Here is a 42,723-nt window from a genome sequence, read left to right on the forward strand (position 1 = left end):
CATCGCCTCCGCCTCCCCGTGGTAGCAGTCGAGCACGCCTACGAGGCGTTGCTGGCGTTAGCCCGTCCGGACCGACCGAACGGTGGCCTGGCCGTTGGGTGAACTGGGCACGTCGCGAAGAAGCTGGTGATCAAGTCCAGCAAGGACGCCGCCGAGCACGAACAACATGCGCCCATGCCACGCGGGTTGTCGACGCCGGTCAGCGGGCCGGTGAGCAGTTCGAGTTGGATGCCGCGCTCGGCGTGGTCACTCCCCTCAGCCCTGCCCCCGGGTGCCGACCTGGGAGGTGAACCAGGGCGCGGCGGGCACCGTCCACAGTGGAGGGAGCCGGGCGTGGTGGCCGGTCTGACCGGAAAGCCGGACAACTGAGCAGGTGACGGACACCCGACACCGGTGACCAGTCGTACGCATGGGCGATAGCGGGTCACCTGTTCTTGTTGTTTTCGCAGTCAGACGGGGAAACTCCACAGGGCCTGATCGTCACATCTCCGGGAGGCCGCCATGCCCCTGTCCTCCGCCGTCCGTGACCGCGTGCGGGCGTTCCTGTCGTCCGAGGAGGAGATCCGCTTCCTGTTCCCGGGCACCGCCGTGTCCGTCGGCACCTCGCTGGGCAGTCTCTTCGGGATGGCGGGCTATCTGGTGGCCGTCACGGACCGGCGGGTCGTGGTGCTCGCCGGGAGCTGGTTCCGCCGGCACCGGCCGGTCTCGCTGTGGGCGGAGTACCCGAGGACGACGGTCCTCGGGCCGGTGGACACCTCCCTGACCCCGACGATCACCCTGGGCGGGCTGGTCCTGGAGGTGGACGAGGAGTACGTCCCGGTGATCCGCGCGGCGGACGCCGAACTCGCCGGCGCGGACTGCCTGCCGCCGGACCCGCTCCCCCACCTCTGAGGGGCGCGGGACAGACCAGAGCGCCGACGTGGTCCTGGCGGCCAGGACCCGTCAGGGGCTGAGGTCGGCCGGGTCGAACGTGACGGGAAGAGGAGAGGCGGTGACGGTGACCCGCTCACCCGGCTTCGCCTCGACCTCGGGCACGTAGCGACCGTGCACGAGCGCGTGCGCCGCGAACCGGCATTCGCCCCACGGCCCGAACTCCACCGACCGCAGGAAGGGAATGCCGGCGGCCGCGAACGCCGCGACCTTGTCCCGGCGGTTCTTACTGGTGTTGCCCGGAGACCAGACCTCGACCACGAGGCGGACGGCGTCGGGGTGGGTGTTGGTTTCCTCTCCCCACTCGTTGACGACCATGACGTCGGGGATGACACGGTTGCGTCCCTCGATGCTGATCCGGCGGCGACGCCCTGAAGGACGGGGAGACCAGGCGTCGCGCGGACGGCATCCCGGAGCAGCACGAACAGTTCCCCGACCGCGTACTGGTGCCGCTTGGACGGTGTCGGGCCGATCTCGTAGCAACCCCACAGGAGTTTAAGCCGACGCCCGTCCACGGATTGGTCGGTGGCAAGCCTCTCCGCGACGGTGTGCGGCCCGAGCGGGCGATGTGCAGGGGGCGCTCATGTGCCGCTCCGCTCCCTCACCTCGGACCGAGGGTCGCCCGGTGGGCGGGTCATTCCCCGGAGTCGTCCCCGGCGGGCCGCTGGGCGACCTGGCGCAGCCCGGCGACGCGGCGGGCCGCCCTGGCCGCCGCGCGCGCGGACAGCTCGGCCACGACCGCCGCGAGCCGGTGCGGGTCGAGGGCGCTCGCGCCGGGCCCGAACTCGACGTCGCACACCGCGCCGCCCGCGCCGACGCGCACGGCGACCGCCCCGTCCGCGCTGCGCGCCCACGCGCTGATCCGGTCCATCGCGTCGTCCCTCCACGCCGTTCGGTCCCGCACCCCGAGCATGGCGGATCTCGCTGGTGTCCTTCGAGGCCCTGACGGGGACTTTGCGCGGATCGTGCGGCGATTCACGTTCAGCGCCGGAAGAACCCCGGTTGTTGGGCGAAGTCGTTGACGATTCTCATACCGACGCGGTGGTCCAGCCGGGAGCCGTCGGCGAAGTGCCAGACGAGGCGGAACTTCTCCAGGGTGCGCGGCGCGTCGGCGATCTCGACGCCGCGCAGCGCGTCGGCGGCCCCCGCCCACTCCGGCTCCTCACCGGGTCCGGCCTTCGCCACGCCGGTCTCCCCCTGGCGGTCCGCCGCGCCGTCCCGGGAGATCAGGTCGCGGCCCATGTCCAGCACCCGGCGGCCGACGGCGAGGCCGGTCTCGCCGATCTCCCTGGCGGCGCCGGCCAGACCCGTCCGGTCGGCCAGCACGAGGAGGCGCTGATCGGTGAGCGCGACGACGGAGCGCCCGGCCGCCGCCCTGGTGAACCCGACGGCCAGGCAGTCGGGGCGGTCGCCGTGGACCTCGCCGTTGGGCTCGCGGGAGGCCTCCCCCGAGGCGTCGTCGGCGATCACCGCCACCGCGACGCTCGCCGCGGCCTTCGCCGTCCGGAAGGCGGTCCGCCCGATGCCCTGGACGAAACCGAGGGCGTTGTTCTCCCTGCCGTCCTTCGCCAGTCCCGGCACGCGGAACCTGGGGCGGTGCAACGGAAGCCGCAGGGACCAGACGACCCGTTCGCCGGGGCGCAGGAACCTCTCGATCTCGTTGTGGTCGGCCACGCCTCACCCTTCTCCATCACCGGACGCGGGGACCAGTGTCCCAGCCCGCCGTGCGAGCCCGGCGGCGACACCGGGCCGGCCGGCCCCCGTGGATCATGACAGTCGTCCCGGCGGCCGGAGACCCGAACGAGCGAACCATTTCCTGACGCGAACACGACTTTCGGGGGTTGTCCCACCGGCTGGGCGGGGACACGGCCATGGCGGTGACCGTGTGCCGCTCCGCTCGCGATTAACCACCCGGACGAAGTACCTTTACCTCCGTCGTTCGAGTGGCAGGAGGTAGCGGTCCTGGTCGCTCACGAGCTGTTGACGGGCCAACCGGCCGGTTCCGCCCCGCTCGTGCCCCGGCAGCGTGGGCGTTCCCCGGCGCGCGTTCCCTGGTGGCGCCGGGTGTTGCGGCCTTTGGGCCGGTGGCGGTCCCACGCGTGGGACGCGGGCGCCATCCTGCTGGCCGCGGCCGACCTGGTGCTGTCGATCGGCGACCCCCAGACCGACGTCCCGCCCTACGCCCACGTGATGTCGTGGGTCGCGTGCGCGGCCCTGGTGCTGCGCCGACGGTTCCCCCGTCTGGTGCTGGCGATCTGCGTGCCCGGTCTGCTGGTCGGCTACGCGCTCGTGGCGGCGGAGGTCGCGCTCTACACCGTGAGCCGGCGCCGCCCCTTCGGCTGGCAGGTCGTCGTCGGCTGTCTGGCCGTGTGGGCGTCGTCGTTCGTCCTGTGGCCCCTGCCCACGTTCCTGGAGCTGTCGCTGCACGAGGTGCTCGGCCGGTTCCTCTACGGCGGGCTCCAGGCGCTGGCCCCGTTCGCGCTCGGCCTGTTGATGCGCACCAGGACCGAGCTGTCCCACCGCGTCCGCGAGCTGGCCGAGGGGCGCGAGCGGGAGAAACGCCTGCACGCGCACGCGGTGCTCGCGCAGGAACGCACCCGGTTGGCCCGCGAGATGCACGACGTGGTCTCGCACCAGGTCACGCTGATCGCCATGCAGGCCGGCGCGCTCCAGTCCTGCACGCCGGACGACGAGGCGCGGGAGGTCGCCGGCACCATCCGCCAGCTCAGCGTCCGCACGCTGGAGGAGCTGCGCCAGATGGTCGGCGTGCTCAGGGTGACCGCGCTGGACGCCGAGGCCGCCTCGCACCCCGGGTTGAACGACCTGCCCGAGCTGGTCGCCAACAGTGGCGTCCCGGTCGAGCTGACCCTGGGCGCCCTGCCCGACCCCGTGCCGGCCCCGCTGGCCACCGCGGCCTACCGCACGGTGCAGGAGGCGTTGACCAACGTCCGCAAGCACGCGCCGGGAGCGACGGCGTCGGTGCTGCTCGACGTGCGCGAGGACCACCTGACCGTCGAGGTCCGCAACGGCAACCCCTCGACGACCGCCCCGCCGCCGCCCGCGTTCCCCTCGGGCGGCCACGGCCTGGTCGGGCTGCGGGAACGCGCCGAGCTGCTCGGCGGCGACTTCCGGGCCGACCGCACCGAGGACGGCGGCTTCGTCGTCGTGGCCCGCCTCCCGCTGGGCGGCGCGGGGGTCCCCGGTCAGGGCCGTCAGGGCCAGTCCTGACCGCCCGCGTCCCCGCCGCCCGACATCGCCCTGAGAACGCCGGCGGCCCCGGACGGCGCGTTCGCCGCCGGGGCCACCGGGTCACTCTCGATCATCGCGGGACGACGGCCAGCCGTCGGTCCCGCGCCGTCTCACTCGCCCCGCTGGGCGCGGAGCTTGGCGAGGGCCTCCTCCAGGATCGCCTCGCCGTCGGCGTCGCTGCGCCGCTCCTTCACGTACGCCAGGTGCGTCTTGTACGGCTCGTTGCGCGGCGGGTCCGGCGGACTCTCCTGGTCCTTGCCGGCGGGCAGCCCGCAGCGCGGGCAGTCCCACAGCTCGGGCTCCTCCGCGTCGAGCGCGAACGACGGACGCACCTCGTGCCCGTTGGCGCACCAGTACGAGACCCGGCGCCGGGGCGCGGACTCCCCGCGCTCGGACTCGCCCATCGGGCCCGCGCCGACCCGGGTCCCGCGGATCGCGTTACCACCAGCCATCGACCCTCACACCCCCACCAGGTGGTCTTGCCCCAAGGTTCGTCGAAGTCGCGGACCTGCTCAGCTCACCTTGAGCAACAGCCCGACGCCCACCGCGGAGATCACCCAGATGGCCGCCACGAACAGCGTCAGCCGGTCCAGGTTCTTCTCCACCACGGTCGAGCCGGACAGGCTCGACTGCATGCCCCCGCCGAAGAGCGAGGACAGCCCGCCGCCGCGACCGCGGTGCAGCAAGACCAGCAGCACCAGCAGGACGCTGGACGCGATCAGACAGATCTGCAGGAAAAGCTTCATCCTCAACCCTCGCTGTCAGGCGGTCGACGTCACAGACTACCCGGTCGGTGGTCGCCGCTGAACCATGAGTCGATCTTCGGGAGCGGATCCCGGGCCGCTCGACCCTCCGCCACGACACCAACTTAGCGTCTCCGACGGACAACGGAGCGCAGTGGCCCCGACGAACGAGAACCCCGTCGTCCGGTCGGCCCCTCGGGTGGGGCCGACCGGACGACGGGGTCGGGGGTCACGGCAGGGGGCCGCCCGCCGCCAGCGCGCACAGCTTGGCGAACTCCTCGCCGTCGAGGCTCGCGCCGCCGACCAGCGCGCCGTCCACGTCGTCCTGCTTGACGAGGTCGGCGATGTTGCCGGACTTCACCGAGCCGCCGTAGAGCACGCGGACCGCGTCCGCGATCTCGGCGCCGTACTTCTCCGCGAGCTTGGCCCGCAGCGCGCCGCACACCTCCTGCGCGTCGGCGGGGGTGGCGACGCGGCCGGTGCCGATCGCCCACACCGGCTCGTAGGCCACCACGACCTGGCGCACCTGCTCAGCCTTGAGGCCCTTGAGCGCGGCCAGGAGCTGCGCGGCGCAGTGCTCCACGTGGGTGCCCTGCTCGCGCACCTCGATCCGCTCGCCCACGCACAGGATCGGGGTCAGGCCGTGCTTGAGCGCGGCCCGCACCTTGCGGTTGACCAGCTCGTCGTCCTCGTGGTGGTACTCGCGGCGCTCGGAGTGGCCGACCACGACGAAGGTGCAGCCGAGCTTGGCGAGCATCGGGCCGGACACCTCGCCCGTGTAGGCGCCCGCGTCGTGCGCGGAGATGTCCTGCGCCCCGTAGGTCAACAGCAGCTTGTCGCCGTCCACCAACGTCTGCACGCTGCGGATGTCGGTGAAGGGCGGGATGACCGCGACGTCGACCTTCTCGAAGTACTTCGCCGGCAGGGCGAAGGCGATCTTCTGCACCAGGGCGATGGCCTCGAAGTGGTTGAGGTTCATCTTCCAGTTGCCCGCGATCAGCGGCTTGCGCGAGGCCATCCTCAGTCCTCCAACACCGCGACGCCGGGGAGTTCCTTGCCCTCCAGGAACTCCAGGGAAGCCCCACCACCGGTGGAGATGTGCGAGAAGCCGTCCTCGGGCAGGCCGAGCTGACGCACGGCCGCGGCCGAGTCGCCGCCGCCCACGACGCTGAACGCGTCGCCGTCGACGAGGGCCTGCGCGACGGCGCGGGTGCCGCCGGCGAACGCCTCGAACTCGAACACGCCCATCGGGCCGTTCCAGAACACGGTCCTGGCGTCGGCCACCTTGCTGGCGAACAGCTTCTGGCTCTCCGGGCCGATGTCCAGGCCCATGCGGTCGGCCGGGATCGCGTCGGCCGGCACCACCTGGTACTCGGCGTCGGCGGCGAAGGTCGTGGTGGCCAGCACGTCGACCGGCAGCACCAGCTCGACGCCGCGCTCCTTCGCGGTGTTCAGGAACCCGCGCACGGTGTCGAGCTGGTCCTCCTGGAGCAGCGAGGAGCCGACCTCGTGGCCCTGGGCCTTCAGGAAGGTGTAGGCCATGCCGCCGCCGATGACCAGGCGGTCGACCTTGGTGAGCAGGTTGGCGATCACGCCGAGCTTGTCCGACACCTTGGCGCCGCCGAGCACGACGACGTAGGGCCGGGCCGGGTCCTCGGTGAGCCGGCGCAGCACGTCGACCTCGGCCAGCACCAGGCCGCCGGCGTAGTGCGGCAGCCGCTGGGCGACGTCGTAGACGGAGGCCTGCTTCCGGTGCACCACGCCGAAGCCGTCGGACACGAACGCGCCGGGGCCGCCGTCGCCGGCGACCAGCGCGGCCAGCTCGTCGGCGAGCGCGCCGCGCTCGGCGTCGTCCTTGCTCGTCTCACGGGCGTCGAAGCGCACGTTCTCCAGCAGCGCCACACCGCCGTCGGCCAGACCGTCCACAGTGGACTTCGCAGACGGGCCGACAACGTCGGCGGCGAAGGCGACCTCGGCGCCGAGCAGCTCGCCGAGCCGCCTGGCGACCGGGGCGAGGGAGAACTCGGGCTTCGGCTCGCCCTTGGGCCGGCCCAGGTGCGCCGTCACCACCACCCGGGCGCCGGCCTCGGCCAGCGCCCGGATGGTCGGCAGCGACGCCCTGACCCGACCGTCGTCGGTGATCCTCTCGCCGTCCAGCGGCACGTTGAGGTCGGCGCGCACGAGCACGCGCCGACCCCGAACGCCCTCGGACAGCAGGTCGTCGAGCGTCCTCACCGGCGGCCTCAGAGCTTCGAGGCGACCAGGGCGACCAGGTCGGCCAGCCGGTTGGAGTAGCCCCACTCGTTGTCGTACCAGCCGACGACCTTCACCTGGTTGCCGATGACCTTGGTCAGCGGCGCGTCGTAGATGCACGACGCCGGGTCGGTGACGATGTCGGAGGACACGATCGGCTCGTCGCTGTAGCGCAGGATGCCCTTCAGCGAGCCCTCGGCGGCGGACCGGTACGCGGCGTTGACCTCGTCGAGGGAGACCTCGCGGGACAGCGTCACGGTCAGGTCCGTGGTGGAGCCGGTCGGCACCGGCACGCGCAGCGCGTAGCCGTCGAGCTTGCCGTTCAGCTCCGGCAGCACCAGGCCGATGGCCTTGGCCGCGCCGGTGCTGGTGGGCACGATGTTCAGGGCGGCGGCGCGGGCCCTGCGCAGGTCCTTGTGCGGGCCGTCCTGGAGGTTCTGGTCCTGCGTGTACGCGTGGATGGTGGTCATCAGACCGCGCTCGATGGTGAACGCGTCGTGCAGCACCTTGGCCAGCGGGGCCAGGCAGTTGGTGGTGCAGGACGCGTTGGAGATCACCGTCTGCGAGCCGTCGTACTTCTCCTCGTTGGCGCCGAGGACGACGGTGAGGTCCTCGCCCTTGGCGGGCGCGGAGATGATGACCTTCTTGGCGCCGCCCTCGTCCACGTGCCTGCGCGCGTCGGCGGCGTTGGTGAAGAAGCCGGTGGACTCGACCACGACGTCGACGCCGAGGTCCTTCCACGGCAGCTTGCCCGGGTCGCGCTCGGCGAGGGCCCTGATGGTCTTGCCGTCGACCTCGATGCCCTCGTCGGTGGCCCGCACGTCGGCGTCGAGCCTGCCCAGGATGCTGTCGTACTTGAGCAGGTGCGCCATGGTCGCGACGTCGCCCAGGTCGTTGAAGGCCACGATCTCGATGTCGTGGGAGCTGGCCTGGACAGCACGCCAGAAGTTGCGTCCGATGCGGCCGAAGCCGTTGACACCTACGCGAACCGTCACGGTTCTTTCTCCCTATGGCTCGACCCGGCCGGAAACCGGGCGGGGTTTTGTCCTCGATGGCCACCCTAGCGGCCAGACGGAGTCCCTGGTCACACGGGCCGCCGCCCTTCTGGATCGAACCAGTGGAGCGGCGGGGGCGCCAGCCCCCAATTGGTCTGAACCAAATGCGGGGATGGTCGCCCTGCGTCCTCCGCCTGAAAGCATTCCGCCGTCGCGGCGGGGCCGCGCGCCGAGGCGCGCCCCCGCCGCGACGGCGTCCGTCGCTCGGCGTGATCAGCGTGACATCACGCCACCTCGGCGCGCGCTCCGCTGGCGACCAGCAGCTCGGCCACGCGCGCCCGCACCTCGGGCGTGTCCAGCCCGCGCACCGACACGGTGGTGCGCCGGCGCAGCACGTCCTCGACGTCGCAGGCCCACTCGTGCTCGATCGCGTGCACCACCTGCGCCCAGATGTCGGGGCCGTCGGGGTGGACGCGCTCCAGCAGCGCCGGGTCGGCGGCGGCCAGCGCGACCACCTCGTGGCTGTGCGTGCCGTAGTGGGTGGCCAGGTGGGCCGCCACGTCGTCGGGCAGCTCGGGGGCCGCGGCCAGCAGCACCCGGCTGACGCTGTCCGGCTGGGCCGCGCCCGGCAGCGGGGCCGCCGGCCGGTCCAGGGCCTTGTCCAGCCCCGGCATCCCGAGCTGGGCCGCGACCCTGGCCAGCACGGTGCCGCCGATCTTGCGGAAGGTGGTCCACTTGCCGCCGGCCACGCTCAGCATGCCGCCGGAGCCGACGGTGATCACCGTCTCGCGCTTGGCGTTCTTGGTCTCGCCGGGGCCGCCGGGCAGCACCCGCAGGCCGGCGAAGGTGTAGGCGATCCGGTCGCGGTCCAGCGCCTCGGCGTCGATGCCCAGCGCCGCCTCGGCCAGGATCTGGTCCACGTCGGCCTCGGTGCAGCGCACCTCGGCCGGGTCGCCCTCGTACGCCTCGTCGGTGGTGCCGAGCAGGAGCTGGCCCTCCCACGGGATCGCGAAGTTCACCCGGACGTCGTCGATCGGGGTGGTGACGGCCGCGGTCCACGGCCGCTCGGTGCGCAGCACCAGGTGCGCGCCCTTGGACAGCCGCACGCTCGGGGCGGCCTTGGGGTTCTCCATCCGGCGGAGGTGGTCCAGCCACGGGCCGGTGGCGTTCACCACGACCCTGGCGTCCACGCCGAACTCGGTCCCGTCGAGCCGGTCCCGCAGGTCCACGCCGGTGACCCTGCCGTTGACCTTGCGCAGGCCGGTGACCTCGGCGTGGTTGAGCAGCACCGCGCCGGACTCGACGGCGGCGCGGGCGGACATGACCGCCACGCGGCTGTCGTTCATCTGGTGGTCGTAGTAGAGGGCGCAACCACGCAGGCCGGCCATCTTCAGCCCGGGGGCCAGCTCGCGGGCGCGGGCCGGCGAGACGACCTTGCCGGTGCCGTCGCCGAAGCCGGACAGGGCGCTGTAGAGCAGGACGCCCGCGCCCAGCTTCAGCCGGGAGTGCGGGCCGTCGTCGAACACCGGCACCAGGAACGGCAGCGGGCGCACCAGGTGCGGCGCGAGCCGGTCGCCCAGCGCGCGGCGCTCGACGTGGTTCTCGTGCACCAGCCGCACGTCGCCCATGGCGAGGTAGCGCAGGCCGCCGTGGACCAGCTTGGACGAGGCGCTGGAGGTCGCTCCGGCGAAGTCACCCCGCTCCAGCAGGGCCACCCGCAGACCGGCCCTGGCAGCCGCCCAGGCGGTGGCGATGCCCAGGATGCCACCGCCCACCACGGCGACGTCGAACGTGCCGCGTCCCAGGCTCTCCCTGGTCAGAACGCGCTGCTCGGCCACCGACTCGGACATCGGGGGTTCTCCTTCCAGTCTCTGTGCGGGACACCCGCACCCGGTCGCCGTCCGTGGCCAAGGGGAAAACGATGATCGACCACGGACGGCTCCAGATAGGTGGGGCCGGACCGGTGTCCCCCGGTCCGGCCCCTGCATCACTCGTCGTCCTCGTCGATCCAGTCCATCGTGCGCTGGACCGCCTTCTGCCACTTGCGGTAGCCCCGCTCGCGGACGCCGGCCTCCATCGAGGGCAGCCACTCCGCGGCGCGGTGCCAGTTCTCCCGCAGGGCGTCGGTGTTGGGCCAGAAGCCCACCGCGAGGCCGGCCGCGTAGGCCGCGCCCAGGCAGGTGGTCTCGGCGATGATCGGTCGCACGACCGGCACGTCGAGGACGTCGGACAGGAACTGCATCAGCAGGTTGTTGGCGGTCATGCCGCCGTCGACCCTGAGGGTGGTCAGCTCGACGCCGGAGTCGGCGTTCATCGCGTCCACCACCTCGCGGGTCTGCCATGCGGTGGCCTCCAGCACCGCCCTGGCCAGGTGGCCCTTGGTGATGTAGCCGGTCAGGCCGGCGATCACGCCGCGGGCGTCGCCCCGCCAGTGCGGGGCGAACAGGCCGGCGAAGGCCGGCACGAAGTAGCAGCCGCCGTTGTCCTCGACGGTGCGGGCCAGGGTCTCGATCTCCGGGGCGCTGGCGATCAGGCCCATGTTGTCGCGGAACCACTGCACCAGCGAGCCGGTCACCGCGATCGCGCCCTCCAGCGCGTAGGTGGCGGGCTGGTCGCCGATCTTGTAGCCCACGGTGGTCAGCAGGCCGTTGGCCGACTGGACGGGCTGCTCCCCGGTGTTGAGCAGCAGGAAGCTGCCCGTGCCGTAGGTGCACTTGCCCTCACCGGGCGCGTAGCAGGTCTGGCCGAACAGGGCGGCCTGCTGGTCGCCGAGGGCCGAGGCCACGGGCAGGCCCGCCAGGGTGCCGGTCGCGTGGCCGTAGACCTCGGCGGAGGAGCGGATCTCCGGCAGCATGGCGCGCGGCACGCCCATGGCCGCGAGCAGCTCGTCGTCCCAGTCCAGGGTGGCCAGATCCATGAGCATGGTCCGGCTGGCGTTGGTCACGTCGGTGACGTGCCGGCCGGTGAGCTTCCAGATCAGCCAGGTGTCCATCGTGCCGAACAGGACCTCGCCGCGCTCGGCCCGCTCGCGCACGCCGGGCACGTTGTCCAGCAGCCAGCGGATCTTCGGGCCGGCGAAGTAGGTGGCCAGCGGCAGGCCGCACTTCGCGCGGAACCGGTCCTGGCCGCCGTCGGCGGCCAGCTCGCGGACGAGCTGGTCGGTGCGGGTGTCCTGCCAGACGATCGCGTTGTGCACCGGCACGCCGGTCTCGGCGTCCCACAGCACGGTGGTCTCGCGCTGGTTGGTGATGCCCACCGCGGCCAGGTCGTGCACGGTGATCGACATCTTCTGGAGCGCGCCGTGCACGACGTCGAGCACGTTCGCCCAGATCTCCTCGGCGTCGTGCTCGACCCAGCCCGGCTTCGGGAAGATCTGGCGGTGCTCCTTCTGGGCGACCGAGACGATGCTGCCGGCCTCGTCGAAGACGATGCACCGGGAGGAGGTCGTCCCCTGGTCGATGGCGGCGATGTAGCGGTGGCTCACGGCGGCGTTCCTCGTGTTCGTCGTCATGGGGTCGGAGGGCGGCGTCAGAAGACGGCGGAGGCGAGCAGGCCGGCGACGGCGCCACCGGCGAGCGGGCCCACGATCGGGATCCAGGCGTAGCCCCAGTCGGAGCCGCCCTTGCCGGGGATCGGCAGCACCGCGTGCGCGATGCGCGGACCCAGGTCGCGGGCCGGGTTGATGGCGTAGCCGGTCGGGCCGCCCAGCGACATGCCGATGCCGACGACCAGCAGGGCCACGATCAGCGTGCCAGCGCCGGACAGCTTCAGCCCCTCGGTCTGGCCGCTGCCCAGAATCACGAAGACCAGCACGAACGTGGCGAGGAACTCGGTGATCAGGTTCTGGCCGGCGTTGCGCACCTCGGGGCCGGTGGCGAAGATCCCGAGCACGTCGTCCTTGTTGTGCGCCCGGAACTGGCCGAGGTAGGCCAGCCAGCACAGGACCGCGCCGACGAAGGCGCCGAGGAACTGCGCCGCCAGGTAGAGCGGGACCTTGCCCCACTCGCCGGTCCTGGTGGCGATGCCGATGGTGACGGCGGGGTTGAGGTGCGCGCCGGACAGCGACTGCGTCGCGTACGCGGCGGAGAGAACGGCGAAGCCCCAGCCGAAGGTGACCACCGGCCAGCCGGCGCCCTTCGCCTTGGACTTGGTGAGCGTCACGGCGGCGCACACGCCGTTGCCGAGCAGCAGCAACAGCGCTGTGCCGAGGAACTCCCCCAAGAAGATCGACTTGTCGGTCATGGGCATCCCTTGTTGGGAAGGGCCGGAACCTGGCCCGGCATCGTTGACGGGAGGCGGCGTACGGGGGGTCCGAATGCCGTTCGACAATGTCGTACGCCGGTTGGCGCAGATTCTTTGCTCACCCGAACGGGGAAGTCAAGACCCGGTTACCGGTCAGTTACCTCGATCGTCGTCGCCGACGGCACGCGAGAACCCCCGGGGACTCCCCGGGCCGGCGACGCCCCGTCGCGCTCACCGCACGCGCTGTGCTCACCGCGCTCATCACCATGGGATCGCCCCGAGGTCGCGGGATATCGCCCGCGCCGCCTCCCGCACGTACGAGACCAGCTCGACGCGGGGCGTCCTGGCGTCCTCGCCCGTCATCCCGCACAGCCGCTCGATCGGCCCGGAGATCCCGATCGCGCCCACGGTCACGCCCCTGCGGTCCCTGATCGGCGCGGCGACCGAGACCTCGCCCTCGACCATCTCCTCGACGTCGCTGGCCCATCCCCTGGCCCTGACCTCGGCCAGCATCTCCCTGAGGCGTTCGGGATCGGTACAGGTGGCCGGCGTGAAGCCGACGAGGCCGGCGTCGTCGAGCTGGTCGAGCGGGTCGTTGGCCAGCAGGACCTTGCCGAGGGCGCTCGCGTGCGCCGGCAGCAGCGCGCCGACCTCCAGCACCTGGCTGCTGTTGTCCGGCCGGAACACGTGGTGCACGACCAGCACCTGCCCCTCGTGCAGGGTGCCGATCCGCACGCTCTCCTTGCTCCGCGCCGCCAGCGAGTCCGACCAGTTCAGCGCCCTGGTGCGCAGCTCGTTGACGTCGAGGTAGCTGCTCCCGATGTGGAACAGCGCCGCGCCGAGCTGGTACTTGCCGGTGTCCTGGCTCTGCTCCACGAAACCGACGTGTTGCAGGGTCCGCAGGATGCCGCGCACCGTCCCCTTGGGCAGGCCGAGCGCGGTGGCCAGCTCGGCGACGCCCATCTTGCGCGCGCCGCTCGCCAACAGGCGCAGGATCGCTGCCGCCCGCTCAATGGACTGAATAGGCCCCGGCATGCGGATCACTGTACAACCGCGTTCGACATTGTCGAACGACGCCGGGTCGACCTTCGACCACGCCGCTCGCCCGACCCCTTCTGGCGTTCGGTCGGCGCCCGCCGCGCGCCCGTTCCTGCCGTCCACGCCCGTCCGGACCCGGCGCCCTCGGCCCTTCCGCCCGCCCAGCCGGGCGGGCGATCACACGTCCGGTTGGACCTCGCCGACGCCGGCGTCGTCATCGGCGACGGGGCCGCCGCGCGTCGACATGATGTCCGCGGTTCCGGGGCCGGCGCCGCCGCAGGGCCCCTGGACCACGACGCACCGTCGGGGCCCGACGCGGGCACGGACACGAACACGCCACACCGTCGGCGTCGGGCACGCCGCCTCCGCCGCGACCACGTCGCCGGCCTGGTCCACGAGGCGCCGCGGCCGAGGTGCGACGACAAGGACAGAACGACACAGGACAGAACGACACACCGACACCAACGACAGGGAGCATCGTGCGCAGGATCAATCCGCCCCGCAGGGCAGGGCTCGGCTTCGCGTTCCTGATGGGCGTGGCCGCGCTTCTCGTCCCCACCAGCCCCACCGCCGGCGCCAGCCCCTCCTCCCCGGCGGACACCGCGTGGCGGGGCAGCGTCACCCTGGCCGCCACCGGCGACCGGGCGCAGGCGAACTGCCACCCGCAGGTCGACTTCCTGGTCAACCAGAAGGTCGTGGAGCACCCCGAGACCGGGGACCCGCACCTGCTGGCGACCGAGGTCCGCGACGGCTCGACCGAGCCGGGCGCCCCCGTCGGCCTCAACCACTTCACCAGGGACGACCACCAGCTCCTCGACGCCTGCGTCGACCCCCAGGAGAGCAGGGCGCTCTACCTGAAGCCGCGCCACTCCCCCGAGCGCAAGATGTGCTACGGCGTCCCCCGCCGCAACAACGTCGAGCGGGGCACGCTCGCCCTGGTGCCCTGCGAGAGCACCAGGGACGGCGTGACCTTCGGCCTGTTCGACAAGCGCGACGACGACAACAGCGTCGTGCTGAAGGTCGTGCACCGCGACCGCTCCGGCAACGTCAGCTTCAAGTGCGTCGTCCCGTCGGGCGGGCGCGTCGAGCCGACGCGGGAGATCGTCCAGGTCTCCTGTGACTCGGTGGACACCTCGAAGGCCGAGAACCGGTGGGCGTTCGTCGGCCTGCCGAAGAACACCGACTAGACCTGACCGGCACGACCCGGCTGGCCAAACCCGACCGGCACGACCCGGCTGGCCAGACCCGACCGGCACGACCAGACGGCGCGAACCGCCCTCACCGGCGCGGCCTGGTCCGTGTGCGCCCCGACGCCACGGACCAGGCCGCGCCGCGGTCGTCACCGTTCGCCCAGCTCCCCGGGTCAGGAAAGCCCCGGACAGCGGTCAGCGATCGCGACGCGCGGCTTCCCCCAGCGTCGGTCCGGGAGAGGGCGCGGCGCGCGACGCCCAGCCCCCTCGATCCTCGTTCACGACGGGGCGCCTGGTCCGCGTCTCCTGCCTCGGCGCGATCCCAGCGCCTTCTGACGCTCCGGCCTCAGCCGCCGGAGCGCTCCACCGAAGGACGCCTCAGGCGTCGGCTTCGAGCATCTCCGGGGTGACCGCCGACTCGGTGTCCGGGATGCCCAGCTCACGCGCCCGCTTGTCCGCCATCGCCAACAGACGGCGGATGCGGCCCGCGACGGCGTCCTTGGTCATCGGCGGGTCCGAGAGCTGCCCCAGCTCCTCCAACGACGCCTGCCGGTGGCTCAGCCGGAGCTGACCCGCCGCCACCAGGTGGTCCGGCGCCTGGTCGCCCAGGATGTCCAGCGCCCGCTCCACCCGCGCGGCCGCCGCCACGGCCGCCCGCGCCGAGCGCCGCAGGTTCGCGTCGTCGAAGTTCGCCAGGCGGTTGGCGGTCGCCCGCACCTCGCGCCGCATCCGGCGCTCCTCCCAGGCCAGCACGCTGGAGTGCGCGCCGAGCCGGGTGAGGAGCGCGCCGATGGCGTCGCCGTCCCGCACGACCACCCGGTCCGCGCCCCGCACCTCGCGCGACTTCGCCTGGATACCGAGCCGACGCGCCGCGCCGACCAGCGCCAACGCCGCCTCCGGCCCGGGGCAGGTGACCTCAAGCGCGCTGGACCGCCCCGGCTCGGTGAGCGAGCCGTGCGCCAGGAACGCGCCCCGCCACGCGGCCTCGGCGTCGCAGACGCCGCCCGAGACCACCGGAGCCGGCAGGCCGCGCACCGGGCGGCCCCTCGGGTCGAGCAGGCCGGTCTGCCGGGCCAGGCCCTCGCCGTCCCTGACCACGCGCACCACGTACCGCGTGCCCTTGCGCAGGCCGCCGGAGGTGATCACGTGCACGTCCGAGGTGTGCCCGAACAGCTCGTGGATCTCCTTGCGCAGCCGGCGCGCGGTCGAGCCGGTGTCCAGCTCGGCCTCGACCACGACCCGCCCCGCCACGATGTGCAGGCCCCCGGCGAACCGGAGCAGCGAGGAGACCTCGGCCCTGCGGCAGCAGGTCTTGGTCACGCTCAGGCGGCTCAACTCGTCCTTGACCGCCGCGGTCATCGCCACGGGGCGTCCTCCTCTCGCTCTGCGGCGCGCGGGGGCGCTGACGGCGGGGAAACGCCCCCGCCGCCGTCGCTGTTCCCCGCCGCCGACGCGGCGGCCTCCGCCGGGAAGGCCCTCCGCAGGCTCGCGGCCAGCGCCACCGGGTCGTGTCGGGCCGAGCCGGCCGACGCCGCGGCCACCCGGCCCAGCACCGTCCTGGCGCCCAGCTCCGCCGCGGCCCGGCGCAACCGGTCCGGGGTGGGCGTCGACTCGTCGGCCACCACGGCGTCCACCCTGAGGCGGGGCGCGTGCTCGGCCAACACGTGCAGGTGCTGCTCGGGGGAGAACCCGGCGGTCTCCCCCGGCTGGGGCTCCAGGTTGAGCACGACGACCTTGTGCGCGGTGGTGCGCACCAGGGCGTCGTGCAGCTCGGGGACCATCAGGTGCGGCAGCACGCTGGTGAACCACGAGCCGGGTCCCAACAGGACGACGTCGGCGTCGAGCACCGCGCGCACCGCCTCGGGGCAGGCGCGCGGCGTCGCGGACGGGTCGTCGGCGCGCAGCAGGCGCACGCGGCGGACGCGCCCCGGGGTGGTCGCCACCGCGACCTGCCCCCGAATGCGGCGCACCGCGCGCGGGTCCTCGTCGAGGCCGGTCACCTCGGCCTCGATGTCCAGCGGGTCGTTCGACATCGGCAGCACCCGGCCGCGCACGCCGAGCAGCCGGCGGGCGTGGTCGAGCACGGCCACCGGGTCGCCGAGGACCTCCAGCAGCCCGGCGAGCACCAGGTTGCCGACGGAGTGGCCGGCCAGCGCGCCGCTGCCGCCGAAGCGGTGCTGGAACACCTCGGACCACAGCCGGCCGTCCCCGTCGGCGGACGCGAGGGCGACCAGCGCCTTCCTCAGGTCGCCGGGAGGCAGCAGGGCCAGCTCGCGCCGCAGCCGCCCGGAGGACCCGCCGTCGTCGGCGACGGTGACCACGGCGGTGACGTCGTGGGTCACGCGCCGGAGCGCGCCCAGCGTGGCCTGGAGCCCGTGGCCACCGCCGAGCGCGACCGCGCGCGGACACGTCGGGTGCTGGTCAGGGACGCGTGGTGTCACTCGCGCCCCAGGTCCCGGTGCACGACCTTGACCGCCATCCCGTCCTCTGTGGCCAGCCGGCTGGCCAGTTCCTCGGAGATCGCCACACTCCGGTGCTTACCACCGGTGCAGCCCACGGCCAGCGTCAGGTACCGCTTGCCCTCGCGCCGGTAACCGGCGCCGATGAGCCGCAGCAGCTCGTGGTAGCGGTCCAGGAACTCGTCGGCGCCCTCCTGCGAGAGCACGTAGTTGCGCACGTCGTCGTCGAGGCCGCTCTGCTCGCGCAACTCGGGGATCCAGAACGGGTTGGGCAGGAACCGCACGTCCATCACCAGGTCGGCGTCCATCGGCAGGCCGTACTTGTAGCCGAAGGACAGCACCGTCACCCGGGTGCGGGTGCTGGCCTCGGTACCGAACGTGTCCTCGATCTTGGCCCTGAGCTGGTGCACGGACAGGCCGCTGGTGTCCAGCACCAGGTCGGCCTCCTCGCGCAACGGGGCGAGCAGCCGGCGCTCGGCCTCGATGCCGTCGGCCAGCCGGCCGTCGCCCTGGAGCGGGTGGCTGCGCCGCACCGCCTCGAACCGGCGGATCAGCACGGCGTCGGTCGCCTCCAGGAACAGCACCTTCGGCTTGTAGCCCCTGGCGTCGAGGTCCTTGATCACGGAGGCCAGGTCCTCGGTGAACGCCCGGCTGCGGACGTCCATCACCACGGCCACCCTGGTGATCGCGCCCCGGGACGTCGCGCCGAGCTCCACCATCGTGGAGATCAGCTCCGGCGGCAGGTTGTCCACCACGAACCAGCCGAGGTCCTCCAGGCACTTGGCCGCGGTGCTGCGCCCCGCGCCGGACAGCCCGGACACCACGGCGACCTCGATGCCCGCCTTCTCCCCGCTCACTACCTCTCCCCGTTCCACCCGGCAGGGGCCGGGTCCGTGCTCGCCGTGTCGTCTCCCCCGACACCGGCACCGCCGGCGCCGTCGTCCCCGGCGCCGTCTCCCCCGGCGCCCCCGTCCGGGACCTCGCTCGGGACCTCGTGCGCGGCCCCGCCGTCGGCGGCCCCACCCCTCGGGGCGCCGACGTCCTCGGCGGCGCCGCCCGCCGCGCCCGCGAGCGCGGCGCGCACGGCCTCCGCCGTCCGCCGGCCCACCCCGGGCACGGCGCTGATCTCCTCGACGCTGGCCTCGCGCAGCCGGCGCACCGAGCCGAAGTGCTTGAGCAGCGCGGCCCTGCGGGTCTGGCCGAGGCCGGGCACCGCGTCCAGCGCCGAGGCAGTCATCCGCTTCGAGCGCTTCTGCCGGTGGTAGCCGATGGCGAACCGGTGCGCCTCGTCCCGCACCCGTTGCAGCAGGTACAGGGCCTCGCTGGTGCGCGGCAGGATGAGCGGGTCGGCCTCCCCGGGGACCCACACCTCCTCCAGCCGCTTGGCCAATCCCACCACGGCGACGTCGGTGACACCCAATTCGGCCAGTACGTCGGCCGCGGCCTCGACCTGCGGCGCGCCGCCGTCGACGACCAGCAGGTTGGGCGGGTAGGCGAACTTGCGGGGGCGGCCGGTCTCCGGGTCGATGCCCGCCGGGCCCTCACCCTCGGCGGCCTCCCTGGTCTCCTTCAGGTAGGCGGAGAACCGGCGGCGCACGACCTCGGCGATCGAGCCGACGTCGCCGCGCTCGGCGCCCTCGCGGATGGAGAACCGCCGGTACTCGGACTTGCGGGCCATGCCGTCCTCGAAGACGACAAGCGAGGCCACGACGTCGCTGCCCTGCACGTGGCTGACGTCGACGCACTCGACGCGCAGCGGCGCGGTCTCCAGCCCCAGCGACTCCTGGAGCTCCTGCAACGCCGCGGAGCGCGCCGTGAGGTCACCGGCACGGCGCAGCTTGTGCTGGGCGAACGCCTCGGCGGCGTTGCGGGCCACGGTCTCCATCAGGGCGCGCTTGTCGCCGCGTTGCGGCACCCGGAGCTGGACCCTGGCGCCCCGCAACGCGCTGAGCCAGTCGGCGAGCGCGTCGGCGTCGGCCGGCAGCTCCGGCACGAGCACCTCCCTGGGCACCGGGCTGCCGCCGCCGGTGTCGGACTGCTCGGCCAGCGAGGCCTGCTCGCCGTAGAACTGGCTGAGGAACTGGGCGACCAGCCCCGGGGTGTCGACCTCCTCCACCTTGTCGATCACCCAGCCGCGCTGGCCGCGCACCCGGCCGCCCCTGACGTGGAACACCTGGACGGCGGCCTCCAGCTCGTCCTGGGCGAAGGCCACCACGTCGGCGTCGGTGCCGTCGCCGAGCACCACGGCCTGCTTCTCCATCGCCCTGCGCAGCGCGCCGACGTCGTCCCGCAGCCGGGCCGCGCGCTCGAACTCCAGCGCCTCGGCGGCCTCGGTCATCTCCCGCTCCAGCCGGCGCACCATCGAGTCGGTGCGGCCGGCGAGGAAGTCGCAGAAGTCCTCGACGATCCCCCGGTGCTCCTCGGCGGAGACGCGGCCGACGCACGGGGCGGAGCACTTGTCGATGTAGCCGAGCAGGCAGGGCCGCCCCATCTGCTGGTGCCGGCGGAACACGCCGGCGGAGCAGGTGCGCGAGGGGAACACGCGCAGCAGGAGGTCGAGGGTCTCCCTGATGGCCCAGGCGTGGGCGTAGGGGCCGAAGTAGCGGACGCCCTTCTTCCTCGGGCCGCGGTAGACGTGCAGCCGGGGGAACTCCTCGTGCAGCGTGACGGCGAGCACGGGGTACGACTTGTCGTCGCGGTACCGGACGTTGAACCGGGGGTCGAACTCCTTGATCCAGGAGTACTCGAGCTGGAGCGCCTCGACCTCGGTGCTGACCACGGTCCACTCGACGCCGGCCGCGGTGGTCACCATCTGACGGGTGCGCGGGTGCAGCGAGGAGAGGTCGGCGAAGTACGAGGAGAGCCGGCTGCGCAGGCTCTTGGCCTTGCCGACGTAGATGACCCGTCCTGTCGCGTCACGGAACTTGTAGACCCCTGGCGCGTCCGGGATGGTGCCCGGCGCTGGGCGATAGGTCGACGGGTCGGCCACGCCCTCAGCCTACGGGCCGGCACCGTCACCCACCCATTCGTGGGTGACGTTTCCGAGATCCTTCCCCCGGGAGTGATCCGCGCCGCATAAGCTGATCAGGTGACGTCCCTGCCCACCGCGTTCGCCCATCTGCCCGAGGACGGCGAGCGGCTGCGCGCTCCCGCCGGTGAGTACGTGGTGCGGCTGCCCGGCAGCGCCACCGGCGGCGCGCTGTCCATCGTGGAGTTCCGGTTCCCTCCAGGCGCGCTCGGCGCGGCGCCGCACGTGCACCGCGGCCACGAGGAGTACTTCTACGTCCTCGACGGCGAGGTCACGTTCGACCTGGACGACGGAGCGCGCGCGGTCGGCGCGGGTGGCGCGGTCGCCGTCCCCCGTGGCGTGGCCCACGGGTTCCGCAACGAGGGCGCGGAGTGGGCGCGGTGCCTGTTCGTGCTCACCCCGGCCGGTTACGAGGACTACTTCCGGGCGATCGACCGGGCGTTGGCCCACGGTGAGGAGCTGACCGGCGAGCGGCTGGCGGCGCTGCGGGCCCGGTTCGCGACCGAGACGCTCTGACCCGAGACGCTCTGACCACCGCGCCGGCGACTCCCGCGTCGCGACGGCGCTGGCCTCCTGGCGTTCCGACCATTCGGCCGGGGTCGCCTGGGGCGCGTCCTCACAGCGTGATGAACAGCGTGGCCAGATCGATCACGCCCTGGTAGGAGATCGCGGTTTTGTCGAACCGGTCGCGATCGCGCGGAACCGCGTGCGACGGGTTGACGCAGCGTTCGACGACAGTGCGGCGTGGGTAGTCAGTGCGGTCGAAGGCCGGTGGGCGCCCCGGCGGCCCGGCTGCGGCGCAGCCGGTGGGCCTGCTGGTCACGGCGTTCGGGAATCGTCGCCTGAGATGTGTCGTCGACGCAGGTGGGAGCGGATGGCTCGGTGGGAGTAGTCGTTGTCCGCGATCACCGGCTCGGCGGGTGGCGGGTCGGCCCGGAGTGGTCAGGGTTCCGGTGCGTGACCACCGCCAGAACCGGTGGTCGACACCTCTTCCCCGGCCCGTGCCGTTCCGGCAGGTCACGCCATGCCGCACCCGTCTTCGCCCTGAAAAGCAATCCGTTGATCACCCGGCGGTCGTCCACCCGTGGACGCCCCTTCGCGCCGGAGGCGGGCACCAGCGGTTCGATCGCCTGCCACTGCTCGTCGGTCAACTCGTGCCTGCGCACCACCATGCGGGATCACGCCAGAGCAGCCACACCAGCGTTGAGGACACAACCTAGGTCGGACGACCGGCCCGCGCCGCGCCGCCGGGCGAGCGTCGGCGGGCGGGCGAGCGCCGCCAGGTGACCTGAGGCCGATGCGACGGCGATGATCCGTCAGTCCCCAGCCTGTCACCTCTCCGTGTTGCTTCCGCTACCCGCCGCTGCGAGAGCCCGGACGCCGACCTACCGTCGAATCACGGTCGGCGAGCGCCATCCCTCGACGGGCCGGTACGAACCCGGCGCGGCCCTCACGCGTGGTCACTGACGCGCCGGCCGACGGGCGTGGCGGGGAGGCCGCCGCGCCGACACCGGGAGCCGATCGCAGCGCGGCGCCGAGCAGGCCGGCCGGGCGCCGCCGAGTCACCCTTCCGCGCCGGGCGCCGCCACCCGTCGGTGGACGCCGTCGGCGCCCCTCTCGCCCCCTGGGAGAAGTGGAGAACGCCGCCATGTCCCTCGCGTCGTCGTCCGCCCCCGTGCCCCCGCCACCCCGAGGATCCCGTCCCGTCCTCGGGACCGGCCGTCCCGCGCCGACCAGGGCCGCCACCGCGTTCGTCAGGGTCGGCGCCGCCGGCGCGGTCGCCGCCGCCGTCCTCGTCCCGCTCTCCCCCGCCTCGGCCGACCACGGCGCGGCGCGAAGCCAGCAGGCGGACGGGCGCCAGGCGGCGCACCAGAAGGTGTCCGTGGCCGGGCTCGCCAACGGGGCGCGGTTCCGCGGGTTCATCGTCCGGTACCGCGAGGGGACCCCGGCCGCGCAGGGCGACCTGGGCGCGGCCCAGGCCACCCTCGGTGTCCACGAGGACGTCCAGCTCGCCCCGGCCACGCCCATGGCGCTCGGCCACGTCGCGGTGCGCGCGACGCCCCCGCCGAAGGACGCCCAGCAGGCCGAGCGGCTCATGCGGTCGATCGCCGAGCACGAGGACGTCGAGTTCGTCGAGCCGAACCTGGTCCTGCCCGCGCCGGTGGTGCCGGAGCGCACGCGCCCGGAGCCCGACGACCCGAAGTTCCCCGACCAGTGGCACCTCCAGGGCCCGCCCGAGGAGCCCGCCGGCGTCAACGCCCCCGCCGCGTGGGCGTGGGGGGCGACGGGCAGGGGCGTCGTCGTCGCGGTGGTCGACACGGGCAGCACCGCCCATCCCGACCTGGACGCCCAGTACGTCCAGGGGTACGACTTCATCACCGACCCGGTGTCGGCCAGGGACGGCGACGGCTGGGACGACGACCCCTCCGACGAGGGCGACTGGACCGTGGAGGGCGAGTGCGGGCCGGACTCGCCGGCCTTCCCCAGCACGTGGCACGGCACGCACGTGGCCGGCACCGTGGCGGCCGTGGCCGACGACGGCTACGGCGTCGCCGGGGTCGCGCCGGGAGCCAGGATCCAGCCCGTCCGCGTCCTCGGCGCGTGCGGCGGGACCACGGCGGACGTGACCAACGGCATCGCGTGGGCGGCCGGCCTGCGGGTGCCGGGAGCCCCGGCCAACCCGAACCCGGCCCGGGTGATCAACCTGAGCCTCGGCGGCCAGGAGTCCTGCCCCAGGGCGCTGGACGCGGCCCTCATGGGCGCCTACTCGCGGGGCGTGGTGAGCGTGATCGCGGCCGGCAACGGCTCCGGCCCCGCCGACCAGCAGACCCCGGCGAACTGCTCGGCGCCCAGGATCGTGGTCGCGGCGCTGGACCGCGAGGGCAACCGCGCCGCCTACTCCAACTACGGCTGGCCGGTGGACGTCGCCGCCCCCGGCGGGGAGACCCGGCCGACCAGGAGGAACGGGGTGCTGTCCACCGTGAACACCGGGGAGCGCACGCCCGAGTCCCCGGGGTGGGCCTACTACCAGGGGACGAGCATGGCCACGCCGCACGTGGCCGGGCTGGCCGCGTTGCTGGTCGGCCAGGGGCTGACCCCGTACCTGGCGAAGTGGGCGATCCAGAGCAGCGCCAGGGTGCTGCCGGGGACGTGCGACGCCGAGGAGGAGCGGTCGGCCTGCGGCGCGGGACTGGTCGACGCCGGGGCCGCCGTCGACGTCGCGGGCTCGCTGTTCCCCGGCTCGAAGCCGCACCAGAAGGACCACCAGCCGGCCGCGCCGTGACGCGGCCGCGAGGCGACGGCCCCGCGTGCGTGCCGGGGCGGTGCGGGCCGGGGCGCTGCGGGCCGGGGCGCTGCGGGCCGGGGGCGGCTCACTCCCGGAGTCGCTCCCGGACGTACTCCTGGCCTCACTCCAGGACGACGTGCTCGCCCTCGACCCGCACCGGGACCGCGGTCAGGCCCCTGGTCGCCGGGCCGCGGCGCAACGCCCCGGTGGGGCCGTCGAACTGGCTGGCGTGACAGGGACAGGTGATCACGCCGTCGGCCGGCGGCGTGACCGTGCAGCCCTGGTGCGGGCAGGTCGGGTCGAACGCGGCGACCTCGGCCTCCGCCGGGCGCACCAGCAGGACCCTGCCGCCGCCGGGCCGGTCCACCAGGCGCCCGCCGCCCACGGGGATGTCCGCCACCTTCGCCAGCGGGGGTGGTGGCGGCGGTGAGGACGGGGAACTCGACGTCGTCCCACGGGTGGCGCTCACCGGTGGTGGGAGGGGCGGCTCCTCGCCCTCCTCGCATCCCGCCAGCGCGGGAGCCGCCAGGGCGGCGCCCAGTCCCTGGAGCACCTGGCGACGACTCGGGCCCACCTCGTCCATGGCCAACCTCCTCGCTCTGGCGTGGTCGCGATCGCGGTCATGGGACCGCCACGCGCGCCGGTGTCGCAAGGCGGCCGACACCACTGGGAGGTGATCAGAAGACGGAGTCACCTCCTTCGGGGAAGACCGCTGGCCTCGGCCGTGACGCGCACGGTGGAAAGGCCGTGCCGCCCGCGCGCGGCACGGTGACCGGGGCCAACCGAGTCATGCGTCAGTCGAGGCAGGAGCCGGAGACGGCCGAAGGCTGCCCAAGATCTGTATGCGACGACAGGCCTGAACACCCTTCACACCGCGCCCTCCGTCAAGACCGACGACCACCTCGCGGCCAGACCACGCATCGGCACACCACCCCAGAACGACCGACGCCGAGCTGGTCACCCTCGTGGTGACCCCGGCACGGCTCGGGTTCACCTCCGAGGCTCGGTGGCTGCGGTTCCCGCCCCGCGGTCCAGCGCTCCGAGCTGGCCGACTGGGCCAAGTACGGCTTCCGCCGGTCGCACTCGCGCTGGTTCTGGGGATCGCGCCCGCACGTGGCCCGCACCCCGGCCGACCCGACGATCGAGGAGCGGCAGGCGCTCATGGCGATCCGCGACCACGAGCCCAATCTGCTTGTGTTGTCCCGAGAGGTTGCGAACCGCCCGACACGTAGCCGGATGATCGTGAAATGAGGGAGGGCCTCCAGGTTCGGTGAGGATTGCGACATCACCCACCAAGCCACAGCAGGCCCTCATTCCTCACGCTCACGCGCCGCTGACCGGGTTGGGCCGGCGCGCGTCCTGCCCGGTGCGTCGCCGACGGATGGCCGCTTCGCATGGCCGCGCAACGCTTCCCCGTCGTCAGCACCGAGCGGCCACAGGGGCCGGTCGCTACCGCGAGGAGGGCCCGGCAAGCATGACCGACCGGCCCTCACGCCCGCACACCAGCCGCGCATCGGGTCCTCGTGCGCGACGGCCTGGCCCGGCCTTCTGCCTGGACCGGGCCACCAGCGAGCCGATCCGCCGCGACACCACGCGCCCGGCGACCTGGCGCACGTCGACATCACGAAACTGGGCAGCATTCCCGACGGCGGCGGTCACCAGGGTCCCCGGACGCGAAGGGGGCCTGCGCCACCGTTCCGCGCACCACGATCCGAGCCGGCCAGGAGACCAACGGCAAGGTCGAATGGTTCAACCGCGCTCTGATCAACGACTGGGCCTACGCCCGTCCCTACCCGTCAGAGACCGAACGCCGTGCGGCACTGCCGCGATGGCCGCACACCGATACATCCCCACCACGGTCACAGCGCACTCGGAGGCCTCTCACCCGCCAGCCGCGCTTCCAACCTCTCGGGACAACACACCTAGGCGAGGACGACCTGGTCGTCCCGCACGGCGACGGGCACCGCGGTCAGGCCCTGCGGGGCCGGCCCCCTGCGCAACGCGCCGCTGGCGGCGTCGAACTCGCTGCCGTGCGTCGGGCAGGTCACCACGCCCTTCGCCGGCTCGGAGACCAGCGTGCCCAGGTGGGGGCAGGTCGGGTCGAACGCCCTGACCTCGGCCTCCGTCGGGCGCACGAGCAACAACCGGCCGCCACCGGGCACGTCGACCAACCGGCCACCGCCCACCGGCACGTCGGCCACGGCCGCGACGCGGGTCCCCGGCTTGGCGTCCCCCACCCCGCCCTTCCTGGCCGGTTGCGGAGAACCACAGGCCGCCAACGCCCCTGGCGCCAGCAGCGCCACCGCCAGGCCGCACAACACCGACCGGCGCGACCGCACCGCGTCGTCCACCCCGGAACCTCCCTCGCTCGCTCCACCCGATCCTCACATCCGGGGGTGGCGCGGCGTTCGGGCGGGTCGGTACCCGGGTCAGTACTCGGGGGAGACGGTCCGCGCCACCGCCAGCACGGCGGTGAACGGCGGGAACCACCGGCGGCTGGCCGTCGGCGGGTTGGCCCAGGTGATCGGGCCGTCCTCGGTCTGGCTCGGCGGGAGCAGGACCTGGTGCGGCGCGCGGACGAACCGCACGTCGGCCGGGGTGGTGAGCTGGGTGGGCAGCAGCGCGACCAGCTCGGCCAGGAAGATCCAGTGGGGCTGGGGTCCCGGCACCGCGAGCACGGGGCCGGCCAGCATCCTGGCCCGCAGCCCGGCGAGCACCCCCACGCCCACGTGCTCGGGCATGGACAACGCGGTGTGGGCCGAGCTGAGCGGTAACAGGATCCCCTTCTCGGTGACGACCACCGGCCAGCCCATCAGCCGGGCGTAGCTCGCGGCGACCTCGGTCATCGACCGGTCCACGGCACGATCCTCCGGGGTGACCGTGCCGGCCACGGCACTGTGTGCGCTTCCCATCGCGGAACACCTTCGGTGTCGGGGGTGGTGGGCGGCCGGTGACCGGGAGGTCGTCCCGATCACCGTCCGCGAGCAGCAGGGTGCGCGGGTGTCGCAGCGCGTTCCACACGTCGGGTGGTTGTGGCCGATGCACGGAGGGGATCACACCCCCGGGCGGGGGCGACTACGTTTCATGCACCGCGTGCATGGACACCCGTTGACCAGCGCATACACTGCGTGAACGGTCAGTGACGGGGGCAACGCCATGCAACCGATCGGATTACCAGGTTCGAGCGCCAGGCGCGTGTGTCCGTGCGGAGCGTTGATCGCGGCGGACAACCCTGACCGACTGTGTCACGGGTGCCGCAGGAACGCCCGGCCGGAGGTGGGCGGTCCGCCGCAGCTCTCCGCCGCCTTCTGGGACCATCCCGCGCTCGCCGAGGCGTTCGCCGACCAGGACATGGGCGCGCTGCTGGCCGCCTACCGCCACCACCCGCACCACGTCCACCGGATCACCCAGGACCGGCTGGCCGCCTGGCTGGGCATCAGCCAGGCGCAGCTCTCGAGGTACGAGAACGGGCAGAACCCGATCGAGCGGATGGACCGGCTCCGGCACTTCGCGGAGGTGCTGGGCGTCCCCCCGGAGAAGCTGTGGTTCGACCGGACGGGACCGTCCCGGCAGGACGACGGCGACGCCGCGGCCCCGCCGGACGTGCTCGGCGCGCCGTGGGACGCGCCGAACGTCGCCCGATCGGTCGAGGAGACGACGAGGAGCGACTTGGCGATCAGCAGACGTGCGGCGCTCACCGGAGCCGCCGCCGTGGCCGTCGGACCCGCCCTGGTGGAACCCATGCAGCGGTGGCTCAGCCCGCTGCAACCGCTGTCGCGGTGGGCGTCGGGCTCGGCCATCAGCGAGGACGAGCTGGCCGCGTTGCAGAGGGTCGCCGCCGGCTTACGCGGCTGGAGCCTGCGGGGCAGCGCCGGCCTCGCGCGCAAGGCGGTGCTGGGCCAGCTCAACGAGCTGGCCGACCGCCTGCGCAGGGCGCCGGCCGGGTCGACCACCGACCGGGCCTTCTTCGTGGGCGCGGAGCTGGCGAAGATCGCGGCGACCATGTCGTGGGACGCCGGCATGCACCAGGCCGCGCAGCGGTACTACGTGCTCGCCGTGCGGATGGCCAAGGCCGGTCGCAACGACCCGTTCGCCGCCTGCTGCCTGGCGGCCATGGCCCGGCAGATGTTCGACCTCGGCCGGCCGGAGGACGGCCTCGACCTGGTCCAGCTCGGCCAGTACGGCACCCGCCGCAGCGCGTCGCCGACGCTGCGGGCGTTGCTGTTCACCCGGGAGGCGTGGGCGTACGCGCAGATGGGGCGGGTGGCGGAGTTCCACCGCGCGGTCGGCATGGCGCAGGAGTGCTTCGCCGCGCGGGACCCGGCCGCCGAGCCGACCTGGCTGGACAACTTCGACGAGGCCGAGATGGCCGGCGTGATCGGCGCCAGGATGCGCGACCTGGCCCGGCACGATCCGCGCCAGGCGGGGCTGGCGGCGCAGCACATCCGGCGCGCGCTGGCCCTGCGTCACCCGTCGAAGGTCCGCAACCGGGCCTTCGACGTGATCGGCCTGGGGCGCACCCTGGTGGTCGTCGGCGAGCCGGAGGAGGCCTGCCGGCTGGTCAGGGGCGTGCTCCCCACCGCGGCCAAGCTGCACTCGGGGCGGGTGCTGCGGAAACTTCAGGACTTCGCGCGGGAGACCGGCCGGTACCGGCAGGAGGCCCCGGTGCGGGAGACACGCGACGCGATCCGCACCGTGCTGTCCGCCTGAGCACGGCCGCCGGGACGGGTGACGGCGACCCGGCACGACCGGGACGACCCAGGACGACCCAGGACGACCTGGGACGCCGCCCCGTCCTCCGGTGGTCGTCGCGGTGACCGGCCGCGACGACGGAGGTGGAACGCCGGTGCGCGTCGGCATCACAGGACACTCCAACCTGACCACGACCAGCGTGCCCCTGGTGGACCGGGGCATCAGGGCGGCGCTGGCCGATCCCCCCGCGACCGGCTTCACGGGGGTGAGCTGCCTGGCCCCCGGGGCGGACCAGGTGTTCGCCAGGGTCGTGCTCGACATGGGCGGCCGGCTGGAGGTGGTGCTGCCGGCCGCCGACTACCGGGCGCGGCTGCGGCCGCCCCAGCGGCCCGAGTTCGACGCGCTGCTCGCGGCGGCCAGCAGCGTCCGGGTGCTGCCGTTCCCCCGGTCCGGCCGCCGCGCCTACCTGGCGGCGAGCGAGGCGGTCATCGCCTCGGTGGACCGGATGGTGGCGGTGTGGGACGGGCGGCCGGCCGACGGCGCGGGTGGCACGGCGGACGTCGTCGCGCACGCGCGGGGCCGCGGGGTGCCGGTCGAGGTGGTCTGGCCCCGGGGCGCGGAGCGCGGCTGAGGACGGGACGGGGCAGGGCCACGCCGGAGGCGGAGGCGGAGGCGGAGGCGCGGCGCGGCGCCGGCCGGGGTCAGCCGCGCGCGTGGGCCAGGACGGCCTCGACCACGGCGTCCGGCTCCTCGTCCGGGATCCAGTGGCTCACGCCCTCCAGCTCGACGTACCGGTACGGGCCGGTGACGTGCTCGGCGCAGCGCCGCGCGCCGACCGGGCCGAAGGCGGGGTCGGCCGTGCTCCAGACGTAGGTCGTCGGCACGGTCACGTCCTCGCCCGGCCGGGCGTCGAGGCGGGCCGCCCGGTACCAGTTGAGCGCGGCGGTGAGCGCGCCCGGCTCGGTCATGGCCAGGACGTGGGGCTCGGCGCGCCCGGCCGGCAGGGGGCGGAACACGGCGCGCAGGCGTCGGGCGTCGTCGGCGAGCAGCGTCTGCTCGGCCCGGCCCTCCTGGCGGAAGAGGTCCATGTAGCTGGAGCGCCGGGCCTGGTCAGGGTCGTTCTCCCTGGCCCACGCGAAGGCGGAGGGGTGCGGGACGCACAGGGCCGTGAGGCTGCGCACGCGCTCGGGGCGCCAGGCGGCCAGCCGCCACCCCACCATCGCGCCCCAGTCGTGCCCGACCACGTGCGCGTCCGCCACGCCGAGGGCGTCCAGCACGCCGAGCGCGTCCTCGACCAGGTGGGGCGTGGCGTAGGCGGCCGGGTCGGCGGGGCGGGCGCCGGGCGAGTACCCCCGCTGGTTCGGGGCGATGACCCGCAGGCCGGCCGCGGCCAGCGCCGGGACGACCTGGTCCCAGGAGCGCGCGGTCTGGGGGAAGCCGTGCAGCAGGAGGACGGGCTGGCCGGTCGGCGGGCCGTCGACGACCACGTCGAACGTGAGCGGGGCGTGGGGGTGACCAGCGGGACGCTCCAGCCGAATCTCCATGTCCGCACGGTAGTCGAACGGATCACCACGAACATCCGGGGCGAACGGCCGTCGGGCCGCGTCCGGTCGGCCCCGCTCCCGCGCGGCGGCCCCGCGCGGTCCCGGCCCGCCGACGCGCCGGTCGCCCTCCTGGCGCACCGTGCCGGTCACCTGTCCGGCGCCCCGCGCCTGTTCCCCGCTCCGGCGCGTCGGGCCGGTCCCGGCTCACCGCGCCGGCGGCGTGAACCTCTCGACCTGGTTGATCAGACGGCGCAGGCGCAGGCCGGCCAGCGGGGCCAGGGCGTAGCCCGCCATCGGGTGCGCGAACCAGGCGGCGCTGCCCAGGCTCACCGCGTCCGCGCCCGCCCAGAAGTACTCGCGGCAGTCGTCGAAGGTCCGGATGCCTCCGGTGGCGATGATCGGCAACGTGACGCCGGCGTCCCGCAGCTCGGCGATGACCCGCAGCGCGATCGGCTTGATCGCCGGGCCGGACAGCCCGCCGAAGCGGTTGCGCAGCCACGGCTCGCCCGTCCTCGGGTCCAGCCGCAGCGCCTTCACCGTGTTGATGGCGGTCAGCGCCGACACGCCGTGCTTGGCCGCCAGCCGGGCGTGGCCGAGGTAGTCGTAGTCCGGCGAGAGCTTGAGGATCACCGGGTGGTTGCTGCGCGGCACGGCCTCGGCCAGCACGGACTCGATGATCTGGTTGAAGTCGAAGTTGACGTTGTGGCAGGAGACGTTGAACTCGACGGCGGCGATGTCGCCGGCCGGCACGGCGGCGTTGACCTTGTCGACCAGGGTCACGAACTCCTCGGCCGAGAAGCCCCCGAGGGAGATGATCGTGCGCTGGTCGCGGGTGCGCGGGTAGTAGTCGCGCAGGTAGGCGTCGATGCCGACGTTGCACCAGCCGAAGGCGTTGATCCAGCCGCCCTGCGTGTGGCGCAGCACGCGCGTGTAGCGCTTGAGCAGGCTCGGCAGCTCCGAGAGCTTCCAGTCGTCCCGCAGGGTGAAGTGGCCGTCGCGGGGCTGGACGGTCAGGGTGCGCGTGGTGATCGCGCCGAACCGGCTCAGCGGCACGAAGTTCGAGATGGGGCTCATGCCCCAGCGGAACAGCGGCACGTTGGCGACGCCGTAGCCGAGCAGGCTCGACGAGGTGACCAGGCGGTTGCGCAGCACGATGTCCCCGAGTCGCACACCCTGCCGCTGGTCGCCGCCCACACCCGTGATCGCCGTCACCGTCGCTCCCTCGCCGTCGCCTGCCTGACCAGCTCATTCTTCCTCATGACGGCCGGCGACCGGACAACCGCTCCCGCGTCGTCCGCCACCCCGGGCCGCGCCAGCCGCGCGGCCCGGGGCCGGACACGGGGCCGCGCGCACCCGGGCGGCGGATGAGGGAGATCGCCCGGGTGCGCGCGGCGGACTCGACGCGACGCGGGGTCAGCCGGTGATGTTCTTCAGGCGACGGGCCTTGTACTGGCTGTTGTCCGACATGCCGTAGGACAGGATGCGGTGGTCGGTGCCGTGACCGCCGCGCTGCTCGTAGGCCCAGTACTTGGTGTGGGCGGAGTCCGCCCACTTCTCGAAGATGACCACGTGGCGGCTGTTGCTGCCGCCGATCTTGTCGATCAGCAGGTCGCCCTTCCTGAGGTCCTTCCTGTTGATCGCGACCGTGTGGCTGTCGAACAGGCCCACGGTGTTCGGGCCGGGCTTGGCCAGCTTGGCCGCCATCGACACGTAGCCGGAGCAGTCCTGGCGGTAGCCGTCCTTCCACACCTTGCTCTGGCTGTACGGCACCTGCTTGCCGTTGTTGGCGGTCAGCCACACCTTGGCGCGGTTGATCACCTCGTCCCGGGAGACCTTGGGCGCGGCCGCGACCTCGGCCTCCGACACGGCGGTCTCCGAGGCGGTGGCCTCGGCAACGGCGACCGTCTCGCCGACGGGCGCGGCGACCTCCGTCGCGGACGCGAGCGGAGCGGAGAGCACTCCCCCAAGGCCGACGAACGCCGTCACCAGCACGATGGCCCGACGCGTACGACCGGCAGTGTTCCTCATGTCGGTTTCCCCTTTTCTCGCCGTTCGGCGGTACGCGCCAAGATTGACACCGGACCACGGCGGGATCAATAAGAATTCTTCTATTCACTCCGCGGACCGCCGCGCCGGCGCTCAGTGGGCTATGCCCCGACTCGCACTCGGGGAACACTCGCCAGAATTCGCCCCCAGGGCGCGAGGAGAGGCACCTCGGCGCACAAGCCCTCCACCACGTGCGGAAACGCCCGCTCTCCGGCGTTCGGAAGCCCGTTGGCGCTCGCCAGGAGCCGGCACGCCACCGCCCTCGGAGGCCGCCAGTTGTCGCGGAACTGGTCCAGACATCATCCAGACATTCCCGTGAATAGACGTCGAATCCGCCCCACCGGAACCGCTCGCGTGGTATGGCGCACGAGAAACCCCCAACCTGACCTCACCGCCGAATGTCCGGACAACGTGAAACTTGCGGACAACCCCACGGATTCATCTTTGTCCGAACCATGAGAGGTTCCCGGACAAAAAGGTTGAAGAAAACACGAACGGGGGCGATCCGTCATGGATCGCCCCCGCCGTCGGGGTCTCCAGCCGGGCTCAGCCCCGGCTGGCGCGGTAGAGCTTGCGCAGCGCCCGCATGGCGCGCACGGCGCGCTCCCCGTCGGTCGACTGGATGGCCATGATCGACACGTACTCGTCGTCGGGCAGCTCCAGCCGCGCGAACGACGCGCCGTCGGGGAAGCTCAGCGCCTCCACCGACGACCACGGGTACCGCGTGGTGCCGTAGATGTTGCGCACCTCGATGGTCTCGGCGTCGGCCCGCACCCTCGGCCGGGTGAACAGCAACACCCCGGCCGCGAGCAGCACACCGACCCCGACCATCGCGACCTGGTCGGCGGTCCGGAAGAACACGCCGGTCGGGGTGTTCTTCAGCAGCAGGGCCACCACGGTGAACACCGCGACCAACACGACCGCGACCACCCAGGCGACCACGACGGCCTTCCGGGGACGGACAACGAGAGGCTCGGTCATGGTGCTCATTCAAACCCCTGCTCGGTCCACGGCTGCCGCAGCCCCCGCAGCACCAGGGCGGTGTCCAGCGCGGCGACGCACGCCTCGAAGCCCTTGTCCTCGACCGAGTCCGGCAGGCCGGCCCTGTCCAGCGCCTGCCGCTCGGTGTCGCAGGTGAGCACGCCGTTGCCCACCGGCGTGGCCTCGTCGAGCGCGACCCTGGTCAGGCCGGCGGTCACCGCGTCGCAGACGTACTCGAAGTGCGGGGTGCCGCCGCGGATCACCACGCCGAGCGCCACGACGGCGTCGTGGTGCTTGGCCAGCGCCTGGCACACGACCGGCAGCTCCACCGCGCCGGCGACGCGCACCACGGTGGGCTCGTGCACGCCCGCCTTCGCCGCCGCGTCCAGCGCCCGCCGGAGCAGGCTGTCGGTGATCGTGGCGTGCCAGCGGGTGGCGACGACCGCCAGCCGCAGGCCCGTGGCGTCGGGAACGTCGATCTCGGGGCGTCCTGCGCCGCTCATGCGGTCGCGCCTCCTCCGGTGTTCTGCGGGCGGTGGTCGTGCCCCTGGTCCAGGTGGTGCAGCTCGTGGCCCATGCGGTCCCGCTTCGTGCGCAGGTACCGCAGGTTCTCCGGGTTCGGCCGGACGGGCAGCTCGACCCGGCCGACGACCCGCAGGCCGTAGCCCTCCAGCCCGACCCGCTTGGCCGGGTTGTTGGTCAGCAGCCGCATCGAGCGCACCCCGAGGTCGGCGAGGATCTGCGCCCCGGTGCCGTAGTCCCGCGCGTCGGCCGGCAGGCCGAGCGCCAGGTTCGCCTCGACGGTGTCGTGCCCGGAGTCCTGGAGCTGGTACGCCTGGAGCTTGTGCATGAGGCCGATGCCCCTGCCCTCGTGCCCCCGGATGTAGAGCACGATGCCCCTGCCCTCCTCGACGACCCTGGCCAGGGCGGCGTCGAGCTGCGGGCCGCAGTCGCAGCGCAGCGAGCCGAACACGTCGCCGGTCAGGCACTCGGAGTGCACCCTGACCAGGATGTCCTCGCCGTCGCCGATCTCGCCGTAGACCATGGCGATGTGCTCGATGCCGTCGAGCAGGCTGTCGTAGCCGACGGCGCGGAAGCTGCCGTGCCGGGTGGGGATGCGCGCCTCGGCGACCCGCTCGACCTGCTTCTCGTGCCGGCGCCGGTGGGCGATGAGGTCGGCGATCGTGATCAGCTTGAGGTCGTGCTCGGCGGCGAAGACGGCCAGCTCGTCCCGCCGGGCCATGTCGCCCTCGTCCTTCTGGCTGACGATCTCGCAGAGCGCGCCCGCCGGGCGCAGCCCCGCCATCCGCGCCAGGTCCACCGCGGCCTCGGTGTGGCCGGCCCGCCGCAGCACGCCGCCCTCCTTGGCGCGCAGCGGCACGACGTGCCCGGGCCGGACGAGGTCGTCGGCCGTGGCCGCCGGGTCGGCGAGCAGGCGGATGGTGCGGGCGCGGTCCGCGGCCGAGATGCCGGTGCCCACGCCCTCCTTCGCGTCGACCGTGACGGTGTAGGCGGTGCCGCGCCGGTCCTGGTTCGTGTGGTACATCGGCGGCAGGTCGAGCCGCCGGGTGTCGTCCTCGGTCAGCGCCACGCAGACGTAGCCCGAGGTGTAGCGCACCATGAAGGCGACCAGTTCGGGCGTGGCCTTCTCGGCGGCGAAGATGAGGTCGCCCTCGTTCTCCCGGGACTCGTCGTCGACGACGATCACCGGCCGTCCGGCGGCGATGTCGGCCAGGGCCGCGTCGATGCTGTCGAAGTGGGTCACCGGGCCTCCTCGCTGCTGACCGACCCCGGGCCATTGTCCCCCGAACGGCCGGCCCCGGGTCCTGAGAGGTGGGGCACAGCCAAACGTTCGACATACTTCGCCAGCACGTCGACCTCGAGGTTCACCAGGTCCCCCTGCTGGCGCTGACCCAAAGTGGTCAGTTCCAGGGTGGTGGGGATGAGGCTGACCGTGAACTCGTCGTCGGTCACCTCGACCACGGTGAGCGAGACGCCGTCGACGGCGATGGAGCCCTTCTCCACCACGTACCTGGCCAGGTTCACGGGCATCCCGATCCTCACGATTTCCCAGTGCGGCGCGGGCTCGCGGGACAGGATCACCCCGGTGCCGTCGACGTGCCCCTGCACGATGTGCCCGCCGAGGCGCTGGCCCACGGCCGCGGCCCGCTCCAGGTTCACCTGGTCGCCGACGGCCACCTTGTCCAGGCTGGAGCGCCGCAGCGTCTCGCGCATGACGTCGGCGGTGAACGCGCCGCCGGAGACCTCCACGACGGTCAGGCAGACGCCGTTGACCGCGATCGAGTCGCCGTGCCTGGCGTCGGAGGTGACCAGCGGGCCGGCCACGGTCAGCCGCGCCGCGTCCGGCAACTGCTCGACGGCGACGACCTCGCCCCGTTCCTCGACGATCCCGGTGAACACCCGCTGCCTCCTCAACCCGCTGTCAACTCGTCGTCCGCCGCTGTGGGAGCCGCGCGCCGTCCCACGCTCCCACCCGCCGCCCCCACGACCACCCGAGGCGGGGTGGAGCGCCCGGGCGCCCCAGGCGTCCGGCGTGGCTCACCGGCTCCGCCCCGGCTCACCGGGCACCGCGCTGATCCGCACGTCGCCGCCGCTGGACGTCACGTCCTCCACGGTCAGCGGCACCGCGTCCGCGATGGTCGTGACACCGGCGTCGCCCAGCGCGGCCGGGCCGGAGCCCAGCAGCGTCGGCGCGAGGTAGGCCAGCACGCGACGCACCCGCCCCGCGGCCAGGAACGCGCCGGCCAGGCGGGGTCCGCCCTCCAGCAGCACGTCCACCACGCCGCGTTCGGCCAACGCCGCGAGCACCTCGTCCACGTCCCTGGTGCGCAGGTGCAGCGTCTCCGCGCTGTCGTCGAGCACCCTGGCCCCGGCCGGCAGGTCCCCGACGCCGACGACGACCCGCAGGGGCTGGCGGTCGGCGAGCGCGCCGTCCGGGGTGCGCGCGGTGAGCTGGGGGTCGTCGGCCAGCACGGTGCCGCGCCCCGCCACGATCGCGTCGACCTGGCGGCGCAGCCGGTGCACCTCCGCCCGCGACTCGGCCGAGCTGATCCACCGGCTGGTGCCGTCCGCCGCCGCCGACCTGCCGTCGAGCGTGGCCGCGTACTTCCAGGTCACGTGGGGTTGGCCGGTGCGCGCGTAGTGCAGCCAGGCGCGCAGCGGCCCGCGCTCGACCTCCTGCGCCAGCAGGCCCGACTCCACCCGCACGCCGGCGGCGCGCAGCGCGTCGGCGCCGCCCGCGGCCTTCGGGTTGGGGTCGGCCACCGCGTACACCACCCTGGCCACCCCGGCGGCGACCAACGCGTCGACGCACGGGGGCGTGCGCCCGTGGTGGGCGCAGGGCTCCAACGTCACGAAGGCGGTCCCGCCGCGCGCGCGGTCACCGGCGGCCCGCAGGGCGACGACCTCGGCGTGGGGTCCGCCGGGCGGCTGGGTGGCCCCGACCCCGGCGACCTCGCCCCGCGCGTCGAGCACCACGCAGCCGACGGGCGGGTTGGGGCTGGTCGTGCCGCGCGCGTCCTCGCTCGCGGCGACGGCCCGCGCCATCGCCGCGTGCGCCGGGTGGTCCCATCCGCCGGAGGGGTCGACGGCCACGACGTCGCCTCCCCGCTCAGGCGTGCGCGCGGTGGGCGGCGTTCGCCGCCCGCTCCCGCAGCGCCCGCACGGCGCGGGCCGGGTCCTCGGCCCCGTAGACGGCGGAGCCGGCCACGAAGCAGTCCACGCCCGCCTCGGCCGCGGCCTCGATGGTGTCGGCGTTGATGCCGCCGTCGATCTCCACGACGAGCGTGAGGTGGCCGGTGTCGACCAGGTGGCGGGCCCGCCGCACCTTGTCCAGCACGTCCGGGATGAACGACTGGCCGCCGAAGCCGGGCTCCACGGACATGACCAGCAGGGTGTCGTAGTGCCGGAGCACCTCGACGTAGGGGTCCAGCGGGGTGCCCGGCTTGATCGACAGGCCGGCCTTCGCGCCGGCCGCCCTGATGTCCCTGGCGATGCGCACCGGGTCGGCCGCGGCCTCGACGTGCACGGTGACGTTGTAGGCGCCGGCCTCGGCGTAGCCCACCGCCCACCGGTCGGGGTCCTCGATCATGAGGTGGCAGTCGAGCGGGATGTCGGTGGCCGCGCGCAGCGACTGGACCACCGGCAGGCCCAGGGTCAGGTTCGGCACGAAGTGCGCGTCCATGACGTCGACGTGCAGCCAGTCCGCGCCCTCTCCCGGAGGGCCGGCCACGGCGGCGGCCTCCTCGCCCAGCCGGGCGAAGTCGGCGGACAGGATGCTGGGAGCGATCAACGGACGATCGGTGCGGGCGCCTGACACGCGCGCAGTGTATGTCCTGCTCCGTTCCGCCCGCGGCCGCTCGGCCGCCCGACCGGCCTGATCCGTCCTGGTCACGGCGGCGGCGCCCGCGGCGCACGTGACGGGAGTTACTCGCCGGTCGCTCGGAGTCTCGCGGCGCATGGACTCGGGATCGATTCGGCGAGCGGCGGGCGAGCTGCCGGAGCGGCGGGCGAGCCGCCGAGCAGAGAGGACACGTCCCCGGACGCCACGAGCTGCGAGAGGGAAAGCCACGAGACACACGGCGCGGAGGGGTGGCGACGCACCCCGCCCGCACGACGAGAACCTGGCCTGTTCCGGCCGACCTCCCCCATGGACAGTCCACGTGGACAGTGCCGAAGGGGAGGCCGGCCGGAACAGCCGAGCCAGATCAGGCGCGGCGAATGACTCTCCGAATCAGACGCGCCGAATCAGACGCGCCGGAACAGCGCGCAGAACATCGCGTCCGTGCCGTGCCGGTGCGGCCAGAGCTGGACGTGCGGGCCGTCACCGAGCTGCGGCACGTCCGGGAAGTAGGGGCGCGCGTCGAGCTGCTCGACCTCGGGTCCGGACTTCCTGGTCCGGCGCAGCACGTCGGCGACCACGCCGAGCGTCTCCGGCAGGTGCGGCGAGCACACGACGTAGGCCACCACGCCGCCCGGCCGGGCCAGGCGCAGCGCGGCCATGAGCAGCTCGCGCTGCAACTTGGCCAGGTCGGCGACGTCGGTGGGCTGACGCCGCCAGCGGGACTCCGGCCGTCGGCGCAGCGAGCCCAGCCCGGTGCAGGGGGCGTCCACCAGCACGCGGTCGAACGAGTCCTCGGGCAGTCCGCTGTCGCGGCCGTCCGCCACGCGCACGTTCACCGGGAGGTCCCTGGTCGCCTTGCGCACCAGGTCGGCGCGGTGCGGCGCCTGCTCGACGGCCTCCAGCTCGCCGCCGTTCAGCTCGACCAGCGAGCCGAGCAGCGCGGCCTTGCCGCCGGGGCCGGCGCACAGGTCGGCCCACCGCTCGTCGGAGCCGGTCAGCTCGACCCTGGTGAGGGCGAGTGCCACGAGCTGGCTGCCCTCGTCCTGCACGCCGGCCAGGCCCTCGCGCACCGGCTCCAGGTCGCCGGGGTCCCCGGCCCCCGCCTCCAGGTGCACGCCGTAGGGCGAGTACGGCGCGACGTCGCCGCCGGTCATCGCGGCCAGCTCCTCCGCGCTCACCGCGCCCGGCCTGGCGACCAGGTGCACGGCGGGGCGGGCGTCGTCGGCGGCCAGGGCGTCGGCCAGCTCGGCGCGGGCCGGGCCGAGGGCGTCGGCGAACGCCTGCACGATCCACCGGGGGTGGGCGTGGGCCAGCGCGAGGTGGCCGACGCGGTCGGTCGCCTCGTCGGGGGCCAGTTCCCTGACCCAGGTCTCCTCGTCGTGCTCGGCGACCCTGCGCAGCACGGCGTTGGCGAACCCGGCGGCGCCGGAGCCGAGGTCGGCGCGGACCAGGTCCACAGTGGACGCCACAGCGGCGTGCGCGGGGATGCGGGTGCGCAGCAACTGGTAGGCGCCGAGCCGGAGCGCGTCCAGCAGCAGCCCGTCGATCTGGTTGAGCGGGCGGTCGCTGCACGCCTTCAGGACGGCGTCGAGCAGGCCCTGGGCGCGGCAGGTGCCGTAGGCCAGCTCGGTGGCCAGGGCGGCGTCCCTGCCGGTGATCCGCCGCTCCCGCAACAGACCGGGGAGCACGAGGTTGGCGTAGGCGTCGCGCTGGCGCACCGCCCGCACCGTGTCCAGGGCGGCCTGACGGGCCGGGTCCTCGACCGGCGGGCGACGGGGGCCGGTGCGCCGCTGGGGCGGACGGGACCGGTGTGGTCGGGCCGGTCGCCTGCGCTGCTCGCTCATCCCAGCCGTTCTCCCGCCTCGATCCTGCTGCCGCGCGCCCAGTCGGGGGCGGCCATCCGCTTCTTGCCCTGCGCCTGGACCTCGCCCAGCTCCACCGCGGTCGTCGCGGTGCCGACGAGCACGCGCCGCTTCTCCACGCGCAGCTCGCCGGGAGCCAGTCCGTCCACATCGGACGGTTGAACCGGGCCGAGCTTGACGCGCTCGCCCCGGAACACGCTCCACGCGCCGGGTTCCGGGCTCACCGAGCGGACCAGCCGGTCGACGGCCAGCGCCGGGAGCGTGAAGTCGACCCTGGCGTCGTCCGCCGTGACCTTCGGCGCGTAGCTGACGCCCTCGGCCGGCTGCTCCACGGCCACGACGGCGCCGTCCTCGATTCCGTCCAGTGTGGACAGTAGCAACCGGGCGCCGGAGTCGGCCAGCCGGTCCAGCAGCTCGCCCGCCGTGTCCCTGGGCCGCACCGGCTCGGTCACGGTGCCGAACACCGGACCGGCGTCCAGCTCGCGCACGATCCGGAACGTGCTCGCGCCGGTGATCTCGTCGCCGTGCCGCACGGCGGCCTGCACCGGGGCGGCGCCGCGCCACGCGGGCAGCAGGGAGAAGTGCAGGTTGATCCAGCCGTGCGGCGGGATCTCCAGCGCGGACTTCGGCAGCAACGCGCCGTAGGCCACGACCGGGCAGCAGTCGGGCGCCAGCTCGCGGAGCCTGGCCAGGAAGTCCGGGTCCCCGGCCCTGGCCGGGGTGAGCACCTCGATGCCGCGTTCGTCGGCGAGCGCGCCGACCGGCGAGCGGACCAGCCGCCGACCGCGCCCTGCCGGGGCGTCCGGCCGGGTCACCACGGCGACCACCTCGTGCCGGGGCGAGTCGAGCAGCGCCCGCAGCGCGGGCAACGCGACCGCGGGCGTTCCCGCGAAGACCAGCCTCATCGTGCCTTCCCGAACAGGGGGTGCGGACTCTGCTTGATCACCGGGGCCGGCTCGCCGAACCACTCCGCGCGCCGGATCTCCCGCATGGCGGCCTTGCGGGTCTCCGGGTCCAGCCGGTCGACGAACAGCACGCCGTCGAGGTGGTCGGTCTCGTGCTGGATGCAGCGGGCGAGCAGGTGGCTGCCCTCGACCTCGACCGGCTCGCCGTGCATGTTCCAGCCCCTGGCAACCACGTGCAGGTGACGGGTGCAGTCCCAGCGCAGGCCCGGGATGGACAGGCAGCCCTCGGGGCCGTCCTGCACCTCGTCGCCGACCACGTCGAAGGTCGGGTTGACCAGGTGCCCGCCGAAGCCGTCGCAGTGGTAGGTGAAGACCCGCAGGCCCACCCCGATCTGCGGGGCGGCCAGCCCGGCCCCGCCCTCGTCCTCCATCGTGTCCCACAGGTCCTTCACCAGGACCCGCAGCTCCTTGTCGAAGTCGACGACCTCGGTGGCGCGGGTGCGCAGCACCGGGTCGCCGAAGAGCCGGACGGGCTGGACGGCCACGGGTCTCCCCTCGACGCTGGTCTCGGACGGGCACCGGCGACCCCGGGGCATCGTCTCCGGGGCCGTCGCGGGCGCCGAGGCGAGTCTACGGGCGTCACCCTGACCGTTCGGGCGGTGTGCTCCCCGGCCAGCAGCCACGTGCCCGCCCAGGCGTCGACAGGGTCCGGACGGACGGCCCGCGCGGTCGCGCGGTGTTCCGTGGGGTCACGCCTCGCCGTCGCTGGAACGCGACGCTGAGGGCGAAGGCGTCGGAGTAGCCGACCCTGCGGGCGATCGAGCCGACGGTCGCGGCGGTCTCGCGGAGGAGGTCGGCCGCCAACGCGAGACGCCAGCCGGCCAGGTAGCTCACTGGGTGGCTCGCCGACCTCGGCGGCGAACCGACGGGCCAGCGTGGCCCTGGCCGCCCCCATCTGGCCCTCCCGTGGAGATGGCCGCAAGGGGTGGGAGATGTTCCGCGGCTCCCGTGCCGCGAGGCGGGTGTGCGCTCGGCCGCGCCGCGTGCGGTGGCGCGGTCCTGCTGGCCTGGCTCCGTGCCATGCGCGGCGCCGCGCACGTGTGCCAGGACCCGAGGACGGGGATCTGGCAGGTGTTCCGCTACCAGGACGTGCGGCAGGTCATGGCCGACACCGCCACCTTCTCCTCGGAGGTGACCCGGGTGGTGCCAGACAGCCACACGTCGGCCAGGGGCAACGTGATGCTCACCGACCCACCCGAACACGGGAGGTTGCGGACGCTGGTGAGCCAGGCCTCCCCCAACCGGCCCGGCCAGCCGAAGGACGTGGCGGCGCTCAGGTGGAACAGTCTGACCAGCAGGATCCGCGAGCCGGTGGAGTGGATCGCCGGCGGCGGGGCTTGGGAGATCTTCCAGGCTGTATGTTCAGTGGTCGCGAATCGGCTGAGGTTCTCCCCCATGACGGTGGGTGGACCGCCCCCGGGCCCCACCCACCGTCGCTATGAGGACGAGCAGGGTGCTGAGGAGGATGGGTGACCGGGCAGCCGCAGACCGATCAGGGACGACGTGTCACCGCCGGAGTTCTGGCGGTAGTTGGCATGACCAGCACGCTCGTCGGGTTGATGTTGACGTCCAGAGCGACGCAGGCGGGGCAGTTATGGGCGCACTGGGCACTGCCTGTGGTGGTGAGCTTGGCGCTGCTGGTCGCAGGCGTCCGGTTGGTTCGTGACCCACGACCACGGCCGCTGTGGGCGGTGGCCTGGTTCGGGTTCGGCATCCTGCTCGTCCGAGGTGCCATCAGGTTGGTGGGTCTGCTCACGGGCTGAGCACCGGTCCCCGCGAGGGCAGCCGAGGAGATGAGCCCGTGAACCAGTTGGCGGTGGGCGGATCAAGCTCATGTCCACCCGGGCGCCCTGGTGATACATCGTGGTGTCGACGCTGGTGGTCTGGGCCTACGCAGCGCCGGGTGCGGTGTTGGCCTCGCCGGGCTCGCGGTCGCGAGTGGCCGATGTCGAAACCGGGATCGGACTGGGACGAGTCATCGTGATGGTGATGGCGGCGCTCTCGTTCACCACCGAGCACCGCTACGGCACCCTGCGGGTGAGCTACCTGGCCACACCCCGCCGGTGATGGGTCCTGACCGCGAAGGCGCGGTCGTCGCCGGGATCTCAGGCGCCCTGGGAGTGGTCCAGGGGTTGGGTGCGGTCCTGCTGGCCGCGACGCTGGCCGACTCTGGCGTCGCTCTCATGTTGCACTCGCCACGCAGTGGCGGGAAGCGGTGGGACCAGGCGCGGTGTATGTGATCGATGCTCTGTTCGCCTTCAGCATGGCCGCGTGGTTCGGCAGCGCCACGGTCAGCTTCGTGTTGATCTGGGTGCTTCTCGCTGAGAACCTGCTGATCGCGGTGCCTGGCGGCGACCAGATCCGCCCCTGGTTCCTCTTCACCGCCCAAGCCCACTTCCTGGGCCAGGCCGGCCAGGGCTTCCCCTACCCGCCGCTGGTGGGCTTGGCCTGCGCGGCCAGGATCGCGCTTCTCCTGGCGATCGAGTCCACGTGTTCCAGCCGCACAACCTTCGAAGCCCGAGCCAACAAGTCGTCGTAGGTGGCGTGGTGGGACTCGGGCAGATCGTCCCGGTACGCACGCGCCGGGACAACGACGACCAACGCCCCACCCAAGTCGAGCACCGCTTGGGCAAACAGGGTGTCGGCACCGTCAGCCAGGCAGCTCACACCAACCAAGCCACCTTCAGCGTGACCGCGCAGCGTGTCCCGCAGCGCCACACTAACGAGGCGAGCGGTGTCGTCGGGCAACAAGCGGTGCCCACTAATGGCAAGCCTGATCATGGCGTCTCCCGTTCGTAGAGATCGACCAAGGCGGTGTCGAGTGCTTCGGCTTCACTTGCCGAAGCCGGTAGAGAAG

General features: G+C 73.4%; 43 protein-coding genes and 3 pseudogenes. 13 read left to right on the forward strand and 33 right to left on the reverse strand.

All coding sequences use genetic code 11. From position 1 onward, the window contains the following. Window positions 1–501 precede the first annotated feature (501 nt). Window positions 502–891, forward strand: coding sequence for a hypothetical protein (locus tag LX15_RS11395; protein WP_253669503.1), 390 nt, complete (start codon window positions 502–504; stop codon window positions 889–891). Between the two features lie 51 nt (window positions 892–942). On the opposite strand, the gene LX15_RS32410 is transcribed toward LX15_RS11395, so the two are convergent. The 3 genes from LX15_RS32410 to LX15_RS11410 all read right to left on the reverse strand — a co-directional run bounded on the left by LX15_RS32410 (window position 943) and on the right by LX15_RS11410 (window position 2,604). Further along, complete coding sequence (locus LX15_RS32410; protein ID WP_308213449.1) at window positions 943–1,419, reverse strand: Uma2 family endonuclease; 477 nt, start codon at window positions 1,417–1,419, stop codon at window positions 943–945. Window positions 1,420–1,564: 145 nt separating this feature from the next. Continuing rightward, a complete protein-coding gene (locus LX15_RS11405; RefSeq protein WP_253669505.1) occupies window positions 1,565–1,834 on the reverse strand; it encodes a hypothetical protein in 270 nt (89 codons plus the stop codon). A gap of 77 nt (window positions 1,835–1,911) precedes the next feature. Next, window positions 1,912–2,604: a hypothetical protein gene (locus LX15_RS11410; RefSeq protein ID WP_253669506.1), complete on the reverse strand. Its 693-nt coding sequence runs from the start codon at window positions 2,602–2,604 to the stop codon at window positions 1,912–1,914. A 390-nt stretch (window positions 2,605–2,994) separates the two neighbouring features. Here LX15_RS11410 and LX15_RS11415 point away from each other — a divergent pair, with 390 nt between their 5' ends. Then, window positions 2,995–4,158, forward strand: a complete 1,164-nt coding sequence (locus LX15_RS11415; protein WP_253669507.1) for a sensor histidine kinase — start codon at window positions 2,995–2,997, stop codon at window positions 4,156–4,158. Between the two features lie 131 nt (window positions 4,159–4,289). Here LX15_RS11415 and LX15_RS11420 read toward each other — a convergent pair whose 3' ends face one another. The 9 genes from LX15_RS11420 to LX15_RS11460 form a co-directional block, all read right to left on the reverse strand. Then, window positions 4,290–4,631: an RNA polymerase-binding protein RbpA gene (locus LX15_RS11420; RefSeq protein WP_253669508.1), complete on the reverse strand. Its 342-nt coding sequence runs from the start codon at window positions 4,629–4,631 to the stop codon at window positions 4,290–4,292. Window positions 4,632–4,691: 60 nt separating this feature from the next. Beyond that, window positions 4,692–4,925 (reverse strand): preprotein translocase subunit SecG, encoded by a 234-nt coding sequence (gene secG / locus LX15_RS11425; RefSeq protein ID WP_253669509.1) that lies wholly within the window; start codon window positions 4,923–4,925, stop codon window positions 4,692–4,694. A gap of 226 nt (window positions 4,926–5,151) precedes the next feature. Beyond that, on the reverse strand, window positions 5,152–5,940 hold the full coding sequence (tpiA, locus tag LX15_RS11430; protein WP_253669510.1) for a triose-phosphate isomerase: 789 nt from the start codon (window positions 5,938–5,940) through the stop codon (window positions 5,152–5,154). Between the two features lie 2 nt (window positions 5,941–5,942). Further along, window positions 5,943–7,157, reverse strand: coding sequence for a phosphoglycerate kinase (locus LX15_RS11435; RefSeq protein WP_253669511.1), 1,215 nt, complete (start codon window positions 7,155–7,157; stop codon window positions 5,943–5,945). Window positions 7,158–7,165: 8 nt separating this feature from the next. Beyond that, window positions 7,166–8,170 (reverse strand): type I glyceraldehyde-3-phosphate dehydrogenase, encoded by a 1,005-nt coding sequence (gene gap, locus LX15_RS11440; RefSeq protein ID WP_253669512.1) that lies wholly within the window; start codon window positions 8,168–8,170, stop codon window positions 7,166–7,168. Between the two features lie 284 nt (window positions 8,171–8,454). Then, window positions 8,455–10,020, reverse strand: coding sequence for a glycerol-3-phosphate dehydrogenase/oxidase (locus LX15_RS11445; RefSeq protein ID WP_253669513.1), 1,566 nt, complete (start codon window positions 10,018–10,020; stop codon window positions 8,455–8,457). 137 nt (window positions 10,021–10,157) lie between these two features. Further along, window positions 10,158–11,654 carry a glycerol kinase GlpK gene (gene glpK / locus LX15_RS11450; protein ID WP_253669514.1) on the reverse strand — a complete coding sequence of 499 codons (1,497 nt, stop codon included), beginning with the start codon at window positions 11,652–11,654 and terminating at the stop codon, window positions 10,158–10,160. Window positions 11,655–11,698: 44 nt separating this feature from the next. Further along, window positions 11,699–12,412 carry an MIP/aquaporin family protein gene (locus tag LX15_RS11455; RefSeq protein WP_253669515.1) on the reverse strand — a complete coding sequence of 238 codons (714 nt, stop codon included), beginning with the start codon at window positions 12,410–12,412 and terminating at the stop codon, window positions 11,699–11,701. Window positions 12,413–12,673: 261 nt separating this feature from the next. Then, entirely contained in the window at window positions 12,674–13,447 is a 774-nt protein-coding gene (locus LX15_RS11460) for an IclR family transcriptional regulator (protein ID WP_253669516.1), read from the reverse strand. 482 nt (window positions 13,448–13,929) lie between these two features. On the opposite strand from LX15_RS11460, the gene LX15_RS11465 reads away from it, so the two are divergent. Beyond that, window positions 13,930–14,637 (forward strand): hypothetical protein, encoded by a 708-nt coding sequence (locus LX15_RS11465; protein ID WP_253669517.1) that lies wholly within the window; start codon window positions 13,930–13,932, stop codon window positions 14,635–14,637. Window positions 14,638–15,018: 381 nt separating this feature from the next. On the opposite strand, the gene whiA is transcribed toward LX15_RS11465, so the two are convergent. From whiA to uvrC, 4 genes are read right to left on the reverse strand one after another with little or no spacing between them, the layout of a single operon-like run. Further along, window positions 15,019–16,005 carry a DNA-binding protein WhiA gene (whiA, locus tag LX15_RS11470; protein ID WP_253669518.1) on the reverse strand — a complete coding sequence of 329 codons (987 nt, stop codon included), beginning with the start codon at window positions 16,003–16,005 and terminating at the stop codon, window positions 15,019–15,021. Further along, window positions 15,996–17,081, reverse strand: a complete 1,086-nt coding sequence (locus LX15_RS11475; protein WP_253669519.1) for a gluconeogenesis factor YvcK family protein — start codon at window positions 17,079–17,081, stop codon at window positions 15,996–15,998. The genes whiA and LX15_RS11475 overlap by 10 nt, the downstream gene beginning before the upstream one ends. After that, entirely contained in the window at window positions 17,078–17,935 is an 858-nt protein-coding gene (rapZ, locus tag LX15_RS11480) for an RNase adapter RapZ (RefSeq protein ID WP_253669550.1), read from the reverse strand. Before rapZ ends, LX15_RS11475 begins: the two co-directional genes overlap by 4 nt. A gap of 20 nt (window positions 17,936–17,955) precedes the next feature. Further along, on the reverse strand, window positions 17,956–20,088 hold the full coding sequence (gene uvrC / locus LX15_RS11485; protein ID WP_253669520.1) for an excinuclease ABC subunit UvrC: 2,133 nt from the start codon (window positions 20,086–20,088) through the stop codon (window positions 17,956–17,958). Between the two features lie 99 nt (window positions 20,089–20,187). On the opposite strand from uvrC, the gene LX15_RS11490 reads away from it, so the two are divergent. After that, complete coding sequence (locus LX15_RS11490) at window positions 20,188–20,643, forward strand: cupin domain-containing protein (RefSeq protein ID WP_253669521.1); 456 nt, start codon at window positions 20,188–20,190, stop codon at window positions 20,641–20,643. 100 nt (window positions 20,644–20,743) lie between these two features. On the opposite strand, the pseudogene LX15_RS33515 reads toward LX15_RS11490, so the two are convergent. Beyond that, window positions 20,744–21,299: pseudogene (locus LX15_RS33515) on the reverse strand (transposase). A 476-nt stretch (window positions 21,300–21,775) separates the two neighbouring features. On the opposite strand from LX15_RS33515, the gene LX15_RS11505 reads away from it, so the two are divergent. Beyond that, the gene (locus LX15_RS11505) at window positions 21,776–23,410 is read left to right on the forward strand and encodes a S8 family peptidase (protein WP_253669522.1); all 1,635 of its coding nucleotides are present in this window, start codon (window positions 21,776–21,778) and stop codon (window positions 23,408–23,410) included. Window positions 23,411–23,534: 124 nt separating this feature from the next. On the opposite strand, the gene LX15_RS11510 is transcribed toward LX15_RS11505, so the two are convergent. After that, on the reverse strand, window positions 23,535–23,996 hold the full coding sequence (locus LX15_RS11510; RefSeq protein ID WP_253669523.1) for a Rieske (2Fe-2S) protein: 462 nt from the start codon (window positions 23,994–23,996) through the stop codon (window positions 23,535–23,537). 255 nt (window positions 23,997–24,251) lie between these two features. Here LX15_RS11510 and LX15_RS33830 point away from each other — a divergent pair. Both LX15_RS33830 and LX15_RS11520 read left to right on the forward strand, forming a co-directional pair. Continuing rightward, window positions 24,252–24,607, forward strand: a pseudogene (locus LX15_RS33830) (IS982 family transposase); the annotation flags it as partial. A gap of 167 nt (window positions 24,608–24,774) precedes the next feature. Then, window positions 24,775–25,339 (forward strand): annotated as a pseudogene (locus LX15_RS11520) (transposase family protein); the annotation flags it as partial. Here LX15_RS11520 and LX15_RS32415 read toward each other — a convergent pair. Both LX15_RS32415 and LX15_RS11530 read right to left on the reverse strand, forming a co-directional pair. Further along, entirely contained in the window at window positions 25,336–25,764 is a 429-nt protein-coding gene (locus LX15_RS32415; RefSeq protein ID WP_308213450.1) for a Rieske (2Fe-2S) protein, read from the reverse strand. The pseudogene LX15_RS11520 and the gene LX15_RS32415 overlap by 4 nt on opposite strands. A 78-nt stretch (window positions 25,765–25,842) precedes the next feature. Next, window positions 25,843–26,325, reverse strand: a complete 483-nt coding sequence (locus LX15_RS11530) for a hypothetical protein (protein ID WP_253669525.1) — start codon at window positions 26,323–26,325, stop codon at window positions 25,843–25,845. Between the two features lie 364 nt (window positions 26,326–26,689). Here LX15_RS11530 and LX15_RS11535 point away from each other — a divergent pair, with 364 nt between their 5' ends. Further along, a complete protein-coding gene (locus tag LX15_RS11535) occupies window positions 26,690–28,123 on the forward strand; it encodes a helix-turn-helix domain-containing protein (protein ID WP_253669526.1) in 1,434 nt (477 codons plus the stop codon). 136 nt (window positions 28,124–28,259) lie between these two features. After that, window positions 28,260–28,736 carry a hypothetical protein gene (locus LX15_RS11540; protein WP_253669527.1) on the forward strand — a complete coding sequence of 159 codons (477 nt, stop codon included), beginning with the start codon at window positions 28,260–28,262 and terminating at the stop codon, window positions 28,734–28,736. A 70-nt stretch (window positions 28,737–28,806) separates the two neighbouring features. On the opposite strand, the gene LX15_RS11545 is transcribed toward LX15_RS11540, so the two are convergent. The 13 genes from LX15_RS11545 to LX15_RS11605 all read right to left on the reverse strand — a co-directional run bounded on the left by LX15_RS11545 (window position 28,807) and on the right by LX15_RS11605 (window position 40,904). After that, window positions 28,807–29,649, reverse strand: coding sequence for an alpha/beta fold hydrolase (locus LX15_RS11545; RefSeq protein WP_253669528.1), 843 nt, complete (start codon window positions 29,647–29,649; stop codon window positions 28,807–28,809). Window positions 29,650–29,853: 204 nt separating this feature from the next. Further along, window positions 29,854–30,861, reverse strand: coding sequence for a beta/alpha barrel domain-containing protein (locus tag LX15_RS11550; RefSeq protein ID WP_253669529.1), 1,008 nt, complete (start codon window positions 30,859–30,861; stop codon window positions 29,854–29,856). A 201-nt stretch (window positions 30,862–31,062) separates the two neighbouring features. Continuing rightward, entirely contained in the window at window positions 31,063–31,677 is a 615-nt protein-coding gene (locus LX15_RS11555) for an NlpC/P60 family protein (protein WP_253669530.1), read from the reverse strand. Window positions 31,678–32,241: 564 nt separating this feature from the next. Further along, complete coding sequence (locus tag LX15_RS11560; protein WP_253669531.1) at window positions 32,242–32,685, reverse strand: PH domain-containing protein; 444 nt, start codon at window positions 32,683–32,685, stop codon at window positions 32,242–32,244. Beyond that, window positions 32,682–33,179 carry a 6,7-dimethyl-8-ribityllumazine synthase gene (gene ribH, locus LX15_RS11565; protein WP_253669532.1) on the reverse strand — a complete coding sequence of 166 codons (498 nt, stop codon included), beginning with the start codon at window positions 33,177–33,179 and terminating at the stop codon, window positions 32,682–32,684. Before ribH ends, LX15_RS11560 begins: the two co-directional genes overlap by 4 nt. Next, window positions 33,176–34,441, reverse strand: coding sequence for a bifunctional 3,4-dihydroxy-2-butanone-4-phosphate synthase/GTP cyclohydrolase II (locus LX15_RS11570; protein ID WP_253669533.1), 1,266 nt, complete (start codon window positions 34,439–34,441; stop codon window positions 33,176–33,178). Before LX15_RS11570 ends, ribH begins: the two co-directional genes overlap by 4 nt. Continuing rightward, window positions 34,438–35,097, reverse strand: a complete 660-nt coding sequence (locus tag LX15_RS11575; RefSeq protein WP_253669534.1) for a riboflavin synthase — start codon at window positions 35,095–35,097, stop codon at window positions 34,438–34,440. The genes LX15_RS11570 and LX15_RS11575 overlap by 4 nt, the downstream gene beginning before the upstream one ends. A gap of 138 nt (window positions 35,098–35,235) precedes the next feature. Beyond that, a complete protein-coding gene (gene ribD / locus LX15_RS11580) occupies window positions 35,236–36,243 on the reverse strand; it encodes a bifunctional diaminohydroxyphosphoribosylaminopyrimidine deaminase/5-amino-6-(5-phosphoribosylamino)uracil reductase RibD (protein ID WP_253669552.1) in 1,008 nt (335 codons plus the stop codon). 64 nt (window positions 36,244–36,307) lie between these two features. Beyond that, a complete protein-coding gene (gene rpe / locus LX15_RS11585; RefSeq protein WP_253669553.1) occupies window positions 36,308–36,988 on the reverse strand; it encodes a ribulose-phosphate 3-epimerase in 681 nt (226 codons plus the stop codon). 455 nt (window positions 36,989–37,443) lie between these two features. Then, on the reverse strand, window positions 37,444–38,883 hold the full coding sequence (locus LX15_RS11590; protein ID WP_253669535.1) for an RsmB/NOP family class I SAM-dependent RNA methyltransferase: 1,440 nt from the start codon (window positions 38,881–38,883) through the stop codon (window positions 37,444–37,446). After that, a complete protein-coding gene (gene fmt, locus LX15_RS11595; protein WP_253669536.1) occupies window positions 38,880–39,806 on the reverse strand; it encodes a methionyl-tRNA formyltransferase in 927 nt (308 codons plus the stop codon). The genes LX15_RS11590 and fmt overlap by 4 nt, the downstream gene beginning before the upstream one ends. Then, on the reverse strand, window positions 39,803–40,351 hold the full coding sequence (gene def, locus LX15_RS11600) for a peptide deformylase (protein WP_253669537.1): 549 nt from the start codon (window positions 40,349–40,351) through the stop codon (window positions 39,803–39,805). Before def ends, fmt begins: the two co-directional genes overlap by 4 nt. Before the next feature lie 94 nt (window positions 40,352–40,445). Then, window positions 40,446–40,904: a helix-turn-helix domain-containing protein gene (locus LX15_RS11605; RefSeq protein ID WP_372502614.1), complete on the reverse strand. Its 459-nt coding sequence runs from the start codon at window positions 40,902–40,904 to the stop codon at window positions 40,446–40,448. Between LX15_RS11605 and LX15_RS11610 the strand changes: the two genes are divergently transcribed. From LX15_RS11610 to LX15_RS11625, 4 genes are all read left to right on the forward strand, one after another. Beyond that, window positions 40,815–41,339, forward strand: coding sequence for a cytochrome P450 family protein (locus tag LX15_RS11610; protein ID WP_253669538.1), 525 nt, complete (start codon window positions 40,815–40,817; stop codon window positions 41,337–41,339). The two genes, LX15_RS11605 and LX15_RS11610, sit on opposite strands and share 90 nt — an antisense overlap. Further along, window positions 41,336–41,629: a hypothetical protein gene (locus LX15_RS11615; protein ID WP_253669539.1), complete on the forward strand. Its 294-nt coding sequence runs from the start codon at window positions 41,336–41,338 to the stop codon at window positions 41,627–41,629. The genes LX15_RS11610 and LX15_RS11615 overlap by 4 nt, the downstream gene beginning before the upstream one ends. Before the next feature lie 100 nt (window positions 41,630–41,729). Next, window positions 41,730–41,933 (forward strand): hypothetical protein, encoded by a 204-nt coding sequence (locus tag LX15_RS11620; protein ID WP_253669540.1) that lies wholly within the window; start codon window positions 41,730–41,732, stop codon window positions 41,931–41,933. 163 nt (window positions 41,934–42,096) lie between these two features. Beyond that, a complete protein-coding gene (locus tag LX15_RS11625) occupies window positions 42,097–42,405 on the forward strand; it encodes a hypothetical protein (RefSeq protein ID WP_253669541.1) in 309 nt (102 codons plus the stop codon). The last annotated feature ends 318 nt before the right edge of the window (window positions 42,406–42,723 follow it).

The sequence above is a fragment of the Streptoalloteichus tenebrarius genome (assembly GCF_024171885.1).
Lineage (GTDB): Bacteria > Actinomycetota > Actinomycetes > Mycobacteriales > Pseudonocardiaceae > Streptoalloteichus > Streptoalloteichus tenebrarius.

What these genes read in the sequence shown, in the direction of transcription:
- LX15_RS11395 (WP_253669503.1), top strand. Translation starts at nt 502, where the DNA reads ATGCCCCTGTCCTCCGCCGTCCGTGACCGCGTGCGGGCGTTCCTGTCG.
- secG (WP_253669509.1), bottom strand. Translation starts at nt 4,925, where the DNA reads ATGAAGCTTTTCCTGCAGATCTGTCTGATCGCGTCCAGCGTCCTGCTG.
- LX15_RS11555 (WP_253669530.1), bottom strand. Translation starts at nt 31,677, where the DNA reads ATGAGGAACACTGCCGGTCGTACGCGTCGGGCCATCGTGCTGGTGACG.
- LX15_RS11545 (WP_253669528.1), bottom strand. Translation starts at nt 29,649, where the DNA reads ATGGAGATTCGGCTGGAGCGTCCCGCTGGTCACCCCCACGCCCCGCTC.
- fmt (WP_253669536.1), bottom strand. Translation starts at nt 39,806, where the DNA reads ATGAGGCTGGTCTTCGCGGGAACGCCCGCGGTCGCGTTGCCCGCGCTG.
- LX15_RS11455 (WP_253669515.1), bottom strand. Translation starts at nt 12,412, where the DNA reads ATGACCGACAAGTCGATCTTCTTGGGGGAGTTCCTCGGCACAGCGCTG.
- LX15_RS11530 (WP_253669525.1), bottom strand. Translation starts at nt 26,325, where the DNA reads ATGGGAAGCGCACACAGTGCCGTGGCCGGCACGGTCACCCCGGAGGAT.
- tpiA (WP_253669510.1), bottom strand. Translation starts at nt 5,940, where the DNA reads ATGGCCTCGCGCAAGCCGCTGATCGCGGGCAACTGGAAGATGAACCTC.
- LX15_RS11460 (WP_253669516.1), bottom strand. Translation starts at nt 13,447, where the DNA reads ATGCCGGGGCCTATTCAGTCCATTGAGCGGGCGGCAGCGATCCTGCGC.
- LX15_RS11590 (WP_253669535.1), bottom strand. Translation starts at nt 38,883, where the DNA reads ATGAGCGAGCAGCGCAGGCGACCGGCCCGACCACACCGGTCCCGTCCG.
- LX15_RS11510 (WP_253669523.1), bottom strand. Translation starts at nt 23,996, where the DNA reads ATGGACGAGGTGGGCCCGAGTCGTCGCCAGGTGCTCCAGGGACTGGGC.
- ribD (WP_253669552.1), bottom strand. Translation starts at nt 36,243, where the DNA reads ATGGCGCGGGCCGTCGCCGCGAGCGAGGACGCGCGCGGCACGACCAGC.
- LX15_RS11420 (WP_253669508.1), bottom strand. Translation starts at nt 4,631, where the DNA reads ATGGCTGGTGGTAACGCGATCCGCGGGACCCGGGTCGGCGCGGGCCCG.
- LX15_RS11445 (WP_253669513.1), bottom strand. Translation starts at nt 10,020, where the DNA reads ATGTCCGAGTCGGTGGCCGAGCAGCGCGTTCTGACCAGGGAGAGCCTG.
- LX15_RS11560 (WP_253669531.1), bottom strand. Translation starts at nt 32,685, where the DNA reads ATGAGCACCATGACCGAGCCTCTCGTTGTCCGTCCCCGGAAGGCCGTC.
- LX15_RS11505 (WP_253669522.1), top strand. Translation starts at nt 21,776, where the DNA reads ATGTCCCTCGCGTCGTCGTCCGCCCCCGTGCCCCCGCCACCCCGAGGA.
- ribH (WP_253669532.1), bottom strand. Translation starts at nt 33,179, where the DNA reads ATGAGCGGCGCAGGACGCCCCGAGATCGACGTTCCCGACGCCACGGGC.